This window comes from Stenotrophomonas sp. CC22-02, from assembly GCF_004365115.1.
Classification (GTDB): Bacteria; Pseudomonadota; Gammaproteobacteria; order Xanthomonadales; family Xanthomonadaceae; genus Stenotrophomonas; species Stenotrophomonas forensis.
The window spans coordinates 575,462-621,269 of the sequence record NZ_SOCO01000001.1 but is presented as its reverse complement, the minus strand read 5'-3'; the positions used below and the strand labels follow the sequence as shown (position 1 = coordinate 621,269).

Sequence of the window (45,808 nt, the reverse complement as noted above, 5' to 3'; positions counted from 1 at the left end):
CGGCGGCCCGATCACCGCCACCGATGCCGTGCCCGACCACGGACCGCAGCCGGCGCCATTGCAGGCGGCAACGCGGTAGCCGTAGTTGCCGACACGGCGTGCCGCAGTGGCGAAGTACCCGGCATCACCGTCGAACAGCGTCACCCAAATGCAGCATCCATCCACTCAGGAGGTTCAGCTACGGACGCATCACTTGGAAAGGTTAACCGCAGCAACATCGTAAACCTTGGCGTTAGCAATGACGGCCGAGCAACTCTTGCGAGACGCGTCCAGCATAACTTTTCCAGAAACGGTCGCAAAATAGACGCCATGTCGCCTTTTAACGAGCCCCCAGTCTATGGTTTCCTTCTCAGTCCACACGATGATGCAACTATACATATCGGTGCGATTTGGAAGATCGGACCCAGGATAGAAAACGACGCCCCTTTCGTTCTCATAAAGCATAAAACCGCTGGTCTCTACCTCCACCGAATCCAACTTCTCGGGGTCAACAATGATCCTGGCAATAGGTACGCCGCATAGCTTCTTGAGCTCTCTGGAAACGATCTCGTTGCAGTGATTCTTTACAATTGAATCCCCTGAAGCCGAAGCCCCTCCACTTGACAAAGACCAACCCACCAGCACTAGAAAGGCAGCCGACCTAAAGTATCTTCTCAAAATGTCCTGCATAGACACGCTCCGCTCCTGAAGCTTCACCTGCGGCTCGCCAAGCCTTTTGATTAAACCAAACAATCCGCCCATCCGGCCTGGCAACATAGCTATCCACTCTTTTTCCAAAGGATCTCGCGATGTCGTGGTCATCCGTCATACCAACATAATTGAATTTCCCTGAAGCGGCATATGCACCATTTCCGCTGTGTAGATTGTTCTCGGGATGAGTGTGCAGCATTGCCCTCAACTTGTAGGCACCGCTGTAAGGAACTATGGACGCGGAGCCACTTGAAGAGCCAGCACCCCAGTCCATGACCCTGAAATCTCGCGGATTCCTCTCCTCCATGTTCGCGAAGACCTCCCTGCCAGAAGCCTCCTGAAGCGGTATGGCTTTGTCCGAAAAATATCTTGCCGCACCTTCCGGACTTGAATGTGGCAATGCCTTTGATACCTTCTCCAGATTTGTCAACTCTGCTTTGAGGCGAGTGTCGTTCATGCATATCTTCGTTCCCAGCTTGGCAGCACAGCGACCATCTGGATCGACAAATCTATAAGGATTGCTTCTTGCATACCCATAGCGAGCACCACCGCCGTCAAGCGAACTGACAGGATCGACTGACAGAAATGATCCACCCTCCGGATCATAGTACCGCTGCTGCATATAACTCAGCCCCGTCTCCGAGTCCGTCACATGCCCGGTGTACCCCGGCCCATCCGTCAACGGCCGGTTGACCACCGCGCCATACGGCTCGTACACCGTACGCTCGATCACCTGGCCATTGGCATCGGTGATCGCCACCGGTGATCCCAGTGCATCGGTGTGGATGTACTCGACAACCTCCTGGGCGGCCGCCGGCGCCACACAAGCCGCCAGCACCACCAGCGCGAGTACCGCTCGAATCAACAGCAAAGAGAGTCCGTTCATGGCTTAGTCCCAGCTCAGTACACCGCGGGTGACCGGCCGTTCGGCCGACCAAGGGGAACACCCACCTGCATTGCAGGCACGCACGCGATACTCGTTTGCACAGTAGGCACTGCCACCACTATTCACATAGATTGATGGCCCCGTGTACAGACGCTTGCCACCTCCGCCGCTCTCAAGTTGATACTCGGTTGCATCTGCCACTGCGATCCACCCTGCGGAGCACTGCACCTGATAGGGCGGACGACGCGTGGTCAACCATTCCGCCACATTGAGGCTCGTTGCCGCCGGCGGCAGCACCACCGCCACCGTCACGACTCCCGAGTACGGGCTGCACCCGACGAAATTGCAGGCCCTCACCCGATACGCATAGCTGCCCTTGCCACGGCTGGCGCCAAAGCTGTTCGCAGCGCCGTTGTGCACCACCGTCCAGCCAGCGCCGTTGGCACTCTCTTCCAACACGAAGCTCTCGCTGTTGGCGGGCACCGACCAGCTCAGGCTGTACTGCGGCACATTGACCAGGCCCGGCGCACTGATCACCGGCTCGATGGCCGGCGGCCCGATCACCGCCACCGATGCCGTGCCCGACCACGGACCGCAGCCGGCGCCATTGCAGGCGGCAACGCGGTAGCCGTAGTTGCCGACACCGCGTGCCGCAGTGGCGTAGGAGCCGGCATCACCGTCGAACAGCGTCACCCATCCGCCACCATTGCTGCTTTCCTGGAGCGTGTAGCGCGTGGCGCCGGCCACGCCGTTCCAGCCAATGCCGATGCTGCCCGGTGCGGAACGTGCCGGTGCCGAAATTCCCGGTGCTCCCGCAGGCGGATACACCACGGTCACCGCCGCACTGGCGCTGTAGGCGGTGCATCCCACCGGATTGCAGGCGCGGACACGATAGCTGTAGCTGCCCGCCCCCTTGCCGCTGAAGTCCCTGGATTGACCCGCGGCATTGTGCACCTGGGTCCAGGCGCCACCATTGGCGCTCTCCTCCAGCTCATAACGCTCGGCACCGGACGCCACAGACCAGCTCACGCCGTAACTTCCATTGAAGGCCGTCGCCGGCACGCTCAAGGCTGGCACCGTGGACGGCGCCAGCGCTACCGCAACCGAAGCGACGTTGCTCCACTCACCACATACCGCGCGGCAACCGCGCACGCGGAACTGGTAGGTACCCGTCGCCAGGCCGGTGCTGGTGAACGATTGCGCCGCGCCGTCGAAGACGGTGCTCCAGGCACCGGCCAGCGCACGCTGCAGTTCATAGCGGTTGGCCCCGCCGGCCGGGCTCCAGGTCAGGTTCACGCTGCCTTCGGTGATGTAGCCGGGCGCGCTCAGCGCAGGCGCCGCGGGGGCTGCTGCGCCGTGCACCTGGGCCACCAGGCTGCCGGACAGGTACAGGTAGTCGGTCTGCTTGCCGGTGCGCTCATTGCGCTGGAAACGCAGCACGCCGCCGTTGTCGTAGAACGAGTAGATTGCGCCCTTCCCACTGGCTCCGGCCTTCACCCGGCGACCATGGGCGTCGTACTCGTAGCTCTCCGCCGCGCCCACATCCCGCAGGCGATTGCCGTAGTCGAACGAGAATGCCTGACCGTTGCGGACCGACAGGTTGCCCTGCACGTCGTAACCCAGGCCCGTCACGGTCGCCCCCGTCCCGGTTTCGATCACGTTGACCAGGCGATTGCTCGGATCGAAGTAGTGCGTACGGTCGCGACTGCCGACCCTGGCACGGCGCAGGTTGTCGAGTGCGTCGTACTCGTACAGTGCATTGCCGAAGCCCGGCGCGGTCACCGTACGCAACCGGTCCAGGCCGTCATAGGTCATGTCACGGTTGCCGGGTGCGCCCGGCAGGCCGTCGGAGATGGCCATCACATTGCCACCGGCATCGTAATCGTAGCTGTCATCGAGCACCGCGGCCGCGGCGGTGGCATCGCGGCTGCGCTCCGGCAGGCCACGGGCATTCTGGGTCAGAGTATGTGCGATGCCGTTGCCGTAAACGAATCGCGCCAGCGCACCATTGGCGAAATAGCTGGCGCTGTTTGCGTAACCGCCGACCGCTGTAGCCCGCCCCAGCGCATCCGGGGCATAGCTGACGACGCGCCCGCCCGGGTAAGTGTTACTGGCCAGCGTGCCGTTGGCATCGTAGCCGTAGGCCAGACTCAGGTTGCCCAGATCCGGATGCTGCAGCGTCTCGCTGCTGAGCAGGCGTCGGCGATTGTATTGATAGCGGTTGACGACCATCGGCCGGGCCGGGTCGTTCTGCGTACTGATTTCCGCGGGCAAGGCATCCGGCGTGTAGGACCAGCGCTGGTTTCCGCGCCCATCCGGGAACGTCAGGGTCGACAGTCGATTGGCGGCATCGTAGCTGCGCGCTACCACACGGCCGCTGGCAAAGGCCTCACTGCGATTGCAGTCGGCCGCGCTGCCCAGGCCGGTCCCGGCTGCGGACCACAGTACGTTGCCGGCGGCATCATAGTCCTGCACCGTCGCGCCGGTTTCCGGTTCGATGGTCTTGCACAGCTGCTGGTAACCGTCATAGACGTAGCGGCGGGTCAATGCCTGACTGCCATCGGCCGTGCGGCGCGTGATCGCCAACGGCTTGCCCAGCGTGTCGCGCTGGATCTCGGTCACCACGCCTTCCGGATGCTGCAGCGTCAGTGGCATCTCGTAGCTGGGCTGATCGTAGGCGAGATGCCGCGTGGTGGTGGCCTGCCCGCGCGGGTTGGTCACCTTCACCGACAGGTTGCCCACATACTCGGTACGCGTTACCAGATCGCCCAGTTCCGACGATTGGCTGACCACCACCGGCCGGCCCAACGCGTCGTACTGCGTCGTGGTGCCCGTCATTGCTGCATTGATGTCGGTGAGCTGTCGCGTGGGGTACGACGCAAACACCGTCTTGCCACTGCTGTCGTAGCGGGTCACCACCGCGCTGTCGAGCGCGTTGTTGGCATTCTCGGTGACCAGTACCGGGCGGAACATGGCGTCCAGATAGGTGTCGGTACGGCGTCCACCCTGGGTACGGGAGTGCTTCCACGCACCGGCCGGCACACCCAGCTGGGCACCGCCCAGCCGCTGCAGGTCCATGGTCACACCGTTCCAGTTCACTTCGTCGCCACCTGGGAACTGCTGGCTGCGCAGCCGCCCCATGCTGTCGTAGCTGAAGCTGGTGGTTGCACCGACTTCATCGGTCAGTGAAGCGATCCAACCATTGTCATCGACCGCAACGGTACGCACTGCGCCATTGGGCGCCTCGGGTGTGGCCGGCATGCGCAGCTGCTGCGGGATGCCGCGCTTCCATCCAGACAGGTGACTGGTATTGCCACGGCCGTCGGCCACCGATGCCACCGTACCGTCAGCGGCATAGGTCACCTGCTGCGCCAAGCGGCCGAATGCATAGGCGCGCAGCGGCAGCGCATTGGCCGGGTCGAACTCGGTGCGCGACTCCTCGATGCCGTTGAGCAGGCTGCGTGCCACCTGACCATTCACCCACAAGGCGGCATTGTCGTAATAGCCGGTCGTCCGCGTCCGGCTCTGGCCGGCGGAATTCCCTTCGTCCACCGTGACTTCGCGGACGAAGGCATCAAAGGCCTGTACGGTGCGGGTGAACTGCACGCCGTCCTGGTTCACGACCGTGCTCTGGACCGGCCGATTCAGATGTTCCCCAAGTTCGGTCGCCCCGTACTTGAGATTCCGCCCCGCCTCACGCGGAAACGGTGCATTGGCAATCTGCGCGTCCGGGTAATAGTTGTTGCGCTCCGTGCGGACCACAGTGCCGCCAGCGCTGGTACTGGTCGACAGCAGCAGACCGTCGTTGTAGCCGACTTCCTTGCCGAATTCGTATGTCCGGATGACCCCATCGGGCAGGGTTTCAATCGTTATCTTCGGTTCCGCCTGCCCGACCGGGATCGCTGGCCAGCCGGCCTGGTCAACCCGCCTGTCGTACTCCCACCCCAGGTTGGTGTACTGATAGCTCCATTGCGCCGTGGGCATCCCCGGACCGCTGATCCGCTTTGCCACCAGCGACATCGCGTCGCGGTAGATGGGCGTGAGGTTCCACCCATCGGCCAGCAGCTGGTCGTCGCCGGACGTCTGGCAATTGAATGGCACGTTCTTGCGCCCATGCCGGAAGGGACGGAACACGAAGGTTCCGACGGCTCCAGAGGGATGGGTGATGGACGCCGCCACTTCGGTCTGCACGATCTTGTTCGTCTTCGCGCACAACGCCGGGACTTCCATGTAGGCCCAGACGTCCTGCCCGGTGTATTCCTGGTACTTCTTCGTCACTTTGACCGGAGGCAGGTCATAGCTCCAGGCAGTGCCATCGGGCAGCGTGACCGATTGCAGCGTTCCCGCCGGCGTATAGCCGTAAGTCCAGGTACGGCCCGCCGCCAGGGCCGTTGCGATGCGCCCCTGCGAGTCATAGGTCAGGCTGATGCTGCGCCCGTCGCTGGCGATGATGCGATCCAGGCGCCCGCCACTCCACTCGTAACGGACCCAGTTGCCGAACCGGTCTACGACCTGCGACGGATAGAGGTAGACCTTCTTCCGCTGCAGCGTCGAATGGGTGATGGTGTCGTAGGGCTGCATGACAGCCGGGTCGTTGTGGCGCGCCACCATCCAGTCGAAGTAGTACTTGGTGCCGTCCGGCGCATGCCCCAGGAAGCCCTCGCCCGGCTGGCCGCTCTTGAGGGAACTGAGGCAGGAGAAGAACCATCCGCCCTTGGTGTTCCACGGAGCGGGCATGCCGAGCTGCGGGGTGGGCTGGCGCGCATCTCCGCTGCCGGCAAGAACCGTTTCACCGCTGCCGCCAGGCAGTGACAACCGCACTCCTTCCCAATAGGTATGGGGTGCGAAACTGATTGTCTGGGTGTGCTTGTAGTTCCAGACGTCCAATGACGGAGGTGCGGAGACGGTCGAGCAGCGCGCGCTCGGTGTCCAATGACCTCCCACCGCCGTTTCCGGCTGATCTCCGTAGGTACCCGAAAGCGACGGAATGTCCAGCGTCCAGTTTCCGTACTCGTTGTCGTTTGCGCTGCCGCCGATATCTCCATAGCTGCGGCCCAGCGACACCGCCAGGCCACCGTTGCCGGGAATGGAGATATCGGTGGCACTGAAACTGACAGAGCCGTCATACAGGTTGACCTTCTCGCCGAAGATGTCCCCCTTCAGCGGCTCGACCAGATCGCCGTACTTCAGCCGCTTGTCGTATTCCTGGCGCCAGGTGGGAACGATCTGGGCAGAGGCCAGTGCCGGCGCCAGCGACAGGGCCGTCACCATCAGCAGCAGCGAAGACCTGATCGGGCCGGCATGGCGCGAGCGGAGCGTGATGCGGAACCGCATGGGGATCCTCCTTGGATCGTCCGTCCTTGAATGCGCGCACAGACAGCAGGACCTGTCCCCTGGCCAGCGCGATCTGCACCCATTTATGAATCAAACATGAAGATAGCGTCAAGGCGACATTCACGACAGGATCGGCAAACAGCCTGGGGACAGCCTCCACTCCGGTCCGCGCCCAGCCCCAGGACCTGCGCCGCAGAAGGCGTGCCCCATCTAGAATGCCCGCATGACCACCCTGACCTACCGGGCCGCCACGCCGGCCGACATCCCCGCCCTGATCGCCCTCGTCACTTCGGCCTACCGGGGTGACGCCAGCCGTGCCGGCTGGACCACCGAAGCCGACCTGCTGGACGGCGCCCGCATCGACGCCGAAGGCATCCAGGCCGACCTCGACCGCCCCCGCTCGACCATCCTGCTGGCCGAACGCGAGGGCCGGCTGGTGGCCTGCGCCCACGTCGCCGATGTCGACGGCAAGGGCTACTTCGGCATGTTCTCGGTCGACCCGGCCCAGCAGGGCGGCGGCGTCGGCAAGCAGCTGATGGATGCGGCCGAAGCGCACGCCGCGCGCGAATGGAACGTGCCGGTGATGCAGATGACGGTGATCGACGTTCGCGACGAGCTGATCGCCTTCTACGAGCGTCGTGGCTACCAGCGCACCGGCATCAAGAAGCCGTTCCCGTATGGCGACGAACGCTTCGGCATCCCCAAGCGCGACGACCTGCGCTTCGAGATCCTGGAAAAGCCGCTGGCCGGAGCCACCGCGTGAGCGAGGCCTGGACCTTCGTCTGTGCCGGCGCCGAACTGCTGCCGGGTGAAATGAAGAGCGTGTTCGACGAAGTGACCGGCACCCCGATCGTGGTGTTCAACCTCGATGGCGACCTGTATGCATTGGAAGACCAGTGCACGCATGAAGAGTTCGAGCTGTCCTCGGGCGAGTTCAACACCACCGAGGGCAGCGTGGAGTGCGTGCTGCACGGCGCGCGCTTCGACGTGCGCGATGGCCGCGCCCTGTGCGCCCCGGCCTACACCCCGGTGCCCAAGTTCCCGGTGAAGCGCGAACACGACGCCATCTGGACTCGCGACGACCGCGACTGAGGCGCCCCACCCCGGGGCAGCCAACCCACGGGGTGAAGCTGCCGGAAGCGGCTGAGCGCCCGTTCAGGGCCTCGTAGGGCCATCCTGGCAGCCCGCCTCATCGCGCACATGCGAATCATTATCGTTGATGTTATTCTACGTAACATCTTCGTAACGACTCCGCCCCGCGCCATGGCTTCGCCCGCGCCCGCCGCCACGCTGTGCCAGCTCGCCCGCCAAGGGTGGCCGCTGCTCGCGGCCGCGCTGCTGACGCTCGTGCTGGGTTGGTCGGCCTTGCACGAAGGGCGCGATGGACCGGCTACCTACGGTTGGCAGGCGCACGCTGAAGAACTGCACCAGGCCATGCCGGTGCCGGGCCCGCCGGCCGACGAGTGCCCACAGCACGCGGTACCGGCACCGGAGCCGCCGCTTGATGGCGAGAGCGGCACGCCCTGCGCCGACCTGGCACCCGCGCGTGCCGCGCTGGTCGCCCACATCCCGCTGTGGCGTTCCGACGCCCTGCGCTGGCAGCTGCACGATCCCGCACTGCGGTTGAACCCCGGCCACGCTCCGCCCGTACCGCACGCCAGCTGAGGCGCCCTGCGGCCGTTGCCGTGCGCCTGATGTCGTTCACCGCGTGGCCGAGCATCGGCTCGGCTCTACAGAAGCAACCTCCTGCCTGTCGCCGCGCGCCCAGCTGCGCCGGCTCGGCCTCGCCCTTTCCCGATCCCAGCCACTACCACCCAAGCCATGACCCACATCAAGACCCGCAAGTACGCCCCGCGCGTTTCCCTGCTCGCCTCGGCCACCCTGGCCGCCGGCTTCGCACCGCTGGCCGCGCAGGCCGCCGACAGCGCCGCCTCCGGCAACAACAAGGCCACCGACCTGGACAAGGTGCAGGTGCGCGGCAGCTGGTTCAATCCGTCCTCGCCGAAGTTCACCGCCGAGCTGCTGGACACCCCGAAGTCGGTGTCGATCGTGTCGGAGAAGCTGATTGCCGAAACCGGTGCGACCAACCTGCAGGACGCGCTGCGCATGGTGCCGGGCATCACCTTCGGTGCCGGCGAAGGCGGCAACCCGACCGGCGACCGCCCCTTCATCCGCGGCTTCGATTCGCAGAGCAACATCTTCGTCGACGGCCTGCGCGACGTCGGTTCGCAGACCCGCGAGATCTTCGACCTGGAACAGGTGGAAGTGGTCAAGGGCCCGAGCTCGGCCTACGGCGGCCGTGATTCCGGCGGTGGCAGCCTGAACCTGGTGAGCAAGACGCCGAAGCTGAAGAACGAGACCAGCGCCAGCATGGGCATCGGTACCGACAGCTACGCGCGCGGCACCGTGGATGCCAACTACGTGCTGGGCGACGGCATCGCCGCCCGCCTGAACCTGATGAAGCACGAGTCGGACATCGCCGGCCGTGACGCCGCCAACGTCAGCCGCTGGGGCATCGCGCCGTCGATCGCATTCGGCCTGAACGGCCCGGCGCAGCTGATCGCCAGCCACTACCACATGCAGAGCGATGACCTGCCGGACGCGGGTGGTTTCCCGTACAACAATCCGTTCTCCAGCGGCCCCAACGTGGCCAAGAATGGCGATGGCCGCCCGCTGGTGCCGGATCGCAACAACTACTACGGCCTGGTCGATCGTGACTTCCAGCGCACCCGTGCCGACATCAGCACCCTGGACGCCAGCTACGACTTCGGCGGCCACAAGCTGCGCAATATCGCGCGCCTCGGCAACACCAGCAACGACTACCTGTGGACCCAGCCGGACGACAGCAAGGGCAACCCGAACAACTACGGCACATTGTGGCGCCGTACCAACAGCCGTGCTGTCGACGTGAAGAGCTTCGCCGACCAGCTTGGCCTGACCGGCGCGTTCCAGACCGGCGCACTGAAGCACAGCTACAGCGCTGGCGTGGAATACAGCGACGAGAAGATGACCCGTGGCAGTTACCAGATGACGCCGGGTACTGCCAACCCGGCGGAACCCCTCCCGGCCAACAGCTCCGTATGCCGGGTGTCTGGCGCTGCCACCAATTACAACTGCACCGACTTCAACAATCCGAACCCGAACGATCCGTGGGCGGCCGGCCAGAGCGTCTATCGCAGCAACAAGGCACAGGACGTTGAACAGCGCACCAAGACCAAGTCCGCCTACCTGTTCGACACCATCGAGCTCAACGCGCAGTGGAGCGTCAACGTCGGCCTGCGCTACGACGACTACTCCACCACCCTGCTCACCCCGGGCAGCGCCACTCCGCGCGTGCGCAACGACAACGACTTCCTGAACTACCAGGCCGGCGTGGTGTTCAAGCCGGCGGCCAACGGCAGCATCTACCTGTCCTACGGCACCTCCTCCACCCCGCCGGGCATGGACGGTGGCGACGGTTCGGACGGCCTGAATGCCGGCGTCGCCGACCTCAAGCCGCAGGACACCAAGAACCTCGAACTGGGTACCAAGTGGGACCTGCTCGACAACCGCCTGAACCTGACTGCCGCGATCTTCCACACCGTGATGAACAACGCACGCGTGACCGTCGACAACGGCACCAGCCAGAACGCGGGCAAGAAGGAAATCAACGGCTTCGAACTGGGCTTCAATGGCCAGCTGACCGATGCCTGGAGCCTGTACGGCGGCTACACCTACCTGGATTCGGAACTGAAGGACAACGGCTTCGTCTGCGCCGTGTCGGGCCGCACCTGCCCGTCCAACATCTACGTGCCGTCGCCGAACAACGGCAACGTGTTCCCGAACACCGCCAAGCACAGCGCCAACCTGTGGACCACCTACCGCTTCCCGTTCGGCCTGACCGTCGGCGCCGGTGCGTTCTACTCGGACAAGCAGTACGGTGACGTTGCCAACACCAAGTGGATCCCGAGCTACACCCGCTTCGACGCGATGGCCAGCTACACGATCCAGGACAACATCAGCCTGCAGCTGAACGTGCAGAACCTGACCGACAAGACCTACTTCACCAAGGCCTATGCCTCGCACTACGCGAGCATCGCCCCGGGTCGCTCGGCCACCCTGGCACTGAACGTGAAGTTCTGATGTAGCTTCGCTCCACCACGGCGGCAGGCTCTCCTGCCGCCGTTTTTGTTTCCGGCGATACTCACCCCCAATGGCTAACCGTACCCCCATCGACAGCGACGCCCTGGCCGAACTGCTGCAGCACGATCCGCAGGCGGCATTCGCGCGCGTGCGCGAGGCCGCGCAGGCCGGACAGGCCGACGCACAGCTGCTGCTCGCGCAGATGCACATGGAAGGCAAAGGCACCGCGCAGGACGCCTCGGCTGCGCTGCTCTGGTACGAAACCGCCGCCAACAACGGCGCGCCGATGGCGATGAACATGCTCGGCCGCTGCCATGAGCTGGGCCAGGGCACGGCGGCCGATCCCACGCTGGCAGCAGTGTGGTACCGGCGTGCGGCCGACACCGGCCTGGACTGGGGCCTGTACAACCTGGCCAACCTGCTGGCCACTGGCCGCGGCGTTGCACAGGACCGCGCGCAGGCGCTGGCGCTGTACGCCCGCGCCGCGCACCTGGGCCACGCCAAGTCGATGAACCTGCTGGCCCGCCACCTCGAAGACGGCCTGGAGATCGAGCGCGACCCGCAGGCCGCGCTGGGCTGGTACCGGCGTGCGGCCGAGACCGGCGATTTCCGCGGCCAGGCCAACTACGCCTCGATCCTGCTGCAGGCTGGCCAGATCGATCAGGCCGTGCACTGGTTGAAGCAGGCGCTGGCCCACGGCAGCCCGGCGTTCATGGCGCACATCGTGCCGGAACTGGCCGCGTCCCCGCATCCGCAGGTGCGCGCCCTGGTCGCACCGTCGTCCCCCTGAGGAGTTCCGCATGCTGCTGCACATTCCCGACATCCTCAGCGCCGAGCAGGTGGCCGATGTCCGCCGCCGGCTCGATGCCGCCGACTGGACCGATGGCCGCGAGACCGTTGGGCATCTGGGCGCACAGGCCAAGCACAACCAGCAACTGCCGGAAGCCTCGCCGCTGCGCCGCGAACTGGGCGAAATCATCCTGGTCGCGCTGGCCCGGCACCCGCTGTTCTTCAGCGCGGCGCTGCCGTTGAAGTACCTGCCGCCGCGCTTCAACCGCTACAGCGGTGGTGGCACCTATGGCTTCCACGTCGATGGCGCGGTGATGAACCTGGCCAACGGCGAGCAGCTGCGCTCGGACATCTCCTGCACCTTGTTCCTGTCCGCGCCCGAGGAGTACGAGGGCGGCGAGCTGGTCATCAGCGATACCTACGGCGAGCACGAAGTGAAGCTGCCGGCCGGCGACCTGATCGTGTACCCGTCCAGCAGCCTGCACAAGGTCAATCCGGTCACCCGCGGTGCGCGCGTGGCCTCGTTCTTCTGGGTGCAGAGCATGGTCCGCGACGACGTGCAGCGCCGCCTGCTGTGGGAAATGGACGGCTCGATCGAACGCCTGCGGCAGACCGGCGGCGACGCCGAGGCGGTGCTGCAGCTGACCGGCGTGTACCACAACCTGCTGCGGCGCTGGAGCGAAGTCTGAGCCGGACATGGCCGGCCCTGCGACATCTTGGCAATCATTCTCATTTGCAACCGCTAACCGCTCTCATTACAATCTCGCCCCGTTGATGCCGGCCCCTGCCGGCAGACGTCCGGGGATTCCTGCTTGCTGCGCCCGCTTCGCCCTCGTCCTCTCATCCATCGCAAGATGGGCACCGCCATGCGCGGCCAGCGTCCTGCGCTGGCCAGCCTGTTGGCGTGGGTGGCGATGCTGGCGTTGCTGCTGGGCACGCTGCCACTGCTGCCGCATGCGCCGGCGCCGATGACCGTGCAGGTGCCGCTGGAAGAGCGCGGCGGCGAAGGCCCGCTGCAGGAAGAAGCACCGGCCAAGCTGCGCCGCTGTGCCGCTGCCCCGGTGAAAACGGCCGAGAAGGCACCTCCGCCATTGCTGCTGGCCAGCCAGTGGCTGCGCACTGAACTCGAACTCGTTCCCGCCACGCCGGCCATGCCCGGCGTGCGCCCGGACTGGCCACTGGCCGCTCCGGATACGCCCTGGGCCGATGCGCCCGGGCGCCGTCAGCAACGCGGCCAGGCGCCGCCGCTCGCCTGATCCACGGCCCGGCGTGACCGCGTGCGCGGTCACCTGCGCGCGCCGCTGCCTGCTTCATTCCCGTCTGCTCCATCCCTGCTGCCCCTGACCGGGCCTTCCGTGCCTGCCGCGCCCGTCGCGCATGGCAATGCACCACCCTGCATCCTTCGAGGTAACTGCCATGGCCCAGCGCCATCGTGTCCGTTCGTCCCTGTCCCGCCCCCTGCTGACCAGCGCCGTGCTGGTGGCCCTTTCCGCCCCCGCCTTCGCCCACGGTGACGCCGCCGGTGCACCGCAGACGCTGGACAAGGTGGTGGTCACCGCGTCCGGCTTCGAACAGAAAGTGATCGATGCACCGGCCAGCATCAGCGTGGTCAGCCGCGAGGAACTGAGCAAGCGTCCCTACACCAACCTGGTCGATGCATTGCGCGACGTCGAAGGCATCGACGTCGGCCTGGAAGCGACCGACAAGAACGGCCGCGCCACCATCTCGATGCGCGGCCTGCCTTCCGAGTACACCCTGGTGCTGATCGATGGCCGCCGCCAGAGCAACGTCGGCCAGCTGTACCCGAACAACTTCGGCGGCGGCCAGTTCGCCTATCTGCCGCCGCTGGATGCCATCGAGCGCATCGAAGTGGTACGCGGCCCGATGTCCACGCTGTACGGCTCGGATGCGATGGGCGGCGTCATCAACATCATCACCCGCCGCAACCAGGACAGCTGGCATGGCGCACTCACCCAGGGCTTCACCGTGCAGCAGGACGACCAGTTCGGCGATGCACGCACCACCGACCTGTACCTCAGCGGCCCGCTGATCAAGGATCGCCTCAGCCTGGCGGTGCGCGGCAGCTACTACGACGCCAAGGCCTCCAATCCGGAATGGGAGGCACTGACCCTGCCCGATGGCACGCTGTGGGAGCGCAGCATCGGCTTCGGTGGCGGTGGCAAGTCGGTGGCCAACACCAACTGGAACACCGGCGTGCGCCTGGATTTCCGCGTCAACGATGACCACGAGCTGTGGCTGGACTACGACGTCTCGCGGCAGAAGTACGACAACAGCGAAGGCCAGACCGGCACGCTGGACAGCCTGGCCAGCCTGTGGCGCGTCGGCAACGCGGTCATTCCCAACCCGAATGGCAGCGGCACGGTCACCCGCCGCGTGGTGCAGCCGCGCGTGGGCTACACCGCCTACCAGCGCTACGAGCGCGACCAGCTGTCGCTGACCCACCAGGGCCGTTACAGCTTCGGCACCTGGCAGACCTCGCTGACCCACAGCAAGAGCAGCAACCTAGGCCGCTCGCTGCCGCTGACCCTGGACGAACGCGCCAACCTGCAGACACTGTGGAATGACGTCTGCCGCCGCACCGGCGCCGCCAACAACTGCGCGGCCGGCCGTGGCAATGCGCTGACCGCCCTCAACCCGAGCGAAATGGCACGCCTGCAGGCGTTCCTGCCGCGCCCGCTGCGCACCATGGAACTGGAAGGCTACGTGCTCGACACGATGCTCGACCTCGACTTCGGCGCACACAAGCTCACTGTCGGCGGCCAGTACAACGACACCGACATGATCGACGGCGTGTTCGGCATGGATGGTGCCGGCTACCGCAGCAACACGAAGCAGAAGCACCGCATGTGGGCGCTGTTCGCCGAGGACAACTGGGCGCTGACCGACACCCTCACCGCCACCTTCGGCCTGCGCTACGACGACCACAACGTGTTCGGCAGCCATGTCAGCCCTCGTGGTTACCTGGTGTGGAATGCCAGCGATGCGTGGACCTTCAAGGGTGGCGTCAGCACCGGCTACAAGACCCCGCGTCCTGACCAGCTGTTCCCGGGCATCACCGGGTTTGGTGGCCAGGGCGTGCTGCCGCTGGTGGGCTCGCCCAACCTGAAGCCGGAAACCAGCACCAACTACGAGCTGGCCGCGTACTACGAAGGCCAGCGCTGGGGCTTCAATGTCACCGGCTTCATCAACAAGTTCGAGGACAAGATCGCCAGCGGCGGCACCTTCCCGAACTGCGAAGTGGCGCCGGCCGGCAGCGGCTACTGCGTGGACATCGGCCCGGGCTGGGCGGCGCTGGGCTACAGCACCTTCACCCAGAGCGTGAACATCGACAAGGCCGAGACCCGTGGCGCCGAGCTCGCCGCGCACATCGATCTGCTCGACACCCTGCAGCTGCGCGGCAACTACACCTGGACCAAGAGCGAGCAGACCAGCGGCGCCGACAAGGGACGCCCGATTGCAGGCACCACACCGGCAAAGCACATGGCCAACGCCAGCCTCAATTGGCAGATCAACGAAGCAGTCAGCCTGTCGTTGATAGGCGAAGGCCGCTACGACCGCTACCGCGACACCCTGCTCGACGCCAATGGCGTCAGCCAAACCCGTTACTACGAGGACTACACCATCTTCCACCTCGGTGGCAGCTGGCAGGCCACGCCGTGGCTGACGTTGAACGCACGGGTCAACAACCTGTTCGACAAGAACTTCGTGTCGCAGTCGTGCCTGCTGATCAGCCAGAGCGAGTTCAACTGCGTGGACGACTATGCGACCAAGGACCAGCGCCGCAGCTACTGGATCTCGCTCAACGCGAAGTTCTGACTTCTGCGGGGCCGGCGCTCCATCCACGCATGGCGTGGATCTACTGGACAGCGGTAGTGCCGGCCGCTGGCCGGCATTGCCCTGCTCTGGTGGGTGCCGACCTTGGTCGGCATTGCCCTGCTCTGGAGGGTGCCGACCTTGGTCGGCACCGCTTCATCCACGCATGGCGTGGATCTACTGATCAGCGACGGTGCCGGCCGCCGGCCAGCGGCCGGCACTACTCGTCAAGAGATACAGAACGACACGCAATTGCGAGCTATTCTCATCAATGATGTAATGAGCAGTCCCCATCCGCCCCGAACCGTGCCGTGAGCCGTCCTGCTTCTTCCACCGTGCAGCAGCAACAGAGCCGTGGCTTCTGGCTGCGCACGCTGCACCAGTGGCACTGGATCAGCTCGGCGGTCTGCCTGATCGGCATGCTGCTGTTCGCGGTGACCGGGCTGACCCTCAACCACGCGGCGAAGATCGAGGCCAAGCCCCAGGTGCAGAACCAGCACCTGGAACTGCCGGACGAGCTGCTGGGCCAGCTGGGCACGCGCGAGGACGGCAACGCGCCGATTCCGCGCCCGGCCCGGCAATGGCTGGACACCCAGCTGGGCATCGCCATTGGCGGACGCCCGGCCGAGTGGTCGGCCGAGGAGATCTACCTGTCGCTGCCGCGCCCCGGTGGCGACGCCTGGCTGAGCATCGATCGCGAAACCGGCGCGGTGGAGTACGAATCAACCTCGCGCGGCGTGGTGTCCTACCTCAACGACCTGCACAAGGGCCGCAATGCCGGCCCGGCATGGGGCTGGTTCCTGGACCTGTTCGCCGTGGCCTGCCTGGTGTTCTGCATCACCGGCCTGTTCCTGCTGCACCTGCATGCGCGGCAGCGGCGCATGACCTGGCCGCTGGTCGGCCTGGGCCTGATGATCCCGCTGCTGATCGCCCTGCTGCTGATCCACTGACTTTTCCCTCGTTCCCGGAGCCGCTCCATGCGCGTCACCCTGACCATCGCCCTCAGCGGCCTGCTGGCCACCTCGCCGGCCTACGCTGCCACCCTCGACATCAACGTCGAAGTGCCCAAGCTCAACGTGGCCGAATACCACCGCCCGTATGTGGCGGTGTGGCTGGAAGGCGCCGACCAGAAGGTCGCGGCCAACCTCTCTGTCTGGTACCAGCAGACCAGCAACAGCGAAGGCCATGGCACCAAGTGGCTGCCCGACCTGCGCCAGTGGTGGCGCAAGAGCGGCCGCACCCTGCAGGTGCCGGTGGACGGCGTGACCGGCCCGACCCGCCCGGCCGGCAAGCACGCGCTGTCGTTCACCGACAAGCAGCCGGCGCTGAAGCAGCTCGCCCCGGGCAACTACACCCTGGTGGTCGAAGCGGTGCGCGAAGTCGGCGGTCGTGAACTGCTGAAGATCCCCTTCACCTGGCCGGCCACCGCCGCGCAGAACGGCAAGGCGCAGGGCGCCACCGAACTGGGCCAGGTCACCCTCGCCGTCAAACCCTGAAAAGGGGACGGAGGGGATTAAGTCGTAATCCCCTCGCCCTTGTCGCACCACCCCGCATCCACTGGAGTCTTCCGCATGAAGCGCACGCTCGTCCTCGCCGCCGCCCTGGCCGCTGCCCTTCCTTTCTCCGCCCTGGCCCACAAGGCCTGGCTGCTGCCCTCGCAGACCGTGATCGCCGGCAACGCGCCGTGGATCACCGTCGACGGTGCGGTCTCCAACGACCTGTTCTACTTCAACCACGTGCCGCTGCGCCTGGAATCGCTGGTGATCACCGCCCCGGATGGCAGCACCGTGCAACCGCAGAACGCGTCCACCGGCAAGTACCGCAGCGTGTTCGACCTGGAAATGAAGCAGCCGGGCACCTACCGCATCGCCTCGGTCAATGACGGCCTGTTCGCCACCTACGAGCAGAACGGCGAGCGCAAGCGCTGGCGCGGCAGTGTCGCCACCTTCGGCGAACTGCCGAAGGACGCGAAGAAGCTGGAAGTGAGCCAGTCGGTCGGCCGCGTGGAGACCTTCGTCACCAACGGTGCGCCGAACGACACCGCGCTGAAGCCGACCAACCGTGGCATCGAACTGGTTGCCGTCGGCCACCCGAACGACCTGTTCGCCGGTGAGGAAGCCACCTTCCGCGTGCTGGTCGATGGCAAGCCGACCGCCGGCCTGGAGTTCGAGATCGTGCGCGGTGCCACCCGCTACCGCAACGCGCAGGACGAGTTGAAGCTGACCAGCGACGCCAAGGGCGAGATCAAGGTGACCTGGCCGGAAGCCGGCATGTACTGGCTGGAAACCGGCACCGAAGACAAGAAGACCTCGGTAAAGCAGGCCGCCAAGCGCCGCCTGAGCTACGTCGCCACGCTGGAAGTGCTGCCGCAGTAATGATGCAGATCGCGATGCCGGGCCAGCCCCGGCATCGCGCCTGCGCACCACCATGACCGATACCCCGCTCGATATCGCCCGCCTCGGTGGCGCCACCATGGGCACCACCTGGAGTGTGTCGCTGGTCGCGTCGCGCCAGCGCGACCTGCACCCGCTGCATGCCGGCATCCAGGCGCGGCTGGACGAGGTGGTCGCGCAGATGAGCACCTGGGAATCCGGCTCGGACCTCAGCCGCTACAACCGTGCCGAGGCCGGCCAGTGGTGCACGCTACCGGCCGAGACGCGCCAGGTGCTGGCCTGCGCACAGGCCATCGCCGCCGCGAGCGAGGGCGCCTTCGACCCCACCCTTGGCCCGTTGGTTGCACTGTGGGGTTTCGGTGCGCATGCCGGTGAACGCCGACAACCCGATGCCGCCACCCTGCAGGCCACGCGCGGACGCTGTGGTTGGCAGCGCCTGCAGTGGCAGGACGATGTGCTGCTGCAGCCGGGCGGGCTGGAACTGGATCTCTCTGCGATCGCCAAGGGCTTCGGCGTCGATCACGTCGCCGCCTGGCTGCGCGCGCAAGGCATCGCTGCGGCGCTGATCGAAGTCGGCGGCGAGCTGGCCGGCTATGGCCGCAAGCCCGACGGCCAGCCATGGCGCGTGCTGGTGGAATCGGCGCCGGAAGAAGACGCGCACACCGAGACCCCGCCACGCGTACTCGCGCTGGACGGGCTTGCGGTGGCCACTTCGGGTGATCGCTGGCACCAGTACCAGGCCGATGGCCAAGCCTACAGCCACAGCCTCGACCCGCGTACCGGCATGCCGGTGCGCCAGGTTGCAGCGGCGGTGACCGTGGTCGCCGACGACGCGATGCATGCCGATGCCTGGGCCACCGCGCTGACCGTGCTCGGCCGCGAGCGCGGCATGGCACTGGCCGAACGCGAAGGACTGGCCGCACGCTACCTGCAACGCGCAGCAGAAGGCCCGCGCGAATTCCTCAGCAGCGCCTTCCAGCGTCTGCTCGACGAGCAGGATGCATGAGCGCACGCCCGTCGCGCGCGTGGCTCGGCAACGCTCTGGTCCTGCTTCTGCTGGCGCTGGTCGGGTGGGCGCTGCTGCGCCTGCACCTGGGCGAGGTCTGGTGGCAAGGTGCGCCCCCGATACGGCAATCGCAGGTCGCGCTGATCGCCACGGCGCTGTACGCACTGGCCTGCACTGCGTTGTGGTGGCGTGGACGCCCGCGCGACGACGCCCCATCGGGCGATACCGCGCCGATCCTGCTGGTCTGGGCCAGCCAGACCGGTTTCGCCCGCGAACTGGCCGAACGCAGTGCCGAGGCCCTGCGTGGTGCCGGCGTGCCGGTGCGTGTGCGCGGACTGCATGAGGTGGACGCAGCACTGCTGACGGCCAGCCAGCGCGCGTTGTTCATCGCCAGCACCACCGGTGAGGGCGACCCGCCCGACCATGCGTTGCCGTTCCTGCGCGGGGTAATGACCACGCCACCGCCGATGCAGCACCTGCACTACGGCGTGCTCGCGCTGGGCGATCGCAGCTATGGCCACTTCTGTGGATTCGGCCATCAGCTCGACCAGTGGCTGCGCCAGCACGGAGCGCATCCGCTGTTCGATGCGATCGAGGTCGACAACGCCGATCCGGCGGCGCTGCGTCATTGGCAGCAGTTGCTGGGACAACTTGGCGGGGGCGCGAATGAACTGCCCGACTGGAGCCCGGCCGAGTATCAGCCGTGGACGCTGCTGCAGCGCCAGCACCTGAATCCAGGCAGCCCCGGTGGTCCGGTGTACTGGCTGCGCCTGCAGCCACCCGCTGGCGCCGCTGTGCAGTGGCAGGCCGGCGACATCGCCGAGATCGGTCCGCAGCACGCTTGCCACAGCGCGCGCGCGTGGCTGGATGCACAAGGCTTCAATGCGGACACCGTGCTGGATGACGGACAGACCCTGCTGGCCCGCGTCGAACGCTCGCATCTGCCCTCGCTGGTCCCTGCCGGGGATCTGCCTGCGTTGCTGGCAACCCTGCAGCCACTGCCACATCGTGAGTACTCGATCGCCTCGGTCATGTCCGATGGCGCGGTGGAACTATTGCTGCGTCGCCAGCTGCGCGCCGATGGCACACCCGGCATCGGCAGCGGCTGGCTGTGCGACCACGCGGCGATCGGCGAACCGGTGCAGCTGCGTCTGCGCCGCAACGACAATTTCCATGGCGTCGCCGCCGATGTGCCGCTGCTGCTGATCGGCAACGGCACCGGCATCGCCGGCCTGCGCGCACATCTGCACGAGCGCGCGCGCGGCGGCGCACGTCACACCTGGCTGCTGTTCGGCGAGCGCACCGCCGCGCACGACTTCCACTTCAGGGAAGAGCTGCATGCGATGCAGGCCGACGGTACGCTGCCGCGGCTGGATGCAGTTTTCAGCCGTGATGGCGGTGCGCATCGCTACGTGCAGGACCGGTTGCTGGCCGAAGCGGCAACACTGCGGCAGTGGATCAACGAAGGCGCGACGATCCTGGTCTGCGGCAGCCTGCAGGGCATGGCCCCAGCCGTGGATGCGGTGATCGAGCAGGTGCTGGGTGTCGAGGGCAAGGAAGCGCTGTTGCTGGCCGGTCGTTACCGGCGCGACGTGTATTGAGGCCGCTGCATCCTGGTGGGTGCGAACCGCCTTCTGGTGGGTGCGAACCTTGGTTCGCACGGTGACGCGGTATCGGCGGCCGCGTCCACGCATGGCGTGGCTCTACCCGGTCATTCCATCATCGCCGGACTCACCCGTATCGCCAGCAGTTCGCCACCGCCCTGCAACGCATGCCGCTGCCGCTCACCGGCCGACAACCACGCCGTATCTCCGGCCTGCAACGGCGGCAAGCCGCTGTCGGCGCCGAACGTTGCATGACCGGCCAACAGGTGCAGCGCCCAGGCCACGCCCGGTTCGCAGAAAAAGAACATCGACCCCACCAGCGGCCGGTGCAACAGCTCGGCCTGCAGCAGATCGCGCTTCCACATCAGGTTGAAGTCGTGGGTGGTGCCATCGACCAGTTCGCCATGCAGCGCTTCCTCACCGGCAAACCGCACGCGGCCATGCGGTGGCAGCACTTCGGCCACGCGGTCATCTTCGAAACGCAGGCGCACGCCATGGCCCTGCAGCAGCACCAGTTCGCGCTCCACGCCGGGGAAGGCAGAGAACGCCGCATCCTGTTCGATCTCGGCCACCGACAGGCGCAATGCCCAGTCATCGCCTTGTGCCGGCAGGCGCAGGATCTCGCGGGTCCAGCCAAGTCCATTCCGCCAGCGTTCGCGGCGATAGTCCAGGCTGGAAATGACCTGGCTCGGAGTGTGCAGCAGGGAGTCGATGTTCATCGGCGCATTGCATCACGCCGCGCGCCGTCGTGCATCACCGCGTGGCGAGCGTGCCCTGGCCACCACACTCGCCGCCCAGCAGCTGCGAATGCTTCAGCCAGTCCTGGTCGGGGTAGTAGGCGAACACCATCGTGCCACCACGCAACGCATCGATCAGCGGCCTGGCCACCGACAGGCGCACCGCCGGGCAGCCCAGGCTGCGGCCAAGCCGTCCCTGCAGCTGCGCGGTGGCCGGGTTCACGTAGGGCGCACCGTGGATGACGATTGCGCGTTCGCGCGCACGGTCGTTGAAGCCCGGTTCCAACCCGGCCAGGCGCAGCGAGTAGCCGTTGCCGCCCATGTAAGTCTCCTGCGCGGTGAACGCGCCGAGGCTGGACATGAAACTGCCGTCGCGGTTGGAGAAATGCTCGGTACGGTTGTCGCCGCTGTTGCGTCCGTGCGCCACCCATTCCTCGAACAGCAGGCGCTGGTGAGCGAGGTCGAACACCCACAGGCGCGGCTCGGTGGACGGCCGCGAGTAGTCGATCACGCTGAGGCGATCACCATTGATGCCCAGCTCGGGCCGCTGCAACGCACAGCGCATGGCGTGCGCCGCCAGCTGCAACACGTGGCGGTCGGCCTTGGGCGCACTGCGCGACAGCAAGGCGGCCAGATCATCGGCACTGGTGGCAAGGGCGGGCGTCTGTGCCAGCGCCGGGGCGCTGGCGGAGGTCGCCAGCAGGCCGAACGCGGCCAGCCGGCACAGGCGGGATGCAGTCATGGGCACAACGGGGAGGCTCAATTACCCTTCAGGGTGGACCCTGGCGGCTCGGATTCCAAGACCGGCTGCATTCCGGATTCAGCCGGGCTTGGGCGGACCGCCGGCAGCGAGGTGACCAGCAGGGTCGTGCCCGGCACCAGCACCTGGTACAGCTGGCGGGCGAAATCGGCCGGCAGCGCCATCGGCAGCGAGGGCGTGGCCAGCAGGTCCGGAGTGGCCTGGGCACGGTCCTGGCCCAGCAGCGGGTAGGCCGTCCACTGGTGCAGGCGCTGGTTCACATCCAGCGGGCTGGGCGTATCGCTGTAGCCCTGCCCCATCACGAACAGGGTGGTGCCCTGGAACGCCGGCAGGGCGTCGGCCTTCAGCGGCGACTCGCCGATCATCACGCCGTCGCGCAATACGTACAGGCGCTGGTCGTGCAGGCTGACCAGGATGCCGACCTGCCCGGCCGGTGCCGCGCTGTCGTTCCACCAGGCCTGCGCCGCAGCCCCACCCTCGGTTTCCGGCAGGGCCTGGCCACGTGCGTTGACCGGCGCCAGCACCGAGGGATACGCCAGCGTCATCGGCGAGCTCTTGGCATCGGCCACCACCACCGTATCGCCACGCTGGGTTTCGCTGAACAGCTTCTGCGCGAAGGCCTGCGGCAGGCGCACGCAACCGTGCGAAGCCGGGTGGCCAGGCAGGCTGCCGCCATGCAGGGCGATGCCATCCCAGGTCAGTCGCTGCATGTACGGCATCGGCGCGCTGTTGTAGAGGTTGGACCTGTGGTCCTTGTCTTTCTGCAGGATGGTGAACACACCGGTCGGCGTCTCGTGCCCGGCCTTGCCCGAACTGATCGTGGTCAGACCGATGGCGATGCCGTTGCGGTACACGTAGGCCCGCTGCTCATCCAGGCTGACCACCAGCACGATCGGGCCGGTCGGCGAGATTTCCGGATGCCACAGGAACTCGCCCGGCTTGAGGTCGGTCGGCCCGCGCACGTCTGCGGTGCTGGCGGCAGCAGCGGTCGGTTTGGCAGCCGGCGTCGGCGCAGCGGCGTGGGCCAGCAGCGGCAGGGCCAGCGCAAGGGCGAACATCAGGGTCGTGGGGCGGCGCGGAAGCATCCAGCGGTGTCCTTTCCATGCGGAGCGGCCACCGTACACCATCGGCCCGTGGTGGCCGCGGCAAAACCGGGCGCCGGAAATGAAACTGCCCGGCGACACAGCCATGTGTCGTACCGGGCAATCGTTACGTCCTTGTCGGCCTGCTGCCGCCCCCTCGCATCCTGCGCTGTGGGGGTAGCGTTGCATCCTGCACGCGGCCGCGTCTGTCCTGTTTGTATCTCAGCCCCTTCCACAGGTCTGTGATGCCACCATCCTGGTGATTGGTGCCGCGTCCTGCGGCGGTCGGTGGTCACGGCCATCCTGTCCGTGTCCGGTGAACCAGCCTCCTGCCGGTTCCGACGATTCCTGCTGTCAGCGCCTCGGTACGGTCCGCACCGGTACCGATCCAGGTACCGGATCCGCTGGCAACAACCTGTTGCCTACGGTGATCCGCTGCCGATTCCGTTCGACGATGGCTTTCCCTATCCCCTTTACCTGCGCCAAGTCCTCGACGCGGTGAAACGGGCCGTGTCTGCGCCGGTGCTCGACGATCGCCTCGGCCTTGGTGGCTCCGACCATCGTCAATCCCTGCTGCAGCGCCTGTGCATCGGCACGGTTGATGTCGATCGGTTCGGCGGCATGCGCCCCCGCGATCCCCACCATCAGCACCAGTGCCCTCAACACGACAAACCAAGGCACGACGTGTATCTCCTTGTGGTTCTGGCCGCCCCGACCGGCATTCCCGTCGGTCGAAACAGTGTCCGTCACCACATGTGCACAGCCTATCGGTTTCCTACATTTCCGTAAGCCAGCCAAATACCCGACGTGATGTAGGAAAAACCCTACCCCGGCACAGGCGTAGAATGGCCGGATCACAGCCCATGCAACCGGAGTTTCAGATGGACAGCGCCAAGCTCGGCCAATTCGTCAATGACAAGTGGGACAGCGAGATCGTCCCGCAATTGGTCGACTACATCCGCATTCCCAACAAGTCGCCGATGTTCGACGCCAATTGGGTGCAGAACGGCTACATGGAACAGGCGGTCACCCTGATGGAGAACTGGGCCAAGGCCCAGCAACTGCCCGGCCTGAAGGTCGAGGTGGTGCGCCTGGAAGGCCGTACCCCGCTGATCTTCCTGGAAATTCCGGCCACCGGCGCCGAAACCGGCGACGACACCATCCTGCTCTACGGCCACCTGGACAAGCAGCCGGAAATGACCGGCTGGGACGACGACCTCGGCCCGTGGACCCCGGTGCTGCGCGGCGACAAGCTGTACGGCCGCGGTGGCGCCGACGACGGCTACGCCATCTTCGGCTCGCTGGCCGCCGTGCTGGCACTGCAGGCCCAGGGCCTGCCGCACGCCCGCTGCGTGGTGCTGATCGAAGCCTGTGAAGAATCGGGCAGCTACGACCTGCCGGCCTACGTCGACCATCTGGCCGACCGCATCGGCAAGCCGTCGCTGGTGGTCTGCCTGGATTCGGGCTGCGCCAACTACGACCAGCTGTGGTGCACCACCTCGCTGCGCGGCCTGACCGGCGGCAACTTCACCGTGAAGGTGCTCAACGAAGGCGTGCATTCCGGCGATGCCTCCGGCGTGATCCCGTCCAGCTTCCGCCTGCTGCGCCAGATCCTGTCGCGCATCGAGGACCAGGACACCGGCCGCATCCTGATCGACGGCATGAACGTGGAAATCCCGGCCGAGCGCCAGGCCCAGGCCAAGCGCGCTGCCGAAGTGGTCGATACCGAGATCTTCGAGAAGTTCCCGATGGTCGACGGCCTGCGCCCGATGAACGAAGACCTGACCGAGCTGGTGCTCAACCGCACCTGGCGCCCGGCGCTGTCGGTCACCGGCGTGGGCGGCATGCCGCCGCTGGAATCGGCCGGCAACGTGCTGCGCCCGCAGACCTCGGTGAAGCTGTCGCTGCGCCTGCCGCCGACCGCCGATGGCAAGACCTGCGGCGAACTGCTGAAGGAAGCGCTGCTGCGCGATCCGCCGAACGGCGCCCACGTCACCCTGGACCTGGAGAAGGCCTCCACCGGCTGGAACGCTCCGGCCATGGCACCGTGGCTGACCCAGGCCATCGACGATGCCAGCCAGGCCTTCTTCGGCAAGCCGGCGATGTACATGGGCGAAGGCGGTTCGATCCCGTTCATGGGCATGCTGGGCGAGAAGTTCCCGGGCGCCCAGTTCATGATCACCGGCGTGCTCGGCCCGCACTCCAATGCGCATGGCCCGAACGAGTTCCTGCACATTCCGATGGGCAAGAAGGTCACCGCCTGCGTGTCCAAGGTGATCAGCGAGCACTACGCCGCCAGCCTGCGCGGCGAGACCAGCGGTTCGCCGGTGGCCGCCGACAGCGGCACCCGCCACGGCGACCACGGCTGCTGCTGATCCGGCGCCCGTGACGGACGCAGCCTGGCCTTGCTAGGCTGCGTCCACCCTTAGCGGAACGCATGCACATGAATGGTCTGTTCGGCAGCAGCAGCTGGCTCTACATCATCCTGGTCGGCTTCTTCGTCGGCCTGCTTGGGCGCTTCTTCATGCCCGGCAACAACCGCATGGGCTGCCTGCTGACCATTGTGCTGGGCATTCTCGGCGCGCTGCTGGCGGGCTGGTTCGGCCAGTACATGGGCTGGTACGCCCCCGGTGAACCGGCCGGTTTCCTCGGTGCCGTGCTCGGCGCGATCGTCGTGCTGGCGATCCTGCGCCTGTTCAGCGGTCGTCGCTGACGCTGATTCCCCCTTCCTTTCTGTTCCCGACGTTGGCGCGCCCGGCGCGCCCGGATATGCCCGCATGACCGAACCCGCCTCCGATCCCCAGCGCAGCGCGCAGCGCCTGCAGTGGGCCCGTATCCAGCTGGATGATGCCAACGCCGTGGTCGAACGTGCCTCGGTCGATGCCGGCATGCGCAGCTATTGGCGCACCACCAGCGCGCGCGGCAGCCACATCGTGATGGATGCGCCGCCGGGGCTGGAAGATCCGCGGCCGTGGCTGCGCATGCGCGGCCTGCTGCACGACCACGGCCTGCGCGTGCCTGCACTGCTGGCGCAGGACCTGGACGCCGGCTTCCTGCTGCTGGAAGACCTTGGCGGCCCGACCCTGGCGAAGATCCTCGACGAGCGCAATGCCGATGAGTGGTTCGGCCGCTCCATGGAACAGCTGCTGCGCCTGCAGGCGATCCCGGTGCCGGCCGACTTCGGCCAGTTCGGCGAAGCGCTGCTGCAGCGTGATGCCGGCCTGTTCGACGAATGGTTCCTGCAGCGTCACCTGCAGCTGGAGCTGGACTGCGGCGAGATCGAAGGCCTGCAGCTGGTGCACCGCCGGCTGATGGACAACGCGCTCGGCCAGGCCCAGCTGATGACCCACCGTGACTACATGCCACGCAACCTGATGCCGGTCGACAACGGCCCGGCCGTGCTGGATTTCCAAGATCTGGTGCGCGGCCCGATCGCCTACGACGCGGTGAGCCTGTTCAAGGATGCGTTCCTGAGCTGGCCGCTGCAGCGCGTGGACGAATGGCTGGCGCAGTACCACGCGCGCGCACGCGCTGCCGGCCTGCCGGTGCCCGACCGCGCCACGTTCCTGCGCGACGCCGACTGGATGGGCATCCAGCGCCACGTGAAGATCCTGGGTCTGTTCTGCCGCCTGCGCTACCGCGACAACAAGGGCCACTATCTGGACGACGCGCCGCGCTTCATCGATTACCTGGATGAAGTGCTGCCACGCTACCGCGAGCTGGCGCCGCTGCAGCAGCTGCTGGAAGACCGCATCAAGCCGGCGCTGGCCGAGCTGGCCGCACCGATGCGCGTGGCCCGATGAAGGCGCTGATCTTTGCCGCTGGCCTTGGCGAGCGCATGCGTCCGCTGACCCTGCATACGCCCAAGCCACTGCTGGACGTGGCCGGCAAGCCGCTGATCGTCTGGCATCTTGAGCGCCTGGCCGCGCTCGGGGTGCGCGAGGTGGTGGTCAACACTTCATGGCTGGCCGAGCAGTTTCCGGCAGCGCTGGGTGATGGCAGCCAGTGGGGCCTGCACCTGTATTTCATGTACGAAGGACAGACCCCGCTGGAAACCGGCGGCGGCATCCTCAACGCAGTGCCGGTCTTGGGTGATGCGCCGTTCCTGGTGGTGAACGGCGACATCTGGACCGATTTTGATTTCGCCACGCTGCCGCGCGAGCCGCAGGGCCAGGCGCATCTGGTGCTGGTCGACAATCCCGTGCAGCACCCGCACGGTGACTACCGGCTGGACGCGCAGGGCGTGCTGCATCACGACCGCGAAGGCCCGTGCCTGACCTATGCCGGTATCGGTGTATACCGCCCTTCGATCGTGGCCGATTGGCGCGCGGTGATCGGTGATGCCCCGGGCAGCGAGCGGCTGCCGCCGAAGTTCTCGGTGGTGCCGCTGCAGAAGCATTTCATGGCACAGGGACTGATGACGGGACAGCATCATCGCGGGCGCTGGACCGATGTCGGGACGGTGGATCGGCTGCGCGCGCTGGATGTTGAGTTGGCGGCGAACGGCTGAGCCCCTCGTGGTTGGTCGCTTTCAGAGCAGATGCCATGCTTGGCCGGGCGGGGTAGGTTCGTTCGCGGGGGACGCCGTGAACCCGTCCCTGGGGGCTTGGCCGCGGCATCCATGCCGCGGACACCCCCGCGAACCCACCCCGCCCGGCCTCTGACAGTTTCCGTGTGCGTCCAGCCACGGAAAAGAAAAAGAAAGGCAAAAGCGGGTCGCATCGCTGCGCTCGCTCGCATGTGTCGACCAAGGTCGACACCCACCAACAGCCGCGGGAATCTGTCGAAGGCGGGGCGCTGTGGGCTTGCGGGGTGTGAGCCGCATGGATGCGGCGACCAAGCCCCCATGGACGGGTTCACGGCGGCCCCGCAAGCCCACAGTGCTCCGCCTCCCCTCAGGAAGCCAGCTGTTGACGTTGACGTTGCTCTGGCCTCGGCGGGTGCAGGGCGGCAGCCCTGCAGACAAACCCCCATCCTCAGTAGCGGGGCCGGCCTTCTTCCAGCACCTGGCGCAGGAACGGCACGGTGATCCGCCGCTTCGCCGCCAGCGACTCGCGGTCCAGCCAATCAAGCAGCGTGATCAATCCACCCAGCTCGCGCCCGGTGTGCGACAGCAGCCACTCGATGGCCGCCTCGTCAATCGCCAGGCCCCGGCGCAGCGCGCGCTCGCGCAGCACCGCGGCGCGGCCTTCCTCGTCCAGTGGCTGCAGCAGCACGCGCACGCACTGGCCCAGCCGCGAACGCAGGTCCGGCAGCACCAGGCCCAGTTCCTCCGGCGCCTTCTGCGCCGTGTACAGCACGGTCACTCCGGCAGCGCGCGCGCGGTTGTGGAAATCGAACAACGCGATCTCGTCCTCGCGATTGCCGGCCACTTCGTCCAGACCGTCCAGCGCCACCAGCTCGCGCGACTCCAGCCCATCCAGCGCCGCACGCACACGGCCGGCGGCGCTGGCCAGCGGCACGTAGGTCGGCAGGCGGCCGGCCTGCTCGGCACTGGAACACATCGCCAGCGCCTGATGGGTCTTGCCCGTACCCGCCGCGCCTTCCAGGTAGACCCAATCGTGGCTGGCGCCGACCGCGATCGCACGCAGCTGCGCCAGCGCGCCATCCGGCGCGCCGATGAAGGTCTCCAGGCGCTGGTCCCGCGGGTAATGCAGGGCCAGCGGCAGTTGCGGCACACCCATCACTTCAGGTCGGGGCCCTTGTCATCCGGAAGAATGATATGAGGCTGGTCAACCACGCCATCAAGCACGATCGCCGGTTTCTCACCCACGTACAGCTCGCTCTGGCGGTAGCGCTGGTGGGCATAGCGCAGCAGCACGTTGGTCACCGCCGCCACCGGCAGCGCCAGCAGCATGCCGAGGAAGCCGAACAGCTGGCCACCGGCCATCACCGCGAAGATCACCGCCACCGGGTGCAGGCCGATCTTGTCGCCAACGATGCGCGGGGTCAGCACGTAGCTTTCCAGCAGCTGGCCGACGGTGAACACCACGCCGACCAGGATCAGCAGCTTCAGGTCGAAGCCCTGTGCCTGCACCAGCGCGGCCACCACCGCCATCAGGATGCCGGTGGTCGCGCCCAGGTACGGGATGAAGCTGATCAGCCCGGCAATCAGGCCGATCAGCAGGCCCAGCTTGAGCCCGACCAGCGACAGGCCACCGGCGTAGATGACGCCCAATGCCAGCATCACCAGGAACTGGCCGCGGATGAACGCGCCCAGCACCTCGTTGGACTCACGCGCCAGCGCGCTGATGGTGCCGATGTGGTTGCGCGGGATCACCGACGCCACACGCTCGACCAGCTTGTCCCAGTCGCGCAGGAAGTAGAACGCCAGGATCGGCAGCAGCAGGATGTTGACCACCCAGGTCACCATCGCGAAACCCGAACGCGAGACGTAGCCCATGAAGGTGGTGGCAAAGCCGCCGGCCTGCTGCCAGTGGCTGCGCACCCATTCGATCAGGCGGTCCGGATCCAGCCACTGCATCACTTCCAGGCCGGTCTTCTGCTCGAACCAGGGAATCCCCTTCTCCATCAGCCATGCCTGCGCCTGCGGCGCGACCGCGATCAGGGTGGTGATCTGGCGCTCGATCATCGGCACCAGCACCAGCAGCAGGGCCACGATCACCAGCACCATCGCCGCGAACACCAGCACCACGCCGGTCATGCGCGAGCGGCCGGTGGCCTCGATGCGGTCGACCAGCGGATCGCCCAGCCAGGCCAGCGCCAGCGCCAGCACGAACGGGGTCAGGATCGGCGCCAGCAGCCACACCACCCAGCCGACCAGGCCGGCGAACAGGATGTACTTCAGGCGGCGCAGGAACTGCGCGATTTCCGCTTCAGGGGTCAGGGTCATCGCAGGCGGTACTCGTTGCTGACCGGCGCGGCGACCGGGGTCCCGGTGGTGTCATCGATCGGGGTCGGCAGGGCCGGCAGCGGCGCGCTCGGCACCAGCACGCCGTTGTCGCCCAGCATGCGGTTGAAGCCGGCCAGGCCGGTGGTCATCTCCAGGCTCAGCTCCAGCTGGCTTGCCGAGGCGTGCAGCGGGGTGACGTTGCGCACCACCGGCACCTCGCGCAGGCCAGCGGCCAGGCGCAGGTAGTCGTCGGCGCTGTTGATGCCGGTCACCACCACGCGGTAGGTCCCGGCCTGGCCGACCGCCACGCCGGCCTTGGCGTAGCGCTTGACCAGCGCATCGGCGGCACCGTCGGCGCCGGCGGCCATCGCGCGCATGGCGTTGGCGTCCTTGCTGGTCCACTTGTTCAGTTCACGGCCGTTGTCGACGAACACCCAGTCCGCCTGCCAGCCGCCATTGGCGCGGTACAGCTTGCCGATCAGCTGCATCGGCGGCGAATAGCGCGAGGAGGCACGGGCCACGGCGGCACTGTCCTGGCGCCAGATGGCCCCGGCCAGCGCCTGCTCGGCGGCGCCCCCGCTGGGCAGGCCCAGCTTGTAGCCACGCTCGATGGCGCGGTTCAGCAGCGGGCGGGCGGCATTGGCCTGCTGCACGCTGACCAGGCGCGGGCCGCTGCCGTCATCGACCGCCAGCCACAGCACCGGCTTCGGCCGCGGCTGCGGCCACAGCGGCAGGCCCAGCGCCGAGACCAGCGAGTCCACGTCATCCTCGCGGAAGCGCGCCACCAGCAGGGTACGGAAGCTGGGGGCGCCGCTGGCGCTCACGCTCTGGTCCTGCTTGTAGTCGTAGCTGGCCACGTAATCCTTGGCATTGCGCAGTGCCTGCGCCACGCCGGGGCGGGACATCACGCTGCGATCGCCGGACAACTTGCCCAGAACCACGCTCAGCGCGCGGGCCAGGGCGCCGTTGCGATCGGCTTCGGCCTGGCTGTTGACGGGCACTTCGGCCTCGTACGCGCCAGTGGCGGTGGCGACATCCCCCTCCGTGCGCAGGCCGCTCTGGGCCATCGTGGCCACCGGCAGGCTCAGTGCAATGAGCAGGGTCAGAATCAGGCTGCGGCGCATCAGGACATCCATTGGCTCGACGTATCCGGGGGGAATTGTTGCCCGAATACGGACTTTGCGCCAATGCGGCCTGTTAAAATCGCCCGTTCAACCCCTGCCAGCGCCGACGCCCGTGACCAACACCCCGTCTTCCGCCCCCTCCCCCCTCACCTACCGTGATGCGGGTGTCGACATCGACGCCGGCAACGAGCTGGTCGAGCGGATCAAGCCCCTGGTCAAGCGCAGCTTCCGCCCGGAAGTGATGGGCGGCCTGGGTGGCTTCGGCGCCCTGTTCGACCTGTCCAACAAGTACCGCGAGCCGGTGCTGGTGTCGGGTACCGACGGCGTGGGCACCAAGCTGAAGCTGGCCCACCAGCTGAACCGCCACGATACGATCGGCATCGACCTGGTCGCCATGTGCGTGAACGACGTGCTGGTGCAGGGCGCCGAGCCGCTGTTCTTCCTGGACTACTTCGCCACCGGCAAGCTGGACATCGACACCGCCGCGGCGGTCGTGGGCGGCATCGCCAACGGCTGCACCGAGGCCGGCTGCGCGCTGATCGGCGGCGAAACCGCTGAAATGCCCGACATGTATGCCCCGGGCGAGTACGACCTGGCCGGGTTCACCGTCGCCGCGGTCGAGAAGAGCGAACTGAAGGATGGCGCCAGCGTCGCCGCCGGTGACGTGCTGATCGGCATCGCTTCGTCCGGCCCGCACTCCAACGGCTATTCGCTGGTGCGCCGCATCTACGACCGCGCCGGCCAGCCGGCCGATCTGGAGCTGGAAGGCGGCGTGAAGCTGGTCGATGCGCTGATGGCGCCGACCCGACTGTACGTGAAGCCGATCCTGTCGCTGCTGAAGTCGCACGGCGCCGCCATCCACGGCATGGCCCACATCACCGGTGGCGGCCTGACCGAGAACATCATCCGCGTGGTGCCCGAAGGCCTCGGCCTGGACATCCAGGCGTCGTCCTGGACCCTGCCGCCGGTGTTCCAGTGGCTGCAGAAGGAAGGCGCGGTAGCCGACAGCGAGATGTGGCGCACCTTCAACTGCGGCATCGGCTTCGTGCTGATCGTCGCACCGGACCAGCTCGCTGCCGTGTCCGATGCGGTCAAGGCGCAGGGCCTGGAGCACTGGACCATCGGCCAGGTGGTCAACGCCGAAGGCGCCGAGCGCGTCCACATCGGCTGATCGCACGCCCAGGAGCCCGCATGGACGCAACGCCCCCCGTGTCACCCGCCCCGCCGCCGCTGGCGACGGTGCCGGTGTTCAGCGCGCAGGATGCCGACCACCTGCGCATGCTGTCCATCGCGCACTACGTGGTTGGTGGCCTGATCGCGCTGTTCTCGCTGATCTTCATCATCCACATTGTGCTGGGCATCAGCGCACTGACCGGCCACCTGCCGATGAACTCCGGTGGCCAGCCCTCGTCACCGGCCGAGCAGCGCCTGTTCGGCTGGATGTTCACCATCATCGGCTGCCTCATCGTGTTCGGTGGCGTGACGCTCGGCGCGTTCGTCGCCTATGCCGGGCGCTGCCTGGCCGGTCGCCGCCGCTACCTGTTGTGCCTGATCGTGGCCGGCCTGGCCTGCCTGTTCGCGCCGCTCGGCACGGTGCTGGGGGTGTTCAGCCTGATCATCCTGCTGCGTCCGCAGGTGAAGGCGGCCTTCGAAGCCAACGTTCCTTCCCGCAGCTGAGATTTCCATGGCTTCCGTCCCGCCCCCGTTGAATGTGCCGCCTGGCTGGACCGCGCTCCAGATCGGTGGCCACCTGCACACGCTCAGGATCCTGTTCTGCGTCTACGGCGGCATCCAGCTGGCGCTGTCCGTCGTCCTGCTGATGGGCGCGCTGGGCGGCTACATCAGCGAAAGCCGGAACCCCACCGCGGGCATGTCGCCCGTGCTGCTGGCGGCGATCCTCGCTGTCGCGGCACTGGCCATCGGCGCACTGGGCACGCTCAGCCTGACCGCCGCGAACCGGCTGGGGCAGCGCCGCCAGCGCACGTTGTGCCTGGTGGCGGGCGGTGCCGCCTGCCTGGGCGGCGCGCTGGGCATCGCGCTGGGGGTATACGCCCTGATCGTGCTGCTGCGTGCGGATGTCGCCGCCAGCTTCAACGAACCAGGCGGCGCGGTGGTCGCATGACTGCTCGCATTGCGGTACTGGCCTCCGGCCGTGGCAGCAATCTGCAGGCCATCCTCGACGCGATCGGCGACGGCCGCCTGCCGGCCGACGTGGTCGGCGTGTTCTCCGACCGTCCAGGCGCCGCAGCGCTGCAGCGGGTGGCACCGGGCCTGCGCTGGGCACACGCGCCGAAGGAATTCAGCGACCGCGCCGCCTATGAGCAGGCGCTGGGCGATGCCGTGCAGGCATCCGCACCGGACTGGATCGTCTGTGCCGGCTACATGCGCATCCTGGGGGCCGCCTTCGTGCAGCGCTTCGAGGGCCGCCTGGTCAACATCCACCCCTCGCTGCTGCCGCTGCACAAGGGATTGGACACCCATGCGCGGGCCTTGGCAGCCGGTGACGCCGAACACGGTGCCAGCGTTCACCTGGTGGTGCCGGAACTGGATGCCGGGGCGGTGCTGGCGCAGGTGCGGGTACCGGTGAGGCCCGGCGACGATGCGCAGGCGCTGGCCGCGCGCGTGCTGGCCGTGGAGCACCCGTTGCTGATCGCCACCCTGCAGCTGCTGTGCGCCGGCCGCCTGGCTGAACGGGGAGGACAGCCCCAGCTGGACGGTCACCCCCTGTTTAGCCCGTTGGCCCTAGATTCCGCCGGGAACCTGAACCGGTAACGCCCGTGCACACGCCCCGCTGACTGCGGGGCTGGCATCCTGCCCCTCCCTGCGGTCCCTGTCCTTCATGAAGACCACGACCCTGCTGTCCACGTCGCTGCTGCTGTCGCTGGCCGTATTGCCCGCTGCGGGCTGGGGCCAGGCGCAAGCGCCTGCCGCCTCGCCCTCCCCGGCGCCGGTGCCTGCCGTGCAGCCGCCTGCCGAGCCGGCGGCGCCGGTGCTGCCTGCGCTGGCGTGGGAACCGCCGCCGCTGCAGCCGTTCAGCGCCACCTACCAGGCGTTCTACAAGGGCAAGGAAGCGGGCGATGCCAGCATGCAGGTCACCCACACCGGCGGCAGCCAGTGGCGGGTCGACATGCAGGTGGTCGGCCGCCGCGGCTTTGCCAGCGTGCTCGGCCTGAACATCGAGCAGAGCACGGTGTTCGAGGAACGCGGCGGTGTCTACGCGCCACTGAGCCAGAGCACGGTGCGCAAGGGCCTGTTCCTCGGCAAGAAGGCCGTGGGCACCTATAACTGGCAGGCCGGTACCGCGCAGTGGACCGGTGACGTGAAGAAGGAACGCGCACAGCCAATCCCGCTGCAGCCCGGCGACCAGAGCGCGCTGCTGATCAACCTGGCGATCATGCGCGATGCGCGCCCGGGCGCCGCCATGCACTACCGCTACGTGGACATGGGCAAGGTTCGCGAGCATGACTACCAGGCCGAGCAGCAGACCGAGAACGTCGAGGTCGGCGACCTGTCGTACAACGCGCTGCGGGTCTACCGGACCAACGGCGGCAACAATGAAACCATCCTCTGGATCGCCAACGGTGTCCCCACCCCGGTGCGCATCCTGCAACGCGAAGACGGCGAAGACCGCGTCGACCTTCGTCTGATCGAATACCAAGGAGTCTGAGCATGAGCACCCTGACCCGCCCCCTCACCTGGATCGCCGCAGCCGCCCTGTCGATGGCCAGCCTGCCCGCCATGGCCCTGCAGCCGTTCAAGGCCGATTACCTGGCCAGCTACATGGGCATGCAGGCCAATGGCAGCATGACCCTGAGCAGCGAGGGAGCCAACAAGTGGCGCTACACGCTGCAGGTAAAGAACCAGCTGGCCGACCTGAGCCAGAGCACCGTGTTCGAAGAAGTACGCGGCCAGCTGCGCCCGCTCAGCAGCCAGGATCGTTCGGCGCTGCTGGTGAAGAAGCGCAACGTGCAGGCCAACTACAACTGGAACAGCAACCAGGCCACCTGGACCGGCGACATCAAGCCGGACCGCGCCGGCCCGATCGCGCTGAAGACCGGTGACATGGATGCACTGCTGATCAACCTGGCGATCGCCCGCGACCTGGCCGCCGGCAAGCCGCTGACCTATCGCATGGTCGACGAAGGGCGCATCAAGAACATGACCTACCGCGTGATCGGCAAGGAGTCGATCACCGTGGGTGGCAAGAGCTACGAAGCCACCAAGGTCTCGCGTGCCGACGGCAACAAGGAACTGATCGCGTGGATCGTGCCTGAGTTCCCGGTGCCGGCGCGCATGCTGCAGCGTGAGAACGATCGCGACGCGCTGGACCTGACCATCAAGGCGATGAACTGACCGGAGATCCACGCCATGCGTGGATTCACGTCGCGCAAGGAAAACGCCCGCTTTCGCGGGCGTTTTCTTATTTCTTCGCTTCGGCCGGCTTCGCTTCCGCTGGCGTGAACTCGGTGCGGCAGTCCACGCGGATCTGCTCGCCCGTGCTGCGCCAGACGAAGGTGCGGCAATGGCGGTTGCCGTCCTGGCTGTCGTTCACCGCAACCGCGTAGAACGACTCGATGATCTCGTCACGCGAGACGGTGCCATCGCCGTTCCAGTCCATGTCCTTCTGCTCGATGCCCCGGGTGATGGCGATGTTGGCGTACCAGGCGTAGCCCAGCCACGCCAGCACGATCAGCACCAGCGCCAGCAGCGCCTTGCGACGCGGGCTGAACTTGCCGCGCAGGATCATGGCACGCGCCGGATGGTGGCACCGAGCGAAGACAGCTTCTCTTCGATGTTCTCGTAGCCACGATCAAGGTGGTAGATGCGGTCGATGGTGGTGTCACCGTCGGCCATCAGGCCGGCCAGGATCAACGACGCCGACGCGCGCAGGTCGGTGGCCATCACCGGCGCACCGCTCAGGCGTTCGTGGCCACGGGCAATGGCCGTGTGGCCTTCGACCTGGATGTCCGCGCCCAGCCGCAGCAGTTCGTTGACGTGCATGAAACGGTTCTCGAAGATCGTTTCATTGATCACGCCGACGCCGTCGGCCACGCAGTTGAGCGCCATGAACTGCGCCTGCATGTCGGTCGGGAACGCCGGGTAGGGCGCGGTGGTCAGGTTGACCGCCTTCGGCCGCTTGCCCTGCATGTCCAGGGTGATGCTGTCTTCGGTGGTCTCGATCTTCGCACCGGCCTCGACCAGCTTGGACAGCACAGCGTCCATGGTGTTCGGGCGCGCGCGGTTCACGGTGACCTTGCCACCGGTCATCGCGGCGGCCACCAGGAAGGTGCCGGTCTCGATGCGGTCGGGCAGCACTTCGTGGCGGCCACCGGACAGGCGCTCGACGCCTTCGATGACCAGGCGGGCGGTGCCCAGGCCTTCGATCTTCGCGCCCAGCGCGATCAGGCAGTGCGCCAGATCGGTCACTTCCGGTTCCATCGCGCAGTTGTCGAGGATGGTGGTGCCTTCGGCCAGCACCGCGCCCATCAGCACGTTCTCGGTGCCGGTGACACTGACCATGTCGAAGGTGAAGTGGCCGCCCTTCAGCCGCTTGGCCGAGGCCTTGATGAAGCCGTTCTCGACCACGATCTCGGCGCCCAGCGCCTGCAGGCCCTTGATGTGCTGGTCGACCGGGCGCGAACCGATCGCGCAGCCGCCCGGCAGCGACACTTCCGCAGCGCCGAAGCGGGCCAGCAGCGGGCCCAGCACCAGGATCGAGGCGCGCATGGTCTTGACCAGCTCGTACGGCGCCACATGCTGGTTCACAGGACGCGGATCGACCACGATCGCGCTGCCGCGCGACAGCGTGCCCTGGTCGATGGTGACCTTGGCGCCCAGCTCGCCCAGCAGTTTCACCGTGGTGACCACGTCGTGCAGGTGCGGCACGTTGGTGATCTCCACCGGCGCATCGGCCAGCAGGGTCGCGCAGAGAATGGGGAGGACGGCGTTCTTGGCGCCGGAGATGCTCACTTCACCGTGCAGCGCAGCGCCGCCGGTCACAACGATCTTGGCCATGTATTCGGGATCTTCTGCGGTTCAGCCGGCTTCGGCCGGGGTCACGGTTTTCAGCGCCAGCGCGTGGATCGCGCCGCCCATCAGGTCGCCCAGGGTGGCATAGACCATCCGGTGCCGGGCCAGCGGCATCCTGCCAGCAAAGGCCTCGCAGACCACGGTCGCTTCGAAATGCACGCCATCGTCGCCACGCACGTCGGCGCGGGCGCCGGGCAGGCCGGTTTCGATCAGATTGCGGATGGTGTCGGCGTCCAACGGGCTTTCCTAATAAAATGAGCGCTCATTCTACTTCCGCTGCGTGGCGTCCGCATGGCCGAGCCTCTCCTGCCCCCCCGTTCCGTCGACCCGGCCAGCCTGGTCGCCAGCGGCCGCCGTGTCTTCGACATCGAGCAGCAAGCCCTGAATGCGGTCGCTGCCCGCCTCGGCGATGCCTTCCAGCAGGCCTGCCAGGCGATCCTGTCCAGCCGCGGGCGGGTGGTTGCCACCGGCATGGGCAAGTCCGGCCACATCGCCCGCAAGATCGCCGCCACCCTGGCATCGACCGGCACCCCGGCGTTCTACGTGCACCCGGGCGAGGCTGGCCATGGCGACCTGGGCATGATCACCGAGGACGACGTGGTGCTGGCGCTGTCCTATTCGGGCGAGTCGGACGAAGTCCTGATGCTGCTGCCGGTGCTCAAGCGCCAGGGCAACCTGCTGATTTCCATGACCGGACGCCCGCAGTCAAGCCTGGCTGCCGCCGCCGACATTCATCTGGATGTCAGCGTGCCGGCCGAAGCCTGCCCGCTGGACCTGGCCCCGACCTCCAGCACCACCGCGTCGCTGGCGATGGGCGATGCGCTGGCCGTGGCCCTGCTCGATGCGCGCGGTTTCACCGCCGATGATTTCGCCCGTTCACACCCGGCCGGCAGCCTCGGCCGCCGCCTGCTGCTGCACATCACCGATGTCATGCACACCGGCGACGACCTGCCCCGGGTCGAGGCCGGTGCCAGCCTCAGCGAAGCGCTGATGGAAATGAGCCGCAAACGGCTGGGCATGACCGCCGTGGTCGATGCCGATGGCGTCCTGATCGGCCTGTTCACCGACGGCGACCTGCGCCGCGCGCTCGACAGCGCGCTGGACGTGCGTACCGCGAAGATCGCCGATGTGATGACCCGCAACCCACGTACCATCGGCGCCGACCAGCTGGCCGTCGAAGCCGCGCGGCTGATGGAGACCCACAAGATCACCGGCCTGATCGTGGTCGATGGCCAGGGACGCGCGGTGGGTGCCCTGAACATTCATGACCTGTTGCGGGCGCGGGTGGTTTAACCGACAGTCCGTAGACCCCATTCAGTCTGTATCGTCCATCCGCCCACACCGAGCCTGTCGCCCTGATGCCCTGGTCCCCCCTGCCCGCCTTCCCCGCCCACCTGCATGCCGCTGCGGCCCGCGTCCGCCTGGCGTGCTTCGACGTGGACGGCACCCTCACCGACGGTCGGCTGTACTACGACAAGGACGGCAATGAGAGCAAGGCGTACTTCGTGCAGGATGGCCTGGGCCTGAAACTGCTGCAGCAGCACGGCATCCATCCCGTGCTGATCACCGCGCGCAACAGCCAGTCCGCGCTCCGGCGTGGCGCCGATCTCGGCATCGACACCCAGATCGCCGTGGGTGACAAGCTGGCCAGCGTGCAGGCGCTGTGCGCGCAGCACGGCATCGGCCTGGAACAGGTGGCCTTCATGGGCGACGACCTGCCGGACCTGGCGCCGCTGGGCGCGGTGGGCCTGGCCGTGGCGCCTGCCAACGCACACCCGTGGATCGCCGAGCGCGTGCACTGGCAGACCCGCACCGACGGCGGGCGTGGCGCTGCACGTGAGCTGTGCGATGTCCTGCTGGCCGCCCAGGGCCATGTGGATGCGGTCCTGGCGAGGTTCGGCGCATGAACCGGCCGACCCTGAACTGGCGCACCGCACTCGGCATCGGCCTGCTGCTGGCCGCGCTGCTCAGCAGCTGGGCCGCGCTGCGCAACCGTGACAAGGGACCGGCCAACGGCGGCAACGAGATTGGCGTGGACTACATCCTGCACGACTTCACCATCGTGGCCCTCGACGAACAGGGCAAGGAATCGACCACCCTGCGCGCACCGCTGCTGGAGCGTCAGCGCGGTGACCAGACCATCAGCATCGCGACCCCGCTGTTCGAAATGCCCGACAAGGACGGCAAGCACTGGACGCTGCGTTCGGAGACCGGCTGGCTCAGCGCCAAGGGCGACGAAATGAAGCTGCGTGGCAACGTCGCAGGCGACAGTCCCGCCGGCCCGGGCGTACCGCCCACCACCTTCCGCACCGACCATCTGGACGTGTTTCCGAAGGAAAGCCGTGCCCGCACCGATGCGCTGGTGACCATGACCCGGCCCGGAATGGAACAGTCCGGCGTCGGCTTCGAGGTGGATTCGAAGAACAACACGTATCATTTCCTCAGCCAGTCCAAGGGCCGCTACACGCCCCGGCACTGATCCCGCCGCCAGCCTGCGACGTCCCCGGACAGGCGCACGGCCGGCAGCCCCTCCCCGCCCCCGGTTTCCGGGAGCCCTCCACCGGTAGAACGGACCCCGATGAAGATTCCCTTTGCAGCCGTACTCGCGCTCGCACTTGTTGTGCCCAGCGCCGCCTTCGCCAAGTCCACCGACCGCAACGAGAACATGAACATCGATTCCGGCGCCCAGTCCGGCGTGCTCACCGGCGATGGCAAGACCGTGCTCTCGCAGGGCGTGAACATCACCCAGGGAACCCTGGACATCCGCTCGTCGGAAGCCGAGATCTACCTGAAGGATGGCGAGGCCGTGCGTGCGGTGTTCACCGGCAAGCAGGCCACCATGAAGCAGCAGCTCGACGATGGCACCTGGATGGACGCGGTGGCCGATCGCATCGACTATGACATCAAGAGCGAGATCATCACCCTGACCGGCAACTACAAGGTCACCAGCGCGCGCGGCACCAACGCCGGCCAGCGCATGGTCTACAACACCCGCAGCGGTGAGATGAACTCCGGTGGCGACGGCAGCCGCGTGCGCACCGTCATTCCGCCGAAGAACAAGAACCCGGCCGCACAGCCGGCCAAGCCTGCCGGGAGCAAGAAGTAATGCTTGTCGCCAAGGGCCTGCGCAAACGCTACAAGCAGCGTGAAGTCGTCAAGGACTTCGGGCTGACCCTCGATGCCGGTGAAGTGGTCGGCCTGCTGGGCCCCAACGGTGCCGGCAAGACCACCTGCTTCTACATGATCGTCGGCCTGGTCGCCGCCGATGCGGGCAGCATCGTGCTCGACGGACGCGACATCACCGGCGACCCGATGTACACCCGCGCCAAGCAGGGCGTGGGCTATCTGCCGCAGGAACCCTCGGTGTTCCGCAAGCTGACCGTGGCCGACAACATCCGCCTGGTGCTGGAACTGCGCGAGGACCTGGATTCGGCCGGCCGCGAACGCGAACTGAGCAGCCTGCTCGACGAACTGCAGCTGGGCCACGTTGCCGACCAGCTCGGCGCCAGCCTGTCCGGTGGCGAACGCCGTCGGTGCGAGATCGCCCGTGCACTGGCCGCGCAGCCGCGCCTGATCCTGCTCGACGAGCCGTTCGCCGGCGTCGATCCGATTTCGGTCGGCGAGATCCAGCGCATCGTCACCCACCTCAAGCAGCGTGGCATCGGCGTGCTGATCACCGATCACAACGTGCGTGAGACCTTGGGAATCTGCGACCGCGCGTATATTCTCGCCGAAGGCGCCGTATTGGCCCAGGGCTCGCCGGAGGCGATCCTGGACAACGCCGACGTACGCCGCGTCTACCTTGGGGATTCGTTCAAGCTGTGACGGCGGGCACCGGGGCACTTTCCATCCTTTCGGCACAGGTATGAAGACTCGGCTGCAGACATCGTTGGGACAGCAGCTGGTGCTCACGCCCCAGCTGCAGCAGGCGATCAAGCTGCTGCAGATGTCCACCACCGAGCTGGAGCTGGAAATCGCCCAGGCCGTGGAAAGCAATCCCCTGCTGGACTGGGCCGACAGCAACGACGGCCCTGCCGCCAACGAGGCCAGTGACGGCCACGACAGCGAAGCCCCCAGCGAACGCGCCGAAGATGGCGACGATTGGGTGCCTGCCGAGCTGGACTGGAGCGCTGCCGGCAGCGGTGGCAGCTTCGACGATGACGACGACACCGGCAGCGCCGCCGAGCGCGTGGCCGAAAGCGAGACGCTGGCCGATCACCTGCTGTGGCAGCTGCACCTGTCACATCTGTCCGCACCCGATCGCAGCATCGGCGCCGCGCTGATTGATGCACTGGACGACGATGGCTACCTGCGGGAACCGCTGGCGACCATCGCTGAAACACTGCTGCCAACGATCCATGCCGACGAGGACGAGATCCTCGCCGTACTGCATCGCATCCAGCGTTTCGATCCGGTCGGCGTGGCCGCACGCACACTCGGTGAATGCCTGCAGCTGCAGCTGGACGTGCTGGGCGAGGACACGCCCGGACTGGCCCTGGCGCGACAGATTGCCGCAGGGCCGCTGGAACGCTTGCCGCGCAGTGGCGTGGCCGGCCTCGCCCACGAACTGAAACGACCGCTTGCCGATGTCGAGACCGCCGTCGCCCTGCTGCGCTCGCTGGACCCGCGCCCGGGCACGCAGATTGCGCCGCTTTCGCAGGACACCTACGTGGTGCCCGACGTGGTGGTGTGGCGGCAGAACGGCGTCTGGCGCGCGGCACTGGCCGGCCATGCCGGGCCGAAGGTGGTGATCCACCGCGGCTACGAACAGCTCATCCGCCGCTGTGGCGAGGCCGATGCCGGTTATCTGCGCGCGCAGCTGCAGGAGGCGCGCTGGCTGCTGAAAGGGCTGCAGCAGCGCGGCGAGACCCTGCTGCGGGTGGTGCGCAGCCTGATCCTGCAGCAGGCCGGATTCCTCGAATTCGGCGAACAGGCGCTACGCCCGCTGACCCTGCGCGAGATCGCCACCGAGCTCGGCCTGCACGAATCCACGGTATCGCGCGCGATCGCGCGCAAGCATGTGCGCACGCCGCGCGGCACCCTGCCGCTACGCGCCTTCTTCGCGTCGGGCATCGATACCGAGGGCGGCGGCGAGGCGTCCAGCACGGCCATCCAGGCCATGATCCGGCGACTGATCGACGACGAGAACCCGCGCAAGCCGCTTTCTGACGCCAAGCTGGCTGACCTGCTCAAATCGTCGGGAATTCCAGTAGCGCGACGCACCGTGGCGAAGTATCGTGAAGCCATGAACATTTCCGCCTCGCACGAAAGGGTCAGAATCGCTTGACGCGCCGCCGCGCCCGGCGGAGAGGTTCATTGGCACATCCGAACACAGGAGAAACCCGATGCGCATCGAAACGTTTGGCAAAGATGTCGAAGTCACCCCGGCCCTGCAGTCCTATGTAGAGGAGAAGCTGGCCCGGATCGGAAAACACTTCGATCAGCACTGCGAAGCGCGGGTGACCCTCAAGCTGCAGAAGACCGAGCATCACGTCGACGCCAGCCTCAACATCCCGGGGCAGACCCTGCACGCCGAGGCCGGCGGCCAGACCATGTATGCCGCAATCGACCTGCTTGCGGACAAGCTTGACCGCCTTGTGATCAAGCACAAGGAGAAAAAACAGCAGCACGCGCCGCTGCCGGTGGGCGACAATGGTGGCTGATCGCCACTGTTCCCCGCAGACATGCCCCTGACTGACCTCCTGGCGGCCGTGCAGACCCAGCTCTGCACGGCCACCGACCGCGACAGCGTCCTGCAGGCCGCCGCCGGGCTGCTGGCCTGCCGCCAGGCCAATGCCGAACAGATCTACCTGAACCTGTGCCAGCGCGAAGCGCTGGGCAGTACCGCAATCGGCCATGGCATCGCCATTCCCCACGGCCGCGCGCCGACCCTGGACCGCCCCCGTGGCGCCCTGCTGCGGCTGGCCACCCCGGTCGACTTCGGCGGCGATGAGCCGGTGGACCTGGTGTTCGCGATGGCCGTCCCCGCCCACTACACCCACCAGCACCTGATGCTGCTGTCCGAGCTGGCCGAGTTGTTCTCCGCGCCCGACATCCGCCAGGCGCTGCGCGCGGCCGGCGACGCCCGGGCCCTGCGCCAGGCCCTTGAGCTGACGCCACCTGCGAGCGCCGCATGAATACCAGCATCACCGCCCGTGAACTGTTCGAACAGCAGCGCGAGCGGCTGGGGCTGCGCTGGGCTGCCGGCAAGTCCGGCGAGAAGCGTGAACTGGAGGCCGGCAACACGGTCTCCCGGCGGCCCTCGCTGGCCGGCTACCTCAACGCGATCTACCCCAACAAGGTGCAGATTCTCGGCACCGAGGAACTGTCCTGGCTGGATGCTCTGGAGCCTCGCCAGCGCTGGGAGACCATCGAGAAAATCATGCAGTCGCACCCGCTGGCGCTGGTGCTGACCCGCAACCAGCCCTGCCCGGAAGACCTGCGTGCGGCTGCAGACGAGTCCGGTACGCCGCTGTGGCTGTCACCCAAGCGCGGCCACGAACTGCTCAACCACCTGTCCTACCATCTGGCGCGCACGCTGGCACCGCGGGTGATCCTGCATGGCGTGTTCATGGAGATCTACTCCATCGGCGTGCTGATCACCGGTGAGGCCGGCTCGGGCAAGAGCGAACTGGCGCTGGAACTGCTCAGCCGCGGCCATCGCCTGGTGGCCGACGATGCACCCGAATTCACCCAGATCGCCCCCGACGTGCTCGACGGCACCTGCCCCGAACTGCTGCAGGACCTGCTTGAGGTGCGCGGCCTGGGCGTGCTGAACGTGCGCGAGATGTTCGGCGACACGGCTGTAAAGAAGAACAAGTACCTTCGGTTGATCGTCCATCTGACCAAGCCGATGACCGAACCCACGCCGCATGGCTACGAGCGCCTGACCGGCGATTCGGGAACCCGCCATGTGCTGGACCTGGACGTACCGCTGATCACCCTGCCGGTGATGCCTGGCCGCAACCTGGCCGTGCTGACCGAGGCGGCCACCCGCCTGCATATCCTGCGCACCAAGGGCATCGATCCGGCGGCGATGTTCATCGCCCGCCACAGCAATCTGCTGGAACGGCGAACGCCCTGACCCCTGTCTTTCGAAGAGCCCGTCCATGAGCACCGCCGCCCCCACCGCCCCGACCCTGATCATCGTCAGCGGCCTGTCCGGCTCGGGTAAATCCGTGGCCCTGAAGACCTTCGAGGACCAGGACTACTACTGCTCGGACAACCTGCCGATCAATCTGCTCCCGGATTTCGTGCGCAGCCTGCTGGCCAATCACGATGGCCACGCGCCGCGCCGGCTGGCGGTGGGTATCGACGTGCGCGGCCAGGCCGATCTTGGCCAGCTGGGCGACTGGCGGCAACTGGCCACCGACGCCGGCGTGGAGGTGAAGGTACTGTTCTTCGAGGCCAGCGACGAAACGGTGCTCAAGCGCTATGCCGACACCCGTCGCCGGCATCCGTTGAGCCAGTTGGGCCTGTCACTGCCCGAGGCGATCGCGCGCGAACGCGTGCTGACCGCCCCGCTGCGCCGTGAAGCCGATGCGGTGATCGACACCAGCGCGCTCAACGTGCACCAGCTGCGGCGGCGGATCATCACCGAGTTCACCCTGGACCACGCCACCCGGCTGTCGCTGCTGTTCGAATCGTTCGCCTACAAGCGCGGCGTGCCGGCCGAGGCGGACTTCGTGTTCGACGCGCGCGTTCTGCCCAACCCGCACTGGGACCCGGAGCTGCGCGCGCTGAGCGGCCGCGAGCCGGGCGTGCGCGACTACCTGGAAGCGCAGCCCGACGTGCAGCGCTACCTGGCCCAGCTGATGGACTTTCTCGACACCTGGCTGCCCAAGCTGGGCGACGGCACCCGCAGCTACGTGACCGTGGCGTTCGGCTGTACCGGTGGCAAGCATCGCTCGGTGTTCCTGGCCGAGCGCATGGCGCGCCACGCGCGCGAGAAGGGCTGGGAAGATGTGGCGACCTACCACCGCGAACAGGATTGAGGGGGCGGCCGGGCTGCGCCCGGCACCCGCGGTAGTGCCGGCCGCTGGCCGGCAACAGCAACAGCAAAGGCAGCACTCCGTGAGAAGGCGGGGCTACCCACACCACCCCGCCTCTGACAGATTCCGTGTGCTGTTGGTGGGTGTCGACCTTGGTCGACACGATGGCTCCACGCCATGCGTGGATGAATCTCTGTCAGGCTTCGAAAAGACGGACAGGGTCGGATCGCTTTTTCGGCGAAACAGGCGTGCCACCCGGGCAACGCTGAATACGGGACACAGTGCTCCTCTCCTGCTGCTATCGCCGATTCACCTTGACCTGTTAACGTGCAGTAATGACCTGTGGCATTCTCCTCGTAACACATCCCGGGGTCGGGACCGCCCTGCTTGAGGTGGCGACCCGGCTCCTGCGGCAATTGCCGCTGAAGACCGAAGCTTTCGAAGTACCGTTCGACGCAGACCTGGACGCCCTGCTCCCGCTCGCCTCGGCCGCCCTGCGGCGGGTCGACGGTGGGGAAGGCGTGCTGATCCTGACCGACCTGTACGGCGCCAGCCCCGCCAACCTTGCCGGGC

At 66.9% G+C, this 45,808-nt stretch carries 47 protein-coding genes (1 of these 47 only partly in view); 34 read left to right on the top strand and 13 right to left on the bottom strand.

Translation table 11 applies throughout. The features are described 5' to 3' along the window. Window positions 1-189 precede the first annotated feature (189 nt). Genes N440_RS02995 through N440_RS02985 form a run of 3 tightly spaced genes read right to left on the bottom strand, consistent with a single transcriptional unit; the run spans window position 190 to window position 6,910 of the window. Entirely contained in the window at window positions 190-675 is a 486-nt protein-coding gene (locus N440_RS02995) for a hypothetical protein (protein ID WP_133934032.1), read from the bottom strand. Continuing rightward, on the bottom strand, window positions 641-1,576 hold the full coding sequence (locus N440_RS02990) for an RHS repeat-associated core domain-containing protein (RefSeq protein WP_133934031.1): 936 nt from the start codon (window positions 1,574-1,576) through the stop codon (window positions 641-643). Before N440_RS02990 ends, N440_RS02995 begins: the two co-directional genes overlap by 35 nt. A 3-nt stretch (window positions 1,577-1,579) precedes the next feature. Then, the gene (locus N440_RS02985) at window positions 1,580-6,910 is read right to left on the bottom strand and encodes an RHS repeat domain-containing protein (RefSeq protein WP_133934030.1); all 5,331 of its coding nucleotides are present in this window, start codon (window positions 6,908-6,910) and stop codon (window positions 1,580-1,582) included. Window positions 6,911-7,133: 223 nt separating this feature from the next. On the opposite strand from N440_RS02985, the gene N440_RS02980 reads away from it, so the two are divergent. The 13 genes from N440_RS02980 to N440_RS02920 all read left to right on the top strand — a co-directional run bounded on the left by N440_RS02980 (window position 7,134) and on the right by N440_RS02920 (window position 20,655). Further along, window positions 7,134-7,673, top strand: a complete 540-nt coding sequence (locus N440_RS02980; RefSeq protein WP_006423155.1) for a GNAT family N-acetyltransferase — start codon at window positions 7,134-7,136, stop codon at window positions 7,671-7,673. After that, on the top strand, window positions 7,670-8,002 hold the full coding sequence (locus tag N440_RS02975) for a non-heme iron oxygenase ferredoxin subunit (RefSeq protein ID WP_008264727.1): 333 nt from the start codon (window positions 7,670-7,672) through the stop codon (window positions 8,000-8,002). The genes N440_RS02980 and N440_RS02975 overlap by 4 nt, the downstream gene beginning before the upstream one ends. Window positions 8,003-8,173: 171 nt before the next feature. Then, window positions 8,174-8,575: a hypothetical protein gene (locus N440_RS02970; RefSeq protein ID WP_133934029.1), complete on the top strand. Its 402-nt coding sequence runs from the start codon at window positions 8,174-8,176 to the stop codon at window positions 8,573-8,575. A 156-nt stretch (window positions 8,576-8,731) separates the two neighbouring features. Further along, the gene (locus tag N440_RS02965) at window positions 8,732-11,032 is read left to right on the top strand and encodes a TonB-dependent siderophore receptor (protein WP_133934028.1); all 2,301 of its coding nucleotides are present in this window, start codon (window positions 8,732-8,734) and stop codon (window positions 11,030-11,032) included. A 70-nt stretch (window positions 11,033-11,102) separates the two neighbouring features. After that, window positions 11,103-11,822, top strand: coding sequence for a tetratricopeptide repeat protein (locus N440_RS02960; protein ID WP_133934027.1), 720 nt, complete (start codon window positions 11,103-11,105; stop codon window positions 11,820-11,822). Window positions 11,823-11,832: 10 nt separating this feature from the next. Further along, on the top strand, window positions 11,833-12,510 hold the full coding sequence (locus N440_RS02955; protein WP_133934026.1) for a Fe2+-dependent dioxygenase: 678 nt from the start codon (window positions 11,833-11,835) through the stop codon (window positions 12,508-12,510). Between the two features lie 165 nt (window positions 12,511-12,675). Continuing rightward, a complete protein-coding gene (locus N440_RS02950) occupies window positions 12,676-13,077 on the top strand; it encodes a hypothetical protein (RefSeq protein WP_133934025.1) in 402 nt (133 codons plus the stop codon). Between the two features lie 160 nt (window positions 13,078-13,237). Next, window positions 13,238-15,658, top strand: a complete 2,421-nt coding sequence (locus N440_RS02945; protein ID WP_133934024.1) for a TonB-dependent receptor — start codon at window positions 13,238-13,240, stop codon at window positions 15,656-15,658. 308 nt (window positions 15,659-15,966) lie between these two features. Then, window positions 15,967-16,605: a PepSY-associated TM helix domain-containing protein gene (locus N440_RS02940; protein WP_133934023.1), complete on the top strand. Its 639-nt coding sequence runs from the start codon at window positions 15,967-15,969 to the stop codon at window positions 16,603-16,605. A gap of 27 nt (window positions 16,606-16,632) precedes the next feature. Further along, on the top strand, window positions 16,633-17,151 hold the full coding sequence (locus N440_RS02935; RefSeq protein WP_006423068.1) for a DUF2271 domain-containing protein: 519 nt from the start codon (window positions 16,633-16,635) through the stop codon (window positions 17,149-17,151). 75 nt (window positions 17,152-17,226) lie between these two features. Next, complete coding sequence (locus N440_RS02930) at window positions 17,227-18,030, top strand: DUF4198 domain-containing protein (RefSeq protein WP_133934022.1); 804 nt, start codon at window positions 17,227-17,229, stop codon at window positions 18,028-18,030. Window positions 18,031-18,082: 52 nt separating this feature from the next. Further along, window positions 18,083-19,054, top strand: coding sequence for an FAD:protein FMN transferase (locus tag N440_RS02925; protein WP_133934021.1), 972 nt, complete (start codon window positions 18,083-18,085; stop codon window positions 19,052-19,054). After that, window positions 19,051-20,655 (top strand): sulfite reductase subunit alpha, encoded by a 1,605-nt coding sequence (locus N440_RS02920; RefSeq protein WP_133934020.1) that lies wholly within the window; start codon window positions 19,051-19,053, stop codon window positions 20,653-20,655. The genes N440_RS02925 and N440_RS02920 overlap by 4 nt, the downstream gene beginning before the upstream one ends. Window positions 20,656-20,765: 110 nt before the next feature. Here N440_RS02920 and N440_RS02915 read toward each other — a convergent pair whose 3' ends face one another. The 4 genes from N440_RS02915 to N440_RS02900 form a co-directional block, all read right to left on the bottom strand. Continuing rightward, on the bottom strand, window positions 20,766-21,377 hold the full coding sequence (locus tag N440_RS02915) for a HutD family protein (protein WP_133934019.1): 612 nt from the start codon (window positions 21,375-21,377) through the stop codon (window positions 20,766-20,768). Window positions 21,378-21,411: 34 nt separating this feature from the next. After that, on the bottom strand, window positions 21,412-22,137 hold the full coding sequence (locus N440_RS02910; RefSeq protein ID WP_049457007.1) for a murein L,D-transpeptidase catalytic domain family protein: 726 nt from the start codon (window positions 22,135-22,137) through the stop codon (window positions 21,412-21,414). A 17-nt stretch (window positions 22,138-22,154) separates the two neighbouring features. After that, a complete protein-coding gene (locus tag N440_RS02905; RefSeq protein WP_133934018.1) occupies window positions 22,155-23,240 on the bottom strand; it encodes a L,D-transpeptidase in 1,086 nt (361 codons plus the stop codon). Between the two features lie 351 nt (window positions 23,241-23,591). Then, a complete protein-coding gene (locus N440_RS02900) occupies window positions 23,592-23,882 on the bottom strand; it encodes a helix-hairpin-helix domain-containing protein (RefSeq protein ID WP_343133949.1) in 291 nt (96 codons plus the stop codon). Between the two features lie 236 nt (window positions 23,883-24,118). Here N440_RS02900 and N440_RS02895 point away from each other — a divergent pair, with 236 nt between their 5' ends. From N440_RS02895 to murU, 4 genes are all read left to right on the top strand, one after another. After that, window positions 24,119-25,612 (top strand): M20 family metallopeptidase, encoded by a 1,494-nt coding sequence (locus N440_RS02895; protein ID WP_133934016.1) that lies wholly within the window; start codon window positions 24,119-24,121, stop codon window positions 25,610-25,612. 68 nt (window positions 25,613-25,680) lie between these two features. Further along, window positions 25,681-25,950 carry a GlsB/YeaQ/YmgE family stress response membrane protein gene (locus N440_RS02890; protein WP_053449023.1) on the top strand — a complete coding sequence of 90 codons (270 nt, stop codon included), beginning with the start codon at window positions 25,681-25,683 and terminating at the stop codon, window positions 25,948-25,950. A 64-nt stretch (window positions 25,951-26,014) separates the two neighbouring features. Further along, window positions 26,015-27,040, top strand: a complete 1,026-nt coding sequence (locus tag N440_RS02885) for a phosphotransferase (protein WP_133934015.1) — start codon at window positions 26,015-26,017, stop codon at window positions 27,038-27,040. Beyond that, on the top strand, window positions 27,037-27,747 hold the full coding sequence (gene murU / locus N440_RS02880; RefSeq protein ID WP_133934014.1) for an N-acetylmuramate alpha-1-phosphate uridylyltransferase MurU: 711 nt from the start codon (window positions 27,037-27,039) through the stop codon (window positions 27,745-27,747). The genes N440_RS02885 and murU overlap by 4 nt, the downstream gene beginning before the upstream one ends. A gap of 466 nt (window positions 27,748-28,213) precedes the next feature. Here murU and hda read toward each other — a convergent pair whose 3' ends face one another. From hda to N440_RS02865, 3 genes are read right to left on the bottom strand one after another with little or no spacing between them, the layout of a single operon-like run. Continuing rightward, window positions 28,214-28,921 (bottom strand): DnaA regulatory inactivator Hda, encoded by a 708-nt coding sequence (gene hda / locus N440_RS02875; RefSeq protein WP_133934013.1) that lies wholly within the window; start codon window positions 28,919-28,921, stop codon window positions 28,214-28,216. Beyond that, on the bottom strand, window positions 28,921-30,090 hold the full coding sequence (locus N440_RS02870) for an AI-2E family transporter (protein WP_006423004.1): 1,170 nt from the start codon (window positions 30,088-30,090) through the stop codon (window positions 28,921-28,923). Before N440_RS02870 ends, hda begins: the two co-directional genes overlap by 1 nt. Beyond that, on the bottom strand, window positions 30,087-31,214 hold the full coding sequence (locus tag N440_RS02865) for a DUF2066 domain-containing protein (protein WP_243831277.1): 1,128 nt from the start codon (window positions 31,212-31,214) through the stop codon (window positions 30,087-30,089). Before N440_RS02865 ends, N440_RS02870 begins: the two co-directional genes overlap by 4 nt. A 112-nt stretch (window positions 31,215-31,326) precedes the next feature. Between N440_RS02865 and purM the strand changes: the two genes are divergently transcribed. From purM to N440_RS02835, 6 genes are all read left to right on the top strand, one after another. Further along, entirely contained in the window at window positions 31,327-32,385 is a 1,059-nt protein-coding gene (purM, locus tag N440_RS02860) for a phosphoribosylformylglycinamidine cyclo-ligase (RefSeq protein WP_133934011.1), read from the top strand. 20 nt (window positions 32,386-32,405) lie between these two features. Next, window positions 32,406-32,891, top strand: coding sequence for a hypothetical protein (locus N440_RS02855; RefSeq protein ID WP_133934010.1), 486 nt, complete (start codon window positions 32,406-32,408; stop codon window positions 32,889-32,891). A 7-nt stretch (window positions 32,892-32,898) separates the two neighbouring features. Then, complete coding sequence (locus N440_RS02850; protein ID WP_133934009.1) at window positions 32,899-33,336, top strand: hypothetical protein; 438 nt, start codon at window positions 32,899-32,901, stop codon at window positions 33,334-33,336. Then, window positions 33,333-33,986: a phosphoribosylglycinamide formyltransferase gene (gene purN, locus N440_RS02845; RefSeq protein WP_133934008.1), complete on the top strand. Its 654-nt coding sequence runs from the start codon at window positions 33,333-33,335 to the stop codon at window positions 33,984-33,986. The genes N440_RS02850 and purN overlap by 4 nt, the downstream gene beginning before the upstream one ends. Window positions 33,987-34,053: 67 nt before the next feature. Next, window positions 34,054-34,881, top strand: coding sequence for a DUF3108 domain-containing protein (locus N440_RS02840; RefSeq protein WP_133934007.1), 828 nt, complete (start codon window positions 34,054-34,056; stop codon window positions 34,879-34,881). Window positions 34,882-34,883: 2 nt separating this feature from the next. After that, the gene (locus N440_RS02835) at window positions 34,884-35,567 is read left to right on the top strand and encodes a DUF3108 domain-containing protein (RefSeq protein WP_133934006.1); all 684 of its coding nucleotides are present in this window, start codon (window positions 34,884-34,886) and stop codon (window positions 35,565-35,567) included. Between the two features lie 67 nt (window positions 35,568-35,634). On the opposite strand, the gene N440_RS02830 is transcribed toward N440_RS02835, so the two are convergent. Genes N440_RS02830 through N440_RS02820 form a run of 3 tightly spaced genes read right to left on the bottom strand, consistent with a single transcriptional unit; the run spans window position 35,635 to window position 37,481 of the window. Further along, entirely contained in the window at window positions 35,635-35,961 is a 327-nt protein-coding gene (locus N440_RS02830) for an EF-hand domain-containing protein (RefSeq protein ID WP_133934005.1), read from the bottom strand. Beyond that, entirely contained in the window at window positions 35,958-37,229 is a 1,272-nt protein-coding gene (murA, locus tag N440_RS02825; protein ID WP_133934004.1) for a UDP-N-acetylglucosamine 1-carboxyvinyltransferase, read from the bottom strand. Before murA ends, N440_RS02830 begins: the two co-directional genes overlap by 4 nt. Before the next feature lie 21 nt (window positions 37,230-37,250). After that, on the bottom strand, window positions 37,251-37,481 hold the full coding sequence (locus N440_RS02820; RefSeq protein WP_006422849.1) for a BolA family protein: 231 nt from the start codon (window positions 37,479-37,481) through the stop codon (window positions 37,251-37,253). Between the two features lie 54 nt (window positions 37,482-37,535). Here N440_RS02820 and N440_RS02815 point away from each other — a divergent pair, with 54 nt between their 5' ends. The 11 genes from N440_RS02815 to N440_RS02760 all read left to right on the top strand — a co-directional run. Further along, window positions 37,536-38,537 carry a KpsF/GutQ family sugar-phosphate isomerase gene (locus N440_RS02815; RefSeq protein WP_133934003.1) on the top strand — a complete coding sequence of 334 codons (1,002 nt, stop codon included), beginning with the start codon at window positions 37,536-37,538 and terminating at the stop codon, window positions 38,535-38,537. A 65-nt stretch (window positions 38,538-38,602) separates the two neighbouring features. Beyond that, on the top strand, window positions 38,603-39,151 hold the full coding sequence (locus tag N440_RS02810; protein ID WP_006422845.1) for an HAD hydrolase family protein: 549 nt from the start codon (window positions 38,603-38,605) through the stop codon (window positions 39,149-39,151). Next, window positions 39,148-39,723, top strand: a complete 576-nt coding sequence (gene lptC / locus N440_RS02805) for an LPS export ABC transporter periplasmic protein LptC (RefSeq protein WP_049455806.1) — start codon at window positions 39,148-39,150, stop codon at window positions 39,721-39,723. Before N440_RS02810 ends, lptC begins: the two co-directional genes overlap by 4 nt. A 99-nt stretch (window positions 39,724-39,822) precedes the next feature. Then, complete coding sequence (gene lptA, locus N440_RS02800) at window positions 39,823-40,350, top strand: lipopolysaccharide transport periplasmic protein LptA (RefSeq protein WP_006422810.1); 528 nt, start codon at window positions 39,823-39,825, stop codon at window positions 40,348-40,350. Further along, window positions 40,350-41,069, top strand: a complete 720-nt coding sequence (gene lptB, locus N440_RS02795; protein ID WP_053449007.1) for an LPS export ABC transporter ATP-binding protein — start codon at window positions 40,350-40,352, stop codon at window positions 41,067-41,069. Before lptA ends, lptB begins: the two co-directional genes overlap by 1 nt. 40 nt (window positions 41,070-41,109) lie before the next feature. Next, window positions 41,110-42,531, top strand: coding sequence for an RNA polymerase factor sigma-54 (locus N440_RS02790; protein WP_133934002.1), 1,422 nt, complete (start codon window positions 41,110-41,112; stop codon window positions 42,529-42,531). A gap of 58 nt (window positions 42,532-42,589) precedes the next feature. After that, window positions 42,590-42,907, top strand: coding sequence for a ribosome-associated translation inhibitor RaiA (raiA, locus tag N440_RS02785; protein ID WP_005415556.1), 318 nt, complete (start codon window positions 42,590-42,592; stop codon window positions 42,905-42,907). A 21-nt stretch (window positions 42,908-42,928) separates the two neighbouring features. Continuing rightward, complete coding sequence (locus tag N440_RS02780; protein ID WP_006422799.1) at window positions 42,929-43,381, top strand: PTS sugar transporter subunit IIA; 453 nt, start codon at window positions 42,929-42,931, stop codon at window positions 43,379-43,381. Continuing rightward, window positions 43,378-44,328 carry an HPr(Ser) kinase/phosphatase gene (gene hprK, locus N440_RS02775; RefSeq protein ID WP_004147299.1) on the top strand — a complete coding sequence of 317 codons (951 nt, stop codon included), beginning with the start codon at window positions 43,378-43,380 and terminating at the stop codon, window positions 44,326-44,328. The genes N440_RS02780 and hprK overlap by 4 nt, the downstream gene beginning before the upstream one ends. A 25-nt stretch (window positions 44,329-44,353) precedes the next feature. Then, complete coding sequence (gene rapZ, locus N440_RS02770) at window positions 44,354-45,238, top strand: RNase adapter RapZ (RefSeq protein WP_166671532.1); 885 nt, start codon at window positions 44,354-44,356, stop codon at window positions 45,236-45,238. Window positions 45,239-45,570: 332 nt separating this feature from the next. Next, window positions 45,571-45,808, top strand: the 5' portion of a protein-coding gene (locus N440_RS02760) for a PTS ascorbate IIA component (RefSeq protein ID WP_006422749.1). Its footprint extends 155 nt past the window's final position; only the first 238 of its 393 coding nucleotides appear in the window; the start codon lies at window positions 45,571-45,573; its stop codon lies beyond the right edge, outside the window.

What these genes read in the sequence shown, in the direction of transcription:
- N440_RS02910 (WP_049457007.1), bottom strand. Translation starts at nt 22,137, where the DNA reads ATGACTGCATCCCGCCTGTGCCGGCTGGCCGCGTTCGGCCTGCTGGCG.
- lptA (WP_006422810.1), top strand. Translation starts at nt 39,823, where the DNA reads ATGAAGATTCCCTTTGCAGCCGTACTCGCGCTCGCACTTGTTGTGCCC.
- N440_RS02965 (WP_133934028.1), top strand. Translation starts at nt 8,732, where the DNA reads ATGACCCACATCAAGACCCGCAAGTACGCCCCGCGCGTTTCCCTGCTC.
- N440_RS02855 (WP_133934010.1), top strand. Translation starts at nt 32,406, where the DNA reads ATGGACGCAACGCCCCCCGTGTCACCCGCCCCGCCGCCGCTGGCGACG.
- N440_RS02890 (WP_053449023.1), top strand. Translation starts at nt 25,681, where the DNA reads ATGAATGGTCTGTTCGGCAGCAGCAGCTGGCTCTACATCATCCTGGTC.
- purN (WP_133934008.1), top strand. Translation starts at nt 33,333, where the DNA reads ATGACTGCTCGCATTGCGGTACTGGCCTCCGGCCGTGGCAGCAATCTG.
- raiA (WP_005415556.1), top strand. Translation starts at nt 42,590, where the DNA reads ATGCGCATCGAAACGTTTGGCAAAGATGTCGAAGTCACCCCGGCCCTG.
- lptC (WP_049455806.1), top strand. Translation starts at nt 39,148, where the DNA reads ATGAACCGGCCGACCCTGAACTGGCGCACCGCACTCGGCATCGGCCTG.
- N440_RS02885 (WP_133934015.1), top strand. Translation starts at nt 26,015, where the DNA reads ATGACCGAACCCGCCTCCGATCCCCAGCGCAGCGCGCAGCGCCTGCAG.
- N440_RS02870 (WP_006423004.1), bottom strand. Translation starts at nt 30,090, where the DNA reads ATGACCCTGACCCCTGAAGCGGAAATCGCGCAGTTCCTGCGCCGCCTG.
- N440_RS02835 (WP_133934006.1), top strand. Translation starts at nt 34,884, where the DNA reads ATGAGCACCCTGACCCGCCCCCTCACCTGGATCGCCGCAGCCGCCCTG.
- murU (WP_133934014.1), top strand. Translation starts at nt 27,037, where the DNA reads ATGAAGGCGCTGATCTTTGCCGCTGGCCTTGGCGAGCGCATGCGTCCG.
- murA (WP_133934004.1), bottom strand. Translation starts at nt 37,229, where the DNA reads ATGGCCAAGATCGTTGTGACCGGCGGCGCTGCGCTGCACGGTGAAGTG.
- N440_RS02830 (WP_133934005.1), bottom strand. Translation starts at nt 35,961, where the DNA reads ATGATCCTGCGCGGCAAGTTCAGCCCGCGTCGCAAGGCGCTGCTGGCG.
- N440_RS02895 (WP_133934016.1), top strand. Translation starts at nt 24,119, where the DNA reads ATGGACAGCGCCAAGCTCGGCCAATTCGTCAATGACAAGTGGGACAGC.
- N440_RS02815 (WP_133934003.1), top strand. Translation starts at nt 37,536, where the DNA reads ATGGCCGAGCCTCTCCTGCCCCCCCGTTCCGTCGACCCGGCCAGCCTG.
- N440_RS02840 (WP_133934007.1), top strand. Translation starts at nt 34,054, where the DNA reads ATGAAGACCACGACCCTGCTGTCCACGTCGCTGCTGCTGTCGCTGGCC.
- N440_RS02960 (WP_133934027.1), top strand. Translation starts at nt 11,103, where the DNA reads ATGGCTAACCGTACCCCCATCGACAGCGACGCCCTGGCCGAACTGCTG.
- N440_RS02990 (WP_133934031.1), bottom strand. Translation starts at nt 1,576, where the DNA reads ATGAACGGACTCTCTTTGCTGTTGATTCGAGCGGTACTCGCGCTGGTG.
- N440_RS02925 (WP_133934021.1), top strand. Translation starts at nt 18,083, where the DNA reads ATGACCGATACCCCGCTCGATATCGCCCGCCTCGGTGGCGCCACCATG.
- N440_RS02790 (WP_133934002.1), top strand. Translation starts at nt 41,110, where the DNA reads ATGAAGACTCGGCTGCAGACATCGTTGGGACAGCAGCTGGTGCTCACG.
- N440_RS02970 (WP_133934029.1), top strand. Translation starts at nt 8,174, where the DNA reads ATGGCTTCGCCCGCGCCCGCCGCCACGCTGTGCCAGCTCGCCCGCCAA.
- N440_RS02810 (WP_006422845.1), top strand. Translation starts at nt 38,603, where the DNA reads ATGCCCTGGTCCCCCCTGCCCGCCTTCCCCGCCCACCTGCATGCCGCT.
- N440_RS02920 (WP_133934020.1), top strand. Translation starts at nt 19,051, where the DNA reads ATGAGCGCACGCCCGTCGCGCGCGTGGCTCGGCAACGCTCTGGTCCTG.
- N440_RS02915 (WP_133934019.1), bottom strand. Translation starts at nt 21,377, where the DNA reads ATGAACATCGACTCCCTGCTGCACACTCCGAGCCAGGTCATTTCCAGC.
- N440_RS02865 (WP_243831277.1), bottom strand. Translation starts at nt 31,214, where the DNA reads ATGCGCCGCAGCCTGATTCTGACCCTGCTCATTGCACTGAGCCTGCCG.
- N440_RS02980 (WP_006423155.1), top strand. Translation starts at nt 7,134, where the DNA reads ATGACCACCCTGACCTACCGGGCCGCCACGCCGGCCGACATCCCCGCC.
- rapZ (WP_166671532.1), top strand. Translation starts at nt 44,354, where the DNA reads ATGAGCACCGCCGCCCCCACCGCCCCGACCCTGATCATCGTCAGCGGC.
- N440_RS02930 (WP_133934022.1), top strand. Translation starts at nt 17,227, where the DNA reads ATGAAGCGCACGCTCGTCCTCGCCGCCGCCCTGGCCGCTGCCCTTCCT.
- N440_RS02905 (WP_133934018.1), bottom strand. Translation starts at nt 23,240, where the DNA reads ATGCTTCCGCGCCGCCCCACGACCCTGATGTTCGCCCTTGCGCTGGCC.
- N440_RS02850 (WP_133934009.1), top strand. Translation starts at nt 32,899, where the DNA reads ATGGCTTCCGTCCCGCCCCCGTTGAATGTGCCGCCTGGCTGGACCGCG.
- N440_RS02900 (WP_343133949.1), bottom strand. Translation starts at nt 23,882, where the DNA reads ATGGTGGGGATCGCGGGGGCGCATGCCGCCGAACCGATCGACATCAAC.
- lptB (WP_053449007.1), top strand. Translation starts at nt 40,350, where the DNA reads ATGCTTGTCGCCAAGGGCCTGCGCAAACGCTACAAGCAGCGTGAAGTC.
- N440_RS02985 (WP_133934030.1), bottom strand. Translation starts at nt 6,910, where the DNA reads ATGCGGTTCCGCATCACGCTCCGCTCGCGCCATGCCGGCCCGATCAGG.
- N440_RS02935 (WP_006423068.1), top strand. Translation starts at nt 16,633, where the DNA reads ATGCGCGTCACCCTGACCATCGCCCTCAGCGGCCTGCTGGCCACCTCG.
- N440_RS02950 (WP_133934025.1), top strand. Translation starts at nt 12,676, where the DNA reads ATGGGCACCGCCATGCGCGGCCAGCGTCCTGCGCTGGCCAGCCTGTTG.
- N440_RS02955 (WP_133934026.1), top strand. Translation starts at nt 11,833, where the DNA reads ATGCTGCTGCACATTCCCGACATCCTCAGCGCCGAGCAGGTGGCCGAT.
- N440_RS02780 (WP_006422799.1), top strand. Translation starts at nt 42,929, where the DNA reads ATGCCCCTGACTGACCTCCTGGCGGCCGTGCAGACCCAGCTCTGCACG.
- N440_RS02945 (WP_133934024.1), top strand. Translation starts at nt 13,238, where the DNA reads ATGGCCCAGCGCCATCGTGTCCGTTCGTCCCTGTCCCGCCCCCTGCTG.
- hprK (WP_004147299.1), top strand. Translation starts at nt 43,378, where the DNA reads ATGAATACCAGCATCACCGCCCGTGAACTGTTCGAACAGCAGCGCGAG.
- hda (WP_133934013.1), bottom strand. Translation starts at nt 28,921, where the DNA reads ATGGGTGTGCCGCAACTGCCGCTGGCCCTGCATTACCCGCGGGACCAG.